Annotated in this window: 56 protein-coding genes and 1 pseudogene (2 of these 57 running past the window's edge); 20 read left to right on the plus strand and 37 right to left on the minus strand. The window is 62.3% G+C overall.

Going from position 1 to position 56,642, the window contains the following annotated elements; genetic code table 11:
• From BBIA_RS03970 to BBIA_RS14650, 14 genes and pseudogenes are all read right to left on the minus strand, one after another.
• Window positions 1–232, minus strand: the 5' portion of a protein-coding gene (locus BBIA_RS03970) for an HAD family hydrolase (protein WP_081891966.1). 674 nt of this gene lie to the left of the window's left edge; 232 of the gene's 906 nt are visible here — the first part of the coding sequence; its start codon is at window positions 230–232; its stop codon lies off the left edge, out of view.
• Entirely contained in the window at window positions 229–1,179 is a 951-nt protein-coding gene (locus BBIA_RS03975; RefSeq protein WP_033493661.1) for an L-lactate dehydrogenase, read from the minus strand. The genes BBIA_RS03970 and BBIA_RS03975 overlap by 4 nt, the downstream gene beginning before the upstream one ends.
• Before the next feature lie 137 nt (window positions 1,180–1,316).
• Window positions 1,317–1,565: a preprotein translocase subunit SecG gene (gene secG / locus BBIA_RS03980; protein ID WP_033493659.1), complete on the minus strand. Its 249-nt coding sequence runs from the start codon at window positions 1,563–1,565 to the stop codon at window positions 1,317–1,319.
• 108 nt (window positions 1,566–1,673) lie between these two features.
• Window positions 1,674–2,471: a triose-phosphate isomerase gene (gene tpiA / locus BBIA_RS03985; protein WP_033493657.1), complete on the minus strand. Its 798-nt coding sequence runs from the start codon at window positions 2,469–2,471 to the stop codon at window positions 1,674–1,676.
• A 102-nt stretch (window positions 2,472–2,573) separates the two neighbouring features.
• A complete protein-coding gene (locus tag BBIA_RS03990) occupies window positions 2,574–3,779 on the minus strand; it encodes a phosphoglycerate kinase (RefSeq protein WP_033493655.1) in 1,206 nt (401 codons plus the stop codon).
• A 168-nt stretch (window positions 3,780–3,947) separates the two neighbouring features.
• Window positions 3,948–4,895 (minus strand): DNA-binding protein WhiA, encoded by a 948-nt coding sequence (whiA, locus tag BBIA_RS03995; protein WP_033493653.1) that lies wholly within the window; start codon window positions 4,893–4,895, stop codon window positions 3,948–3,950.
• Window positions 4,896–5,097: 202 nt separating this feature from the next.
• Complete coding sequence (rapZ, locus tag BBIA_RS04000) at window positions 5,098–6,009, minus strand: RNase adapter RapZ (RefSeq protein WP_051923768.1); 912 nt, start codon at window positions 6,007–6,009, stop codon at window positions 5,098–5,100.
• Between the two features lie 53 nt (window positions 6,010–6,062).
• Window positions 6,063–7,019 (minus strand): shikimate dehydrogenase family protein, encoded by a 957-nt coding sequence (locus tag BBIA_RS04005; RefSeq protein WP_033493649.1) that lies wholly within the window; start codon window positions 7,017–7,019, stop codon window positions 6,063–6,065.
• 178 nt (window positions 7,020–7,197) lie between these two features.
• Window positions 7,198–9,528, minus strand: a complete 2,331-nt coding sequence (gene uvrC / locus BBIA_RS04010; protein ID WP_033493647.1) for an excinuclease ABC subunit UvrC — start codon at window positions 9,526–9,528, stop codon at window positions 7,198–7,200.
• Between the two features lie 143 nt (window positions 9,529–9,671).
• Window positions 9,672–12,680 carry an excinuclease ABC subunit UvrA gene (gene uvrA, locus BBIA_RS04015; RefSeq protein WP_033493644.1) on the minus strand — a complete coding sequence of 1,003 codons (3,009 nt, stop codon included), beginning with the start codon at window positions 12,678–12,680 and terminating at the stop codon, window positions 9,672–9,674.
• A 126-nt stretch (window positions 12,681–12,806) separates the two neighbouring features.
• On the minus strand, window positions 12,807–13,571 hold the full coding sequence (locus tag BBIA_RS04020) for an SDR family oxidoreductase (protein WP_033493642.1): 765 nt from the start codon (window positions 13,569–13,571) through the stop codon (window positions 12,807–12,809).
• A gap of 98 nt (window positions 13,572–13,669) precedes the next feature.
• A complete protein-coding gene (locus BBIA_RS04025; protein ID WP_033493640.1) occupies window positions 13,670–14,545 on the minus strand; it encodes a deoxyribonuclease IV in 876 nt (291 codons plus the stop codon).
• Between the two features lie 56 nt (window positions 14,546–14,601).
• On the minus strand, window positions 14,602–17,613 hold the full coding sequence (locus BBIA_RS15090) for a TOTE conflict system archaeo-eukaryotic primase domain-containing protein (RefSeq protein ID WP_081976724.1): 3,012 nt from the start codon (window positions 17,611–17,613) through the stop codon (window positions 14,602–14,604).
• 156 nt (window positions 17,614–17,769) lie between these two features.
• Window positions 17,770–18,207 (minus strand): annotated as a pseudogene (locus BBIA_RS14650) (VOC family protein); the annotation flags it as partial.
• Between the two features lie 112 nt (window positions 18,208–18,319).
• Here BBIA_RS14650 and BBIA_RS04035 point away from each other — a divergent pair.
• Window positions 18,320–18,934: an isochorismatase family protein gene (locus tag BBIA_RS04035; RefSeq protein ID WP_033493639.1), complete on the plus strand. Its 615-nt coding sequence runs from the start codon at window positions 18,320–18,322 to the stop codon at window positions 18,932–18,934.
• A gap of 224 nt (window positions 18,935–19,158) precedes the next feature.
• Here BBIA_RS04035 and BBIA_RS13225 read toward each other — a convergent pair whose 3' ends face one another.
• Together BBIA_RS13225 and BBIA_RS04045 are read right to left on the minus strand one after the other, a co-directional pair.
• Entirely contained in the window at window positions 19,159–20,298 is a 1,140-nt protein-coding gene (locus BBIA_RS13225; protein WP_051923754.1) for an MFS transporter, read from the minus strand.
• Entirely contained in the window at window positions 20,295–21,026 is a 732-nt protein-coding gene (locus BBIA_RS04045; protein WP_033493635.1) for a response regulator transcription factor, read from the minus strand. The genes BBIA_RS13225 and BBIA_RS04045 overlap by 4 nt, the downstream gene beginning before the upstream one ends.
• Before the next feature lie 165 nt (window positions 21,027–21,191).
• Between BBIA_RS04045 and BBIA_RS13230 the strand changes: the two genes are divergently transcribed.
• From BBIA_RS13230 to BBIA_RS04060, 4 genes are all read left to right on the plus strand, one after another.
• The gene (locus tag BBIA_RS13230) at window positions 21,192–21,794 is read left to right on the plus strand and encodes a hypothetical protein (protein WP_051923755.1); all 603 of its coding nucleotides are present in this window, start codon (window positions 21,192–21,194) and stop codon (window positions 21,792–21,794) included.
• The gene (locus BBIA_RS04050; protein WP_051923756.1) at window positions 21,794–23,101 is read left to right on the plus strand and encodes a hypothetical protein; all 1,308 of its coding nucleotides are present in this window, start codon (window positions 21,794–21,796) and stop codon (window positions 23,099–23,101) included. The genes BBIA_RS13230 and BBIA_RS04050 overlap by 1 nt, the downstream gene beginning before the upstream one ends.
• Before the next feature lie 19 nt (window positions 23,102–23,120).
• Window positions 23,121–23,768: an ABC transporter ATP-binding protein gene (locus tag BBIA_RS04055; RefSeq protein ID WP_033493633.1), complete on the plus strand. Its 648-nt coding sequence runs from the start codon at window positions 23,121–23,123 to the stop codon at window positions 23,766–23,768.
• 132 nt (window positions 23,769–23,900) lie between these two features.
• Window positions 23,901–24,275, plus strand: coding sequence for a hypothetical protein (locus BBIA_RS04060; RefSeq protein WP_033493631.1), 375 nt, complete (start codon window positions 23,901–23,903; stop codon window positions 24,273–24,275).
• A 28-nt stretch (window positions 24,276–24,303) separates the two neighbouring features.
• Here BBIA_RS04060 and BBIA_RS04065 read toward each other — a convergent pair whose 3' ends face one another.
• Both BBIA_RS04065 and BBIA_RS04070 read right to left on the minus strand, forming a co-directional pair.
• Window positions 24,304–25,011, minus strand: coding sequence for an SOS response-associated peptidase (locus BBIA_RS04065; protein WP_033493629.1), 708 nt, complete (start codon window positions 25,009–25,011; stop codon window positions 24,304–24,306).
• A 104-nt stretch (window positions 25,012–25,115) separates the two neighbouring features.
• On the minus strand, window positions 25,116–25,415 hold the full coding sequence (locus BBIA_RS04070; protein WP_033493627.1) for a DUF2316 family protein: 300 nt from the start codon (window positions 25,413–25,415) through the stop codon (window positions 25,116–25,118).
• Window positions 25,416–25,681: 266 nt separating this feature from the next.
• Between BBIA_RS04070 and BBIA_RS04075 the strand changes: the two genes are divergently transcribed.
• Together BBIA_RS04075 and BBIA_RS04080 are read left to right on the plus strand one after the other, a co-directional pair.
• Window positions 25,682–26,641 carry an aldo/keto reductase gene (locus tag BBIA_RS04075; RefSeq protein ID WP_033493625.1) on the plus strand — a complete coding sequence of 320 codons (960 nt, stop codon included), beginning with the start codon at window positions 25,682–25,684 and terminating at the stop codon, window positions 26,639–26,641.
• 90 nt (window positions 26,642–26,731) lie between these two features.
• Window positions 26,732–28,156, plus strand: coding sequence for an amino acid permease (locus BBIA_RS04080; protein WP_033493623.1), 1,425 nt, complete (start codon window positions 26,732–26,734; stop codon window positions 28,154–28,156).
• 140 nt (window positions 28,157–28,296) lie between these two features.
• On the opposite strand, the gene BBIA_RS04085 is transcribed toward BBIA_RS04080, so the two are convergent.
• The gene (locus BBIA_RS04085; RefSeq protein ID WP_081891970.1) at window positions 28,297–28,986 is read right to left on the minus strand and encodes a pyridoxamine 5'-phosphate oxidase family protein; all 690 of its coding nucleotides are present in this window, start codon (window positions 28,984–28,986) and stop codon (window positions 28,297–28,299) included.
• An 89-nt stretch (window positions 28,987–29,075) separates the two neighbouring features.
• Window positions 29,076–29,672, minus strand: coding sequence for an ATP-binding protein (locus BBIA_RS04090; protein WP_051923757.1), 597 nt, complete (start codon window positions 29,670–29,672; stop codon window positions 29,076–29,078).
• A gap of 95 nt (window positions 29,673–29,767) precedes the next feature.
• Here BBIA_RS04090 and BBIA_RS04095 point away from each other — a divergent pair, with 95 nt between their 5' ends.
• Window positions 29,768–30,502 (plus strand): DNA-binding protein, encoded by a 735-nt coding sequence (locus BBIA_RS04095; protein ID WP_238548429.1) that lies wholly within the window; start codon window positions 29,768–29,770, stop codon window positions 30,500–30,502.
• 126 nt (window positions 30,503–30,628) lie between these two features.
• Here BBIA_RS04095 and BBIA_RS14785 read toward each other — a convergent pair whose 3' ends face one another.
• A complete protein-coding gene (locus BBIA_RS14785) occupies window positions 30,629–30,781 on the minus strand; it encodes a hypothetical protein (RefSeq protein WP_238548430.1) in 153 nt (50 codons plus the stop codon).
• Between the two features lie 9 nt (window positions 30,782–30,790).
• On the opposite strand from BBIA_RS14785, the gene BBIA_RS04105 reads away from it, so the two are divergent.
• Window positions 30,791–31,189, plus strand: coding sequence for a hypothetical protein (locus BBIA_RS04105; protein WP_033493621.1), 399 nt, complete (start codon window positions 30,791–30,793; stop codon window positions 31,187–31,189).
• A gap of 131 nt (window positions 31,190–31,320) precedes the next feature.
• On the opposite strand, the gene BBIA_RS04110 is transcribed toward BBIA_RS04105, so the two are convergent.
• From BBIA_RS04110 to BBIA_RS04130, 5 genes are all read right to left on the minus strand, one after another.
• Entirely contained in the window at window positions 31,321–33,012 is a 1,692-nt protein-coding gene (locus tag BBIA_RS04110) for a glycosyltransferase family 39 protein (protein ID WP_051923758.1), read from the minus strand.
• On the minus strand, window positions 33,009–34,142 hold the full coding sequence (locus BBIA_RS04115) for a glycosyltransferase family 2 protein (protein WP_081891974.1): 1,134 nt from the start codon (window positions 34,140–34,142) through the stop codon (window positions 33,009–33,011). The genes BBIA_RS04110 and BBIA_RS04115 overlap by 4 nt, the downstream gene beginning before the upstream one ends.
• A gap of 721 nt (window positions 34,143–34,863) precedes the next feature.
• Window positions 34,864–35,538, minus strand: a complete 675-nt coding sequence (locus BBIA_RS04120) for an ABC transporter ATP-binding protein (RefSeq protein ID WP_051923759.1) — start codon at window positions 35,536–35,538, stop codon at window positions 34,864–34,866.
• A gap of 14 nt (window positions 35,539–35,552) precedes the next feature.
• Entirely contained in the window at window positions 35,553–36,623 is a 1,071-nt protein-coding gene (locus BBIA_RS04125; RefSeq protein ID WP_033493617.1) for a hypothetical protein, read from the minus strand.
• Window positions 36,620–37,639: an FtsX-like permease family protein gene (locus tag BBIA_RS04130; RefSeq protein ID WP_033493615.1), complete on the minus strand. Its 1,020-nt coding sequence runs from the start codon at window positions 37,637–37,639 to the stop codon at window positions 36,620–36,622. The genes BBIA_RS04125 and BBIA_RS04130 overlap by 4 nt, the downstream gene beginning before the upstream one ends.
• 191 nt (window positions 37,640–37,830) lie before the next feature.
• On the opposite strand from BBIA_RS04130, the gene BBIA_RS04135 reads away from it, so the two are divergent.
• On the plus strand, window positions 37,831–38,529 hold the full coding sequence (locus BBIA_RS04135) for a response regulator (protein WP_051923771.1): 699 nt from the start codon (window positions 37,831–37,833) through the stop codon (window positions 38,527–38,529).
• On the plus strand, window positions 38,505–39,719 hold the full coding sequence (locus BBIA_RS14790) for a histidine kinase (protein WP_238548431.1): 1,215 nt from the start codon (window positions 38,505–38,507) through the stop codon (window positions 39,717–39,719). The genes BBIA_RS04135 and BBIA_RS14790 overlap by 25 nt, the downstream gene beginning before the upstream one ends.
• Before the next feature lie 22 nt (window positions 39,720–39,741).
• Here the strand turns inward: BBIA_RS14790 and BBIA_RS14135 are convergent, their stop codons facing one another.
• The 5 genes from BBIA_RS14135 to BBIA_RS04165 all read right to left on the minus strand — a co-directional run bounded on the left by BBIA_RS14135 (window position 39,742) and on the right by BBIA_RS04165 (window position 43,511).
• Entirely contained in the window at window positions 39,742–40,011 is a 270-nt protein-coding gene (locus BBIA_RS14135) for a DUF4160 domain-containing protein (RefSeq protein WP_033493611.1), read from the minus strand.
• Window positions 40,004–40,240, minus strand: coding sequence for a hypothetical protein (locus tag BBIA_RS14795; protein ID WP_101625895.1), 237 nt, complete (start codon window positions 40,238–40,240; stop codon window positions 40,004–40,006). The genes BBIA_RS14135 and BBIA_RS14795 overlap by 8 nt, the downstream gene beginning before the upstream one ends.
• Before the next feature lie 112 nt (window positions 40,241–40,352).
• Window positions 40,353–41,009, minus strand: a complete 657-nt coding sequence (locus tag BBIA_RS04155; RefSeq protein WP_051923761.1) for an ATP-binding cassette domain-containing protein — start codon at window positions 41,007–41,009, stop codon at window positions 40,353–40,355.
• A gap of 3 nt (window positions 41,010–41,012) precedes the next feature.
• Window positions 41,013–43,109, minus strand: coding sequence for a hypothetical protein (locus BBIA_RS04160; protein WP_033493608.1), 2,097 nt, complete (start codon window positions 43,107–43,109; stop codon window positions 41,013–41,015).
• Window positions 43,110–43,193: 84 nt separating this feature from the next.
• Entirely contained in the window at window positions 43,194–43,511 is a 318-nt protein-coding gene (locus BBIA_RS04165; RefSeq protein ID WP_033493607.1) for a hypothetical protein, read from the minus strand.
• A gap of 234 nt (window positions 43,512–43,745) precedes the next feature.
• On the opposite strand from BBIA_RS04165, the gene BBIA_RS04170 reads away from it, so the two are divergent.
• The 9 genes from BBIA_RS04170 (at window position 43,746) to BBIA_RS04210 (ending at window position 50,468) form a co-directional block, all read left to right on the plus strand.
• Window positions 43,746–44,387 (plus strand): GNAT family N-acetyltransferase, encoded by a 642-nt coding sequence (locus tag BBIA_RS04170; protein ID WP_033493606.1) that lies wholly within the window; start codon window positions 43,746–43,748, stop codon window positions 44,385–44,387.
• Window positions 44,388–44,540: 153 nt separating this feature from the next.
• Complete coding sequence (locus tag BBIA_RS04175) at window positions 44,541–45,236, plus strand: response regulator transcription factor (RefSeq protein ID WP_033493605.1); 696 nt, start codon at window positions 44,541–44,543, stop codon at window positions 45,234–45,236.
• Window positions 45,215–46,540 carry a hypothetical protein gene (locus tag BBIA_RS04180; RefSeq protein WP_033493603.1) on the plus strand — a complete coding sequence of 442 codons (1,326 nt, stop codon included), beginning with the start codon at window positions 45,215–45,217 and terminating at the stop codon, window positions 46,538–46,540. Before BBIA_RS04175 ends, BBIA_RS04180 begins: the two co-directional genes overlap by 22 nt.
• Window positions 46,541–46,996: 456 nt before the next feature.
• A complete protein-coding gene (locus BBIA_RS04185; protein ID WP_274518576.1) occupies window positions 46,997–47,320 on the plus strand; it encodes an SdpI family protein in 324 nt (107 codons plus the stop codon).
• Between the two features lie 148 nt (window positions 47,321–47,468).
• Complete coding sequence (locus BBIA_RS04190; protein ID WP_033493599.1) at window positions 47,469–48,356, plus strand: DsbA family protein; 888 nt, start codon at window positions 47,469–47,471, stop codon at window positions 48,354–48,356.
• Window positions 48,357–48,471: 115 nt separating this feature from the next.
• Window positions 48,472–48,993, plus strand: coding sequence for a GNAT family N-acetyltransferase (locus BBIA_RS04195; RefSeq protein ID WP_033493597.1), 522 nt, complete (start codon window positions 48,472–48,474; stop codon window positions 48,991–48,993).
• Window positions 48,986–49,474, plus strand: a complete 489-nt coding sequence (locus BBIA_RS04200) for an ASCH domain-containing protein (RefSeq protein ID WP_081891978.1) — start codon at window positions 48,986–48,988, stop codon at window positions 49,472–49,474. Before BBIA_RS04195 ends, BBIA_RS04200 begins: the two co-directional genes overlap by 8 nt.
• Complete coding sequence (locus BBIA_RS04205) at window positions 49,471–49,959, plus strand: GNAT family N-acetyltransferase (protein WP_033493595.1); 489 nt, start codon at window positions 49,471–49,473, stop codon at window positions 49,957–49,959. Before BBIA_RS04200 ends, BBIA_RS04205 begins: the two co-directional genes overlap by 4 nt.
• 92 nt (window positions 49,960–50,051) lie before the next feature.
• On the plus strand, window positions 50,052–50,468 hold the full coding sequence (locus BBIA_RS04210) for a peptide deformylase (RefSeq protein WP_033493593.1): 417 nt from the start codon (window positions 50,052–50,054) through the stop codon (window positions 50,466–50,468).
• Between the two features lie 139 nt (window positions 50,469–50,607).
• Here the strand turns inward: BBIA_RS04210 and BBIA_RS04215 are convergent, their stop codons facing one another.
• The 6 genes from BBIA_RS04215 to BBIA_RS04240 all read right to left on the minus strand — a co-directional run.
• Window positions 50,608–51,750 (minus strand): Gfo/Idh/MocA family protein, encoded by a 1,143-nt coding sequence (locus BBIA_RS04215; RefSeq protein ID WP_033493591.1) that lies wholly within the window; start codon window positions 51,748–51,750, stop codon window positions 50,608–50,610.
• Window positions 51,747–53,174, minus strand: coding sequence for an MFS transporter (locus BBIA_RS04220; protein WP_033493590.1), 1,428 nt, complete (start codon window positions 53,172–53,174; stop codon window positions 51,747–51,749). The genes BBIA_RS04215 and BBIA_RS04220 overlap by 4 nt, the downstream gene beginning before the upstream one ends.
• Window positions 53,175–53,394: 220 nt before the next feature.
• Entirely contained in the window at window positions 53,395–53,880 is a 486-nt protein-coding gene (locus tag BBIA_RS04225) for an aminoacyl-tRNA deacylase (protein ID WP_033493588.1), read from the minus strand.
• Between the two features lie 34 nt (window positions 53,881–53,914).
• Window positions 53,915–54,280: a phage holin family protein gene (locus tag BBIA_RS04230; protein WP_033493587.1), complete on the minus strand. Its 366-nt coding sequence runs from the start codon at window positions 54,278–54,280 to the stop codon at window positions 53,915–53,917.
• A gap of 79 nt (window positions 54,281–54,359) precedes the next feature.
• Window positions 54,360–55,760, minus strand: a complete 1,401-nt coding sequence (locus tag BBIA_RS04235; protein ID WP_051923762.1) for an MATE family efflux transporter — start codon at window positions 55,758–55,760, stop codon at window positions 54,360–54,362.
• 154 nt (window positions 55,761–55,914) lie between these two features.
• A protein-coding gene (locus BBIA_RS04240; RefSeq protein WP_033493585.1) for a DUF2220 domain-containing protein crosses the window boundary here: on the minus strand, window positions 55,915–56,642 show its 3' portion. Its footprint extends 466 nt past the window's final position; only the last 728 of its 1,194 coding nucleotides appear in the window; the start codon falls outside the window, past its right edge; it ends in the stop codon at window positions 55,915–55,917.

A 56,642-nucleotide genomic window follows, 5' to 3' on the forward strand; every position in this document is an offset into this window, starting at 1 on the left:
ACGCGAGTCCGGTGCTCACCGGACGGGCCGTGGCGATCGCGAACAGGTAGCCGGCGTCGTGCAGCCGCTCGATGGTCTCGACCGAACGGTCGGTGATGTACCGTTCCTCGAACGTGGCGCCGCCGTGCAGCAGCGTGCCGTCGAGATCGGCAACGACGAGCCGGACGTCGTCGCGGCTGTTCTGCGGCTGGTCCGTTCGGTTTGCACGGCCCGCACGTTCCGCGGCCGTCACAGCAGGCCCTCGCAGTACGAGCGGACGATGTCGGCCGAACGATGCAGTTTGGCGAGTTCGTCGTCGGCCAGATCGAGTTCGACGATTTCGTTCGCGCCATTCGCACGCAGTTCCGTCGGCACGCCGAGGAACACGTCATGCTCGCCGTATTCGCCGTCGAGCAGCGTGGACACGGGCACGATGCGACGTTCGTCCCACAGGATCGTCTGCACGATGCCGGCGACCGTGGACGCGATGCCGAAGTTCGTGCCGCCCTTCGCGGCGACGATCTCGTTGCCGCGCATGCGCGTCTTCGCCTCGATCTCCTCAGTGGACACCGACGCGAAACGATCCTGGTTGTCCGCAAGGAAACGCGCGAACGGCTTGCCGCCGAGCGAGACGGTGGACCACGCGGTGAACTGCGAGTCGCCATGCTCACCCATGACGAAGCCGCCCACGTTGCGCGGGTCGAGGCCGGTTTCCTCGCCGATGATGGTTTTCAGCCGCGACGTGTCGAGCGCCGTGCCGGTGCCGAGCACCTGCGTGCGCGGCAGGCCGGAACGCTTCCACGCGTACCAGGCCATCACGTCGACCGGGTTGGACACCATGACGATCACGCCGTCGAAGCCGGAGGCCATGACGTTGTCGACCACGTCGCCGACGAGGCCGATGGTGAAGCCAAGTTCGGCCAGACGCGTCGAATTCGCCGGCGGCTTGCGCCCCACGGTGATGACGACGATGTCGGCGTCCTTGCAGTCGGCGTAATCACCGGCACGCACCTTGACGTGACGGTCCTGGAATTCGCTGCCGTCGTCGAGATCGTGCGCCTCGCCCAACGCCTTGGACGCGAAGTGGTCGATGAGCACGAGCTCGTTGCACAGGCCGTGTGTGACGATGCCGAACGCGGCGGTGGAGCCGACCTGCCCGGTGCCGACGATGACGACCTTGTTGCGGTTCATGGTGACCATGTGGTTGCGTTTCCTTTCCTAACGGTATGCCACCGATATTCTGTCATGGAATTGCGCGGCGGGATGTCCTGACACGAAAATGAGCCATGACCGAAGCGGTCATGGCTCATGACGAACTCATTGCGGATGAACGGCGATCAGACGAGGTTGAACTTCGCCATCAGGCCGAGGGCGATGATGATCGCGACCCACAGCAGCGCAATGATGACGGTCCAGCGGTTCAGGTTCTTTTCCGCCACGCCGGAGGAGCCTGCGTTCTGGGTGAGGCCGCCGCCGAACATGTCGGACAGACCGCCGCCCTTACCCTTGTGCATGAGGATGAGCAGGGTGAGCAGCAGGCTGAAGACGACGAGAATGATCTGCAGCACGAGCTTAACGATGGCCATAGCGGACACGGGCGAACCTCCAATTCATAAAGTGCTGTCCTATACCATACCCCAAGGTGGTGAACAACGGGGCGAAACCGCCGAAATCGCGGCTACGTTCGGCCATGTTCAGCGTCCGGACGTCGCCTTGAGCGTCATGCGGGCGATTTTCGCGAGTTCGTCGGCGTCGAGCGCGGCCCCGCCGATCAGGAAGCCGTCGACGTCCGGCTCGCCGATGAGTTCGACCGCGTTCTTCGACGAGACGGAACCGCCGTACAGGATGCGCACGCCGTCGGCGACGTCGCGGCTGAACGTGGCCGCAAGATCGTCGCGTATCGCCTTGGCCGCGTCCTGCGCGGATTCCGGTGTGGCGACCATGCCGGTGCCGATGGCCCATACCGGCTCGTAGGCGATGACGAGTTTGGCGGCCTGATCACTGGACAGGTCGCGTGTCACGTCGTGGACCTGGCCGACCGCGAAGTCGAGTTCGATGCCCTGCCGGCGTTCCTCGAAGCTTTCGCCGACGCACAGGATGGGCTGCATGCCGGCGGCGAGCACGGCGCGCACCTGATCGACGATGTTCGCGTCGTCTTCGGGATGATACTTGCGCCGTTCGGAATGACCGACGATGACGTAGCGGCAGCCGAGCGCGGCGATCATGTCGGCGGACACGTCGCCGGTGAACGCGCCCTGCGTGGTGACGGACACGGACTGCGCGCCGTAGCGGATGGGCAGCCTGTCGGCTTCGACAAGCACCTGCACGCTGCGCAGCGCGGTGAACGACGGCATCAGGGCGACTTCGCAGCGCTTGTAGTCGAAGTGCGCGTCGCGGAGCAGCCACGCGAGTTTCTGCACGAAATAGGTGGCTTCCAGATGGTCGAAGTGCATCTTCCAGTTGCCCGCCACCAGCGGTGTGCGCGACGCCATGCCGTTGTTCCCTTCCCGTAGGATCCGTTCTCGGATGCGATGTGTGTTGTTCACAAAACGAAGCGCCCCTCCGCGAAGAGGGGCGCGACGTTCAGATCATTCTCAGTCGAGCACCTTCAGGCCCGGCAGCTCCTTGCCCTCAAGGAACTCGAGGGAGGCGCCGCCACCGGTGGAGATGTGCGAGAAGCCATCCTCCGGGAAACCGAGGTTGCGCACCGCGGAGGCGGAGTCGCCGCCGCCGACGATGGTGAACGCGCCGGCCTTGGTCGCGTCGACCAGACCCTGGGCCACGGCACGGGTGCCGTCGGCGAAGGCTGCGATCTCGAACACGCCCATCGGGCCGTTCCACACGACGGTCTTGGAGTCGACGATCTTGTCGTGGAACAGCTTCTGGGACTCCGGGCCGATGTCGAGGCCCATCTTGTCGGCCGGGATGGCGTCGGCCGGAACGACCTCCGGGGCGACGTCGGCGTCGGACTTCGGGAAGCCCGGGTTCACGACGATGTCGGTCGGCAGCACGAGTTCGACGTTGTTCTTCTCGGCGGTCTCGATGTAGCCCTTGACCTTGTCGAGCTGATCCTCTTCAAGCAGGGAGGTGCCGACCTCGTAGCCCTTGGCCTTGAGGAAGGTGAACACCATGCCGCCGCCGATGACGAGGCGGTTGGCCTTGTCGAGCAGGTTCTCGATGACGCCGAGCTTGTCGGAGACCTTGGAGCCGCCGAGCACGACGGTGAACGGACGCTCCGGGTTCTCGGTGGCCTTGGACAGGGCCTTGACTTCCTTCTCGACCAGCAGGCCAGCGGCGGCCGGCAGATCGGCGGCCACGTCGTAGTTGGAGCCCTGCGCACGGTGCACGACACCGAAGCCGTCGGAGACGAAGGCTTCACCGAGGGCGGCGATCTTCTTGGCGTAGGCGGCGCGCTCGGCCGGATCCTTACTGGTCTCCTCCGGGTTGAATCGCACGTTCTCGAGCAGCACCACGTCACCGTAGTTCATGGCGGCGACCTTGGCCTGGGCATCCTCGCCGTAGGTGTCCTTGGCCAGCGGCACGTTGACGCCAAGCAGCTCGCCGAGACGGGCGGCGACCGGAGCCAGGGACAGCTCGGGGACGACCTTGCCCTTCGGGCGGCCGAGGTGGGCCATCAGAATGACCTTAGCGCCTTCTTCGCGCAGCGTCTTGATGGTCGGCAGGGCGGCCTTGATGCGGCCGTCATCGGTGATCGTGGTGCCGTCCAGCGGAACGTTGAAATCGGCGCGAACCAGGACGCGCTTGCCCTTGAGATCTCCAAGATCCTTGAGTGTCTTCATGAATATCCTTTCCTAACCGCGTGCTGCGTCGCATGACGCTCCGTAGCACGGGAAGAGTGGTGACGTGGATACGCCACTAGTGATAATACAGGCCAGAACGAACAAAAACACCGCCATTCGCATAATGCGAGGCGGTGTTTCGCGTATTGAAAAATTCAGAAAATCAGGTTACAGCGACTGGCCGCGAGCCTTGGCGGTTTTGTCCGCAAGCTGCAGCAGACGGCGGATGCGTCCTGCGATGGCGTCCTTGGTGATAGGCGGATCGGACAGACGTCCCAGCTCCTCGAGACTGGCGTCGCCGTGGTCGAGGCGCAGCTGGCCGGCGGCCTTGAGATTGTCCGGGATGTCGTCGCCGAGGATCTCGAAAGCCTTGCGGACCTTTTCGCTCGCCTCCGCGGCAGCCTTGGCGCTGCGGCGCATGTTCGCGTCGTCGAAATTCGCGAGGCGGTTCGCCTTGCCGCGAGCCTCGCCGTCGGAACGCTTGCCGGTCCATTCGCGGGCAGAACGGGGTGCGCCCATGAGATTGAGCATGCGTTCGATCGCATCCGGATCCTTAAGCGTGACGCGTTCGGAGCTGCGCAGCTGGCGCGGCTTGGCGCTGATGCCGAGACGCCGGGCGATGCCGGCCAGCGCGAGGGCTGCCTCGTTGCAGGGGCAGGTGATTTCCAGATAGCTGGCCTTGCCCGGGTCGGACAGGCCGCCGTGCGCCAGGAAAGCTCCACGCCACGCAGCCTTGACCTGCGCGATGTTGCCGTTGACGATTTCCGCGGGCAGACCCCGCACCAACTGCTTGCGACGGTCGAGCAGACCGGTCTGCAGGGCGAGGGCCGCGCCGCCGCGGTCGACATGGATCAGATAGCGCTGCACGACGCCGTTGGGCGTCTGGCGGGAGACTTGGGTGAGCACCGCCTCATGGCCGTACAGATCCTTGATGGTGTCCTGAAGCCACTTCGCGGCTTCCAACGAATCGAACTGCGCCTGCACGATGATCTGGCGTTGCACGAGCTTCAAGCCGCCGCCGAAGCGGATCATCGCCGTGGCCTGCGCCTTTTTGGCGGCGGGCAATTCATTATCGATTGCGGCGAGTTCGCTTTTGACATCATCCAGAAGAGCCAAGAGCCAACCTCCTATGTCCCGTTCTCCTCAATGCTTGGCCGGTTGCCGGGCATGAACCATGCCTTGCCGCCGGCTTACTGTGATACCGAATCACTTGGACAAGCCAATCATGTTTGCCCGTCCATTGGACAGCTTTGGCCCGCTATGTGGCCATCGATACGATTGCCAAAGATGCGGTCAAACGTCAAACACTGTCGCCACACTACCGCTCATTCCTTCGCCGTTGCAGTTCCCGGGCTGAGACGCTCACTTCCAGACCGTGCGCGCGCAGACGCGAGGCCAGTGCTTCGCTCATGGCCACCGAACGGTGCTGGCCTCCCGTGCAGCCGATGGCGATGGTGACGAAATGCTTGTCCTCCTGCGCATATCCTTCCAATGCGACAAGGATCGCGCGCTCATAAGCGTTAAGGAACTCCGCCGCCCCCTTGCTGGAGAGCACGTAGTCAGCCACCGGCTTGTCCTGTCCGGTCAGTTCGCGCAGGCTGGGCACCCAGAACGGGTTCGGCAGAAAGCGCACGTCGGCCACGAAATCGGCGTCGAGTGGAATGCCGTATTTGAATCCGAAGCTGAAGATGTGCACGGCAACGGTCTTCGGGCCGGAACCGAGCATCGCCTCGTACAGTTTGGTCGATAGCTGGTGAATGCTCAGCGCGGACGTGTCGATCACCATATCGGCGCGCTCTTTGAGGTTCATCAGCAGCGCGCGTTCCTCCTTGATGCCGTCAATGAGGCGGTTGCCCCTCTGCAGCGGATGCGGGCGACGCACGGATTCATAGCGCTTGATGAGCACGTCGTTGCTGGCGTCGAGGAACAAGATACGGGTTTTGACGCCCAGATCGTCCAGGTGACTGAGCACCGCGGACAGGTCGTCGAAGTATTCGCGCGACCTCACGTCGATGACGGCAGCGAGCTTGTGTACGCCGTTGCCGGATCTGCCGCCGCCCTGCGTCATCATGTCGACCAGCGGGACGAGCAGTTTCGGCGGCAGGTTGTCGACCACGTACCACCCCATGTCCTCCACACTGTCGGCCGCATGGGAACGTCCCGCACCGGACATGCCGGTGATGAGCAGGACTTCGAAACCGTCGGCCGGTTCTGGAAGACTGTCGTTCATGTGTGCATCCGCACCGTTGGCCGTATCGGCTCCGTTGGTTTTGGCCCCGTCCATCACAATGCCTCCTCAAGCGCCCGCCGCATGGGCGGTTCCAATGTCGTCATCGGATCCCGGCCGGCGAGAGCGGCTTCGCCTTCCGCTCCGGTCATGAGACGCACCTGCAGGATGGCCTGATACAGCAGCATTTCCTCGCCTCCCAGAGCCAGACCGCCCTTGGCCCGCCATGCGCGGATAAGCGCGCTGGGACGCGGGTCGTAGACCACGTCGAGCAGGATGCCGCGGGGGAAGAACGAGTCGTCGGTTTCGATGGTTTCGGCGATCACGTCGGCCGCATGGCCCGGAATCGTGCTGACGGCGATGTCCGCACCGCGCAGCGATTCGACAGCCTGTTCCAGATCGACTTCGCGCAGGTCCGCACTGTCCTCTTCGGCAACGATGCGCGTAATGTCCGGGTTCTTGCCCGGGTGACGTGCGGCCACCGTGATTTCGCCTCTGCCACGCTCTTCCCCGTTGCCCGAGGACGCCAGCATGACAGCGATCGCGCAGGCGGCCGATGCGGCCGTGTTGCCATTGCCGATCACCGTCGCGCGTTTGAGGTCGCGTTCTTCGAGCGACGGCCCGTCGCTCACGTCGCAGGCGTGGCCGAAGGCATAGATAATGCCCGGCACGTCGGTGTTGTACAGGGCGATATCCGGTTTGCCGTCGTGTTCCGCCGCATGGGACCAGTCGAACACCGCCGTGTTGGCGACCTTGAGGGATTTGGCCCACGCGTCCTTCGGAGTACCGTATGGCTGCACGGTTTTCTTGAGCGGCATGGTCAGGCTGAGTCCTCGCCATGTCGGGTCGAGGTCGTCAAGGAATCTTTTGAGATCGGTTTCACCCACTTCGTGACGTTCGTATGCCCAATCGTCGAGGCCGAGAGCCTTGTACGCGGCCTCATGCAGCACCGGGGACAACGAGTGGGCGATGGGCTTGCCGAGTACCGCGCAACGGTGATTGACCTGGGTCATAACCCCTCCTTCACATCCTCATTCATCGTACCGTACCGAACGCCGACCGACGACCATTCGTTCGAGGCGATCTCCAAAATAGTAAAGGCCTTGCCGTCCGGTACCTTTCGTGGATCTCCTCTTTACTCCCTCACGTCTGTATTGTTCACTGCGAAGCATCCCTCGTTCCCGTTGCGGTTCAACCGTCCTGTTCCTGCGTATGCAATGCGCGGTATATCGCCTCAGCCTTGGCATGCCCAATGCCTTTGACCTGTTCCAGGTCTTCGACCGTGGCCTCTCTCATGGCGCGCACCGAACCGAATCGTGCAAGCAGGCGTTTCTGGTATGCTTCGCCGATACCTGGAATGTCGTCCAACGCGGAGCGCAGCGCGCCCTTGCGGCGCGTCTGCCGATGGTAGGTGATGGCGAAGCGGTGCGATTCGTCGCGCACCCGCTGCAGCAGGTACATGCCCTGCGACTGGCGTTTGAGGATGATCGGATAATCGTCGTCCGGCACCCACACTTCCTCAAGCCTCTTGGCCAGCCCGCACAGTGCCACGTCGTCCACGCCGCAGTCAGCCAGAGCCTTGGCTGCGGCCATGACCTGTGGCTGTCCGCCGTCGACAACGATCAGGTTCGGCTTGTAGGCGAACCTGCGCCGGTCAGTGTTCTGCTGCACCACTGCTTCGGACGTCTTATCACTGCCAATATCGTTTTGAACACTGATATCGGCATCGACATTGCCGACGTCTCGTGCCGAAGTTGAGGAATTCGCCATAGTAAGGGCGTCTCGTTCGCGGCGCTCGTTGTCCATGCTATCGCCGGAGTCGCCGGCGATGTTGCCGTGACGGAACCTTCTGGTCAGCGTCTCGTAGAGGGCGCTCAGATCGTCGACTGCGCCGTTGCCGTCCTTGCCCCGGATGGCGAAGCGGCGGTATTCGGACTTTTTGGCGATCGCGTCTTCGAACACCACCATCGAAGCGACCTGGTATGCGCCGCCGACGGTGTTGGAAATGTCGTAGCATTCGATGCGCAGGGGGGCCTGCGAGAGACCCAACGCCTTCGCCACGTCGTTCATGGCATCCGACCGGGCGCCCATGTCGCTAATGCGGCTCATCTTGCTGCGTTGCAGCGCCTGTCCAGCGTTTTCCGCGGCACGGTCCATCAGCGCTTTCTTTTCGCCACGACTGGCGGTGCGGATCGTCACCGCAGCACCGCGCAGCCCGCCCAGCCATGATTCGAGTTCTTCGCGGCGAGCCGGTTCGACCGGCACGATCACTTCACGCGGTATCGGCGAGACCGGTGCCAACAAGTCCGCACGACCGGTCTGTTCCTGCCGTTCATGCCGTTCACGTGTCGCCTGCGCGCGTGATGCGGCATCGGTGGCGGTCAGCGACTGCGTCGATCCTATTGCGTCTCGACGTTCCTCAATCCGGTTGACAAATCCGTTTGCGGTCGTATCCGCGCCGGCATCCGCGTAGACCTGCACGATGAGGTCTGCGATCAGTTCGGCGTCGTCCACGTCTTCGACCCGTTCGACGCTCCAGTTGCGTTCGCCGCGGATCGAACCGTCGCGAACGATGAACGCATGCACTGACGCCTCCAGTTCGTCGGACGCCATGCCAAACATGTCGGCGTCCACGTCCTGGTCGAACACGACCGCGTTCTGCTGCATGACGGTTTGCAGCATCTGGATTTCGTCGCGTAGCCGGGCCGCTTTCTCGAATTCGAGTTCGGCGCTGGCTGTCTTCATGTCTCGCGCGAGCTGCGCGACGTATGATTTGCCGAGCCGTCCGGTCATCACGCCGACCAGACGCTCGCACATGCGCCGGTGTTCCGCCGCGTCGATGCGTCCGACGCATGGCGCGGAGCATTTGCCGATGGATGCGAGCAGGCAGGGCCGGCCCGTCAGTTCGGCCTTGCGATACACTCCCTCGGCGCAGGTACGCACGGGGAAGGTCCGCAACAAGCGGTCGAGCGATTTGCGCAGCTCCCATACCTTCGCGTAGGGGCCAAAATAGCGGGTGTCCCGCCGTTTGCGACTGCGCGTCACCCACACACGCGGGAACCGCTCCCCCGCCGAGACCGCCAGATACGGGTAGGTTTTGTCGTCGCGGAACTGCACGTTGAACCGCGGGTCGAATTCCTTGATCCACGTGTATTCGAGCGTGAGCGCCTCGAGCTCGGTGCCGACCACTGTCCACTCGAGGCTGCGCGCGGTGAGCACCATGGTCTGCGTGCGCGGGTGCAGCAGGTATAGCGGCTGGAAATAGTTGGTCAGACGGTTGCGCAGGCTTTTCGCCTTGCCCACGTAGATCACGCGGCCCTCGCCGTCGCGCCATTTGTACACACCTGGCTGCGCCGGAATATCTCCCGTCTTCGGACGGAACAGGTCGCGGGTGTCCCCCAGCAACGGAGCCCCGTTCTTGTTGACGCCCGCGGACGTGTCGACGCCGACCATATCCTTCTGCAAGGCGTCCGCAGTCCTGCGCCACACATCCGGCGCATGCCGTTCAATGTCATTGGTCATGTTGGTTCCTCAGAGAAAAACGTAAGTCGAGGCTGCAAACGAGCGTGGGGTCGGGATATGCGATGTCAGACCGTAAAGACTCGGCCAGAGCAGCCCGGAGCGTGTCGGATATCGCATATCCCGACCCCACGCGGACACCGTGCCTAACGGACATGCTCCAGCATCGGTTTGAGGAACCTGCCGGTCCACGATTCCGCGCATTCGGCGACCTGCTCGGGCGTTCCCTGCGTGACGACGGTGCCGCCACCGTCGCCGCCTTCCGGCCCGAGATCGATGATCCAGTCGGCCGACTTGACCACGTCGAGGTTGTGCTCTATGACGATCACGGTATTACCCTTATCGACCAATCCCTGCAGCACAAGCAGGAGCTTGCGCACGTCCTCGAAGTGCAGACCGGTGGTCGGTTCATCGAGAATGTACACGGTTTTGCCGGTGGAACGCCGCTGCAGTTCGGTGGCGAGCTTGACGCGCTGCGATTCGCCGCCAGACAGGGTGGGAGCGGGTTGGCCGAGGCGGATGTAGCCGAGACCAACTTCGACGAGCGTGTCGAGGTAGCGGGAGATCGACGGATACGCCTTGAAGAACTTCGCAGCCTCCTCGATGGGCATGTCGAGTACGTCGGAGACGGTCTTGCCGTTGTATTTGACTTCGAGCGTCTCGCGGTTGTACCGCTTGCCGTGGCATTCCTCGCATTCGACGTACACGTCGGGCAAGAAGTTCATTTCGATCTTGAGCGTGCCGTCTCCGTGGCAGGCCTCGCACCGACCGCCCTTGACGTTGAACGAGAAGCGGCCCGGACCGTAGCCGCGCACCTGAGCTTCAGGGGTTTTAGCGAACAGGGTGCGGATCTTATCCCACACGCCGGTGTAGGTGGCGGGATTGGATCGCGGCGTACGTCCGATCGGGTTCTGGTCGACGTGGATGACCTTGTCGCACTGGTCGACGCCTTCGACGCGCGTGTGCTTGCCGGGTACGATGCGCGCGCCGTTGAGCTTGTCAGCGAGGACCGGATAGAGGATCTGGTTGACGAGGGTGGATTTGCCCGAACCGGAGACGCCGGTGACCACGGTCATCACGCCGAGCGGAAAGTCGACGGTGAGGTTCTTGAGGTTGTTCTCGCGTGCGCCGACGACGCGCAGCTGCCGGGTTTTGTCGGTTTTGCGGCGGTGGTCGGGCACGGTGATTGCGCGTCGGCCGGCGATGTAGTCGCCGGTGATTGACCGCGGCGCATCGACGAGCTTCGACGCCGGACCGGAATAAACGACTTCGCCGCCGTGTTCGCCGGCGCCCGGTCCGATGTCGACGAGCCAGTCGGCTTTTTCGATGGTTTCCTGGTCGTGTTCGACGACGATCAGCGTGTTGCCGAGATCACGCAGATGGTGCAGCGTTTCAATGAGCCGCTCGTTGTCACGCTGGTGCAGGCCGATGGACGGCTCGTCGAGCACGTACATGACGCCGACAAGCCCGGAGCCGATCTGCGTGGCAAGTCGAATGCGCTGAGCCTCTCCGCCGGACAGGGTTTTCGCGGCTCGGGACAAGGTCAGGTAGTTCAGGCCGACGTCGTTGAGGAAGCCGAGCCGCGCGCGGATCTCCTTGAGCACTTCGCCAGCGATCTGCGCGGCGGATCCGGTAAGCTCGAGACCGTTCACCCATGCGAGGCTTGCCTCGGCGGACATATCGCACACGTCGGCGATCGACTTGCCGTTGACGGTGACGGCCAACACTTCGGGGCGCAGGCGCCGTCCCTTGCAGGTCTGGCACGGCACTTCGCGCATGTACGACTCGTAATACTGCTTCATCTGGTCGGAATCGGTCTCGTCGTGCCGGCGCATGAGCGTGCGCACCACGCCTTCGAATCCGGTCGAATACTCGCGCATGCGCCCCCACCGGTTGCGGTAGGAGACCTTCACCTTGAAGTTCCGGCCGTACATGATCGCGTGGCGTACCTCGTACGGCAGATCCTGCCACGGGGTGTCCAGATCGAAGCCCATTTCCTCGCCGAGGCCTTCAAGCACGTGGCGGTAGTACTCCCCCGTGCCCTTGGTCAGTCCCCACGGTTCGATCGCTCCTTCATTGAGTGTCTTGCTCGGATCGGGGATGACGAGTTCCGGGTCGATTTCCAGCGAGTATCCGATGCCCGTGCAGTCAGGGCAGGCACCGTACGGGGCATTGAACGAGAACGTGCGCGGTTCGATCTCGTCGAGCTCGAGCTGGTGCCCGTTCGGACAGGCGCGTTTTTCGGAGAACGGCTGGCGACGCGCCGGATCGTTCTCATCACGGTCCACATAATCCGCCACGATGACGCCCTTGGCGAGCTTCAACGCGGTTTCGACCGAATCAGTGAGCCGCTGGCGAATGCCGTCCTTGACGACAAGACGGTCGACGACCACTTCGATCGTGTGCTTCTTCTGCTTGGCGAGCTTGATGTCGTCGCTCAGCTGCACCATCTCGCCGTCCACGAGCGCACGGGCGTAGCCGTCGCCTCGCAGCAGTTCCAACAGATCGGCGAACTCACCCTTACGGCCCCGCACCACGGGCGCGAGAATCTGGAAACGCGTGCGTTCCGGATTGGCGAGCAGCGTGTCGACCATCTGCTGCGGCGTCTGGGCACTAACCGGCTCTCCGCACACCGGGCAGTGCGGGATGCCAGTGCGTGCGAACAGCAGTCGCAGGTAATCGTAGATCTCGGTGATCGTGCCGACCGTCGAACGCGGGTTGCGGTTCGTGGTCTTCTGGTCGATCGACACGGCCGGGCTCAGTCCTTCGATGAAGTCAACGTCCGGCTTGTCCATCTGGCCGAGGAACTGGCGGGCGTACGCGGAAAGCGACTCCACATACCGCCGCTGTCCCTCGGCGAACAGCGTGTCGAACGCGAGCGACGACTTGCCAGAGCCGGACAGGCCCGTAAACACGACCATGCGGTTGCGCGGGATCGACAGGTCTACGTTCTTGAGGTTGTGTTCGCGGGCACCCTGAATGGTGATTTTCAGGTCGTTGGGGATGCGCGAGATGTCCGCCACCAATGACGTGTCGGTGCGGCGCATCGGTGCCTTCTTGATCTCCCTCGACAGGAATGTGTCGCTGGTCATGACGCGTTCGACCACCACGTCGCCGTTTTTCCCGGTATTCGGGTCTTTCCGGTTCACTGCCATCGCCGCCGCCTTCTGCTCGTTCGCTGTGTGTGCTTAATACTGTGCCCTAGGATACCTGAATTCCAGACAGATTTCGAACGCATGTTCGATCGGCGTGTTTCGGCGGCAACGCAACGGTCTGCCAGCTCAGTGCTCGCGGTACACCTTGGTGTAGGAGCCCTCCGCACGCGGTCGCACGACGATCGAATCAATGTCCACCGTGTCGGGTTGACCCAGCGCCCAACGCACGCATTCGGCAATATCCTCGGCAGTCAGCGGATCGGGCACGCCGGCATACACAGCCGCGGCCTTCGCCTCGTCACCGCCGAAGCGCTTGAGTGAAAACTCGTCGGTATGCACCATGCCCGGAGCGATGTCAATCACGCGCACCGGCTCTCCGATCTGCTCGAGCCGCAGCACGCGCGCCATCACCTTCTCTGCGAACTTCGACGCACAGTATCCAGCGCCGCCTTCGTACGGTTCGATGCCGGCCGTTGAGGAGATGACGAGCACGGTACCACCGCCGGGCGCCTGCTTGAGCGCAGGCAGAAGCTTCTGCGTGATGCGCAGCGTGCCGATCACGTTCAGCTCGTACATGTTGCGCCAGTCGTCAAGGTTCGCAGTGGCGACCGGGTCCTTGCCAAATGCCGCGCCCGCGCAGTTGACGAGCGCCTTGACCGAACCTCCGGCCAGTACCTTGTCCACGGCGGCCCGGGTGCTTGCCTCGTCGGTGATGTCGCACACCACGTAGCTGACCGCGTCGCCGAGTTCGTCGGCGAGCGCCTTGAGCTTGTTCTCGCGTCGTGCGAGTGCGACGACGGTCCAGCCGTCGTTGACGAGTGCGCGGACGCTTGCGGCGCCGATGCCGCTTGATGCGCCGGTGACGACGGCGCGTTTGGTGGTGGTTTCCATTGCCGATCTCCTTGGTTTGCGGGTTTTGCCGCGGGTGTTATCGCTCACGGTCTGTTGTTTATGATAGTCGCGTGTAACTTGTTCGGTCGGGTTGGCGGTCAGGCGTGGCATAGTCCGCGTAGCAGTGTGATTTCGTCGCGGTGCGTGGTTGGGGTTTGTTCTTTGGTTTCGAGGATCATGGGCAATGTGTTGGTGCGTGGGTCGTTGACGAGTTGAGTGAAGAATGTGGTGCCGAGTTGTCCTTGGCCGATGTTGGCGTGGCGGTCTTTGTGTGAGTTGAGGCCGTATTGTGAGTCGTTGGCGTGGATGGCTTTGACGCGCTCAAGTCCGATGGTGTCGTCGAGTTCGCGTAGGACGTTGTCGAAGTTGTTGAGGAGGTCGTATCCGGCGTCGTAGACGTGGCAGGTGTCGAGGGTGATGCCGAGGTTGGTCGTGTGGTCGACGTGGTTGATGATGTCGGCGAGTTCTGTGAAGTTGCGTCCGCATTCGGTGCCTTTGCCGGCCATGGTTTCGAGCAGGATGGGCACGGTGTTGCTCGCATTGCCCGTGTCGGCGAGCAGGTCGAATACTTGGTTCAGCCCGTCGGCGATGAGTCGGCATCCTTCCGCGGCTCCTTGTCCGACGTGGGATCCGGGGTGGATGTTGAGGTAGATCTCTTGTCCGGCTTGTCGGATGGGTGCGAGCAGTTGCAGGTCTTCGGCGAGCGCGTGGATGGCGAATTCGCGTTTGGCGTCGTCTTTGGCGGCGAGGTTGTACACGTATGGCGCATGTGCGACGAGCGGTCCGTAGTGTTCGGCTGTGAGTTGGCGTGCGAAGTCGGTTGCACCGTCGGGGTTGAGTGATGTGGATTTCTTGCCGTATGGCGAGCGCGGGAAGAATGCGAACGTGGTGCCGCTTTCGCTGTGCGAGCGTTCGATGAGTTTGTTCCATCCGCCTGCCGTGGATAGGTGTGATCCGATGAGGAGTGTTATCATATTTGGGCCTTTCTGTGCTTGCATGTGTTGATTGCCTGTCTTAACGGTGTACGTGTCTATTTATCATTGTCTTGATTGTCTTGCGCTTCTTTGAAGCGTCGTGCTAATGCTGGGTCGTGGAAGCGCAGTGAGCAGTCGTCGGGTTTTGCGTTGCCGAGTGGTTCGATAGTTCCGAACCAGATGAGTGTATCGTCGAATATGGTGAATTCGTTGCATGATTCGACCGTATGTACCTGGCAACCTAATGCCCGTAGGCGTGTGATGTTTCGTTGTGTTCTTGCTCGTGACGTTTCGGTTGCTGTATCAGGTTGACGTACGGTGATGGTTACGACCACTCCCCGATTGATTGCTTGCATGATTGCGTTGTCGAACTGGGTAATGCCTCGTTGAGAGAGGTAGCTTGCGTTGATGGTTATCGACTGACTGCAATGCATGATGTCGTTGCTGAATGTGCTGAGGAAATCGTTTGCGGTAACGATGTCGTTTTGCGCATCGGGTCGTGTATTGTCGTCGGAGATGAGCGTTTTTGTGCGGTACAGCAGGGCGTCGGTTTTGGCTTGGCGCAGCATGCTGTTGGATAGTTCGTCTGCCAGTAACGGTTCGTATCCTTGGCTGAGATAGGTTTTCAATCGTTTGCGGTACATGGTTGAGGACATGGGTACAGTTACGTCGATGTAGTCATAGATGCGCACCTCTTGTTTGCCGTTGTTGTCTCGGTGGAGTCTACCGATGTATTGGGTAACAGCGGTTTCCACGGAGACCGGTGCGGCGAGCATGAGCGTGTCCAATCGTTTTTGGTCGAATCCTTCGCCGATGTAGCTGCCTGTCGCTACAACGGCAAGGCTTTCATCCGGGGGAATGTGGGTGACTTGTTGGAGTTTTTCTTGTCGTATGCTCTTTGGATCTGCGCCGTAGAGAAGAATCACGTGCTGGCAGCCTCGATGTCGAAGGTCGTCGGCGAGCGCTCGCGCGTGTTCGATGCGTTTGGTGAGTATGAGCGGGGTTCTTCCTGCCTGGATAACGGTCATGGTGTCGTCAAGGATCATGTCGTTGCGTGGTTTGCTGTCGCATGCGACTTGCAGATAGTCGTGATAGGTGAATGGTTCGATGAGGTCGAGGTTGACTGCCGTAAAGCGGGGGATGAATCGTCGGACAAACCGTTGCGAGGCCATTTGATCTTTGACATCGACGGTGTATCGAATCGGCCCGCATTGCATGATGGTGATGGGTTGCATGCCGTCGTCTCGTTTGAATGTGCCGGTTAGTCCGTATACGTATTGTGCGGTGGTTGCGCGTGCAATGGTTTCTGTATCCACGGAGGCGACGTGGTGGCATTCGTCGAAGATCACCATACCGTAGTGGTTGACGAGCTCCTTGACGTGCTTCTCGCCCGGTATGTCGCTGCGTTCGAACAGGGATTGCGCGAGCGCGATGTCGATGATGCCGTTTGCTTCGTTTCGTCCTGCTCCGATTTGACCGATGATGCTGGGTTGTTTGCGGCTGATGCGACCGGTTTTGGTGAGTTTTGGCGGTAATGACATGTCGATGCTGAGGAATTGGCCGAGTTGTTCTTTCCATTGGTCCAGCAGAGCGGATGAGCGCAGCACGATCAGCGTGCTGGTTTTTCGTTCGGCGATGAGGTTGGCTGCGATGACGGTTTTGCCGAAGCCGGTTGGTGCTACGAGTATGCCGTTGTCGCACGCGAGTAAGGATCGGGCTGCAGTGGACTGCTGCGGCCGGAGTGCTCCGGTGAACTTCACGCGGATGGGGGTTCCGACGCTGCGTTTGTCCAAATAGGCAACGGATGCTCCTGCGGAGGAAAGCAGGGATGTTAATGGCTCCTTGCATCCTCGTGGCAGTAGTATCGTGTCTTCGGTTTCTTCCCCGCGGTAGATGATGCGCGGCTTGTTGTATACGGGCTGACGCATGGCTTGCGCCCGATAGAAGTCAGGGTTGGCGAACGCGGCGAGACGACGTATCGCGTTGAGTGCCACTGCCGTCATGCCGGTTTTGGGGATAACGAGCATGTTGCGTTCAATGATGTCGATGGTTTCCGGCACGTCGAATGACGTTATCGTGTTCCCGGACCGGAAGTGCCCTGTTCGGGGACTATTCGACTTGCTACGGGCTTCATGCTTGTCTGTTTGCGCAGTCGTCGTGTTAATGGCCGAAGTGATGTTGGAGGTGTCGGCTGTTTCAGTAATTGGATTGATGAGCTTGCCCAACGGACCGTTGTACCGCGATGCCAGTGCCGTGATTGCATTGACTTGCTCCAAAGTGACCCGTTGGGCCGAGGAGAGAAACGACCATTGGTCCTTATACGGTTTGAATTGGTCGTCCACGAAAACGCTGTTGCCGTTGTCACGCGCTTTGCGCTGCAAGGGCAATGCGATCAGGTTGCCGAAGCCTCCGGCAGGCATCGTGTCCTGATTGGGGAACATGCGGTCATACGATCGGAACGCAATATGCGTGAGATCCGACGCTTGCGTCAACAGGAGTGAGCCCATGCGTCTCGCCTGCGCCGCGTCGACTTGTTCGGCAAAGAACAGCCACAGGTGTCCTCCATCGCCGGATCGGGAACGCTCCACGGCCGGTCGCAGACCATGTTGTTCGCAAACTCGTCTGACCGCCGAGATCTCACGCATCCAACCGTCATCATCGAAATCAATGGCCAGAAACCAGACCTTCGAATCCTTGGACATCGGATACAATCCGACGACGTTGGTGAATCTGTCGTCGCGTTTGGTGAAATGGTCCAAGAGAGCCTGATCGGTCAATGGTTTGCATCGTCGCCGTTCCGGTGGAGTGGGGATGCGCCTGCCATCCGCCAGTTGCGTCCACTCATTCCATGCGGCCGGAGCATATCCGATCTTGCCTGTCTTCTTGGAGACAAACCCATGCGCATACACATCATCACGGCCACGGAACAATGATCGAAACAATCGCACTTTGCACGTGGGCGAACTATGCGCGGTGATATGTTCATTCCCGATATCGCCTTGTTGCGAAGGATCAGGAATCGTTTCCTGAACGTCCTGTGCGGAACGATTCGGCAATGGATCTTGCATCGTCGCAAGTGTTTGAAGCTCCGACTCGCCTTGCACGTCGGAGACATGTTGCTTTGGACCATTCGTCTTATCGTCTGATGCCGTGCTTCTGGTTGGAGACGTTTCATCCGGAACGGATTCATGCGATTGTTTTTGTCGCAACGCGTCGGGCCATCCGCTCCAGTCGGTGACGGCTTCGATGTTGTTGCCGTCCGGGTCGAGGACGAATGCTGCGTAGTATCCGGGATGGTAGGCGCGTGGTCCGGGGGCGCCGTTGTCGCGTCCGCCGGCGGCGAGTGCGGCCGTGTAGAAGGCGCAGACGGCGGCTGGACTGTCGGCGAGGAATGCGATGTGGGTGACCAGGCAGGCTGACGGTGCGGTCGTTGCGTCCCGCCCTTGACTGGTGGTCGAGGTGCCGTCGGATTGGGACGTCCCCGCCGGTGCGTCCATTGGGGACACGTAGAAGTCGGAGTGTGGCGTGCCGTCGTTGACTCCGAACCCGATCGTGGGTTCGTGGTGGGCTTTGGCGATGTAGCCGAGTGGTGCGAGCGCTTTTGTGTAGAACGCGATGCTGCGGTCGATGTCGCGTACTTTGAGCGTTAGATGATCGAGCATACTGTCACTGTAGCGCGTATGTCCCGATTGAGTTTCGAAAGGATGCGGTTCCGGTTTCGAGCATTTAGAGTGGATACTGGCATATCGGCATCCGGTGCAATAGGAGGCAATCATGGCTGGGAAGGCGTTGATCATCGTGGACGTGCAGCCGACGTTCTGCGAGGGTGGGGAGCTTGGCGTGGACGGCGGCAATGCGGTCGCCGAACGGATCGCCGCGTACGTGACCGCGCATCGCGGCGCATACGCGGTTATTACGACGACGCAGGATTGGCATATCGAACCGGGCGCGCACTGGTCGGAGCATCCCGATTTTGTGGACACATGGCCTGTGCACGGCAAGGCCGGCACGCCGAACGCCGAATTGCATCCGGCGATCCGCGCGCTGAATATCGCGCATCATTTCAAGAAGGGTCAGTATTCGGCTGCGTATTCCGGATTCGAGGGCATCGAGGACAACACGAACCTCATCCAGTCACGAGAGGAAGTGGTGGCCGCGCAACAGGCCGGACATACGCTGGCCAACATGTTGCAGGCAGCCGATATCACGCAGGTGGACGTGGTCGGCATCGCCGAATCGCATTGCGTCAAGGAGACCGCGCTCGACGCGCGCAAGCTCGGCTATCAGGTCGCCGTGTTCGAGGATCTCACCGTGCCTGTCAGCGAGGAGCTCGGCGTCACCGCCCGCAAAGACATGACCGCCGCCGGCATCACCCTCCGCCACTCCTGATCGACGGTTATGTCTGTTCTATTGCGTTGTTGAACTCGTATGGCTTGTCGAACGTAACGGCAGACATGCGGACAGCGTCCATGTGGTGCCGCGTGCGGTGTGGTCGAGCGTGCCTCCGAGACGGTGAAGCTGTTCGGCTTTGGTGCGTAGACCGGTTCCAGGACGTATGACAGTGCCGGAGTTGCCGGAGCCAGCGCCGTCGGTGCGGATACGGTTGCTGGAGACTAGTGTCGCCTGCCGGCCGTCGAGCATGACGTGGATGCTGCAGTCGGTGTGCGGCTGCGCGTGTTTGACGATGTTGTTGCCGGTTTCGTCGATGAGATCGTGCAGTACGTTGACCGCATCCACGTCGTAGCGTTGCGGCAGCGAACCGGAACAATCGGCGTCCACGACGAATCCGAGCGCTTCGAGACGGTCAGCGGTCTCGCGAAGATGATCGCACAACATGACGGTTTCCCCGGCCGGATCGGCGTCAGCTCGGTGACCGGCGACCGACTGCCGTCAAGGATGCCGATGACGTTGCGGGTTTCGTCAAGCACACCTTGCGCGATGCCGGACAGGTCGGCCAGTTCCGCACGCAATCGCGCCGCGTCCGGCGTATCGGCGGTCCACTCGGCCTGATCGTTGTCAAGACGCAGGATGAGATAGGCGAGCCGGTTGGTGACCCGATCGTGGATGCGCGTGGCCGCCGCCGCACGACGCTCCTGTTCAAGGAGGGCACGACGACGTTGCTCCAGTTCCCGTTCGGCCTCCCGGGCATGATCAAGCCGCTGCTTCCAAGCCATGAGCAGTCCCACGACCGGCGCGGCGGGAATCGCCACGAGCACGGCCATCGTAGCGAAATCTTCGGCCGGCCGCACAACGCCCAGCACCGTTCCCGCCACAAGCATCAGCAGTTGCGCGCCGGCCATCATAAAGCCATGCCGCGCGTTGCGCCGAGTGGCCAGCATGACGCAGCATGCGACCGGCAGCGACATCAGCGTCACTCCCCCAGCCAACGGCGGCACTAGGCACGCCCACGCCCACGCCGATGTGACGGTATAGCCAGCGAACAACGGATGCCAATACGCGACGATGGTCAGCGCACAGGCAATAACGATCGACAGCGCGGCCGGTATCGCGACAGCCCCGGCCGCGAGCGCCATGAAGGCGAACGTCAGCGTCAGGCCGATGCTGGTTGCAACGATCAGCGCCGCGAGATGATCCGTGACCGCACTGCGCATACTGTCGTCCGTCCCGCCTACCGTGCGAGCATATCGCAAATCGTTATGGTCGGCGGCGGAGTGCGGATGCGTGGTGCGGTCGTCACGCGGATCATCAGCATCGATGACGACGACGTGGTGCTTCGTGATGCGGTCGCTCATAGCAGTCCTCGGCGCTCGCAGATGGCGATGAGGTTGGCGCGGTTGCGTGCGCCGAGTTTACTGCATGCACGTTTGAGATACGTGGCGATGGTGTAGCGGCTGAGCGACAGCGCTTGCGAGATGGCGTCGGTTTCCATGCCGTCGGCGAGCATGCGGCTAATCTGCAGTTCGCGAGCCGATGGCATGGCCGTCGCAGGATCGGCAACGGTAACGACCGGTGACGGCGCGCCGGCCTGACCTGTCACCGCACCGTTGTTCGTCTCGTCAGAGACCGATTTACTGTCGGTCGTATCGACGTCATGAAAGACAACGCCGGCGACTGGCGAAAGGTTGGATTTGCCGTGCGCGGCGTGCAGGATGGCGTTGCGTATGCCCGGCAGGTCGGTTTTCGACACGATGGCCTGTGCGCCGGCGCGTGCGGCTTGCGCCGCATAGGTCCGCAGCGTGAATGACGTGATGCACACCAGTCCCACATTCAGTCCGGCAGTATGGATGCGCTGGCAGACTTCGGTGCCGGGCAGGGGTTCCATGGACATGTCGACCAGCAAGACATCCGGCCGGGTGTGCGGGTTTCGGCATAGGTCGATGGCGTGAGCCCCGTCGGTGCTCGTCCATGTCACGTCGATGCCGTCCATGCGGGCCAGCAGCGAGCGCAGTGCGCCGAGGGTGAGCGCGTCGTTGTCGACCACGCCCACCGCGATCGGCGCCTTGATTCCATTCGTCTGCATGCCTCCATTATCGACCGTCGTATTACGTACGCACGTGGTGTCCCTCACCGGGGGACATTGCTGGAACCTGATGTTCGTCGCGCGTACGGTGAAGCCAGTTCCCGACCGGCAGCGCGATCACCGGGGAATCGCAACAACGATCGTCTCATGCGAAAGGAGAATGCCATGCATCGCAGACTGTTGGTGGTGTCGGCCGCGTTGATGTGCGCGTTGGTCGTGTTCGTGGCGTGGGTGCTGTGTGACCTGCATGACCGTTCCCTGCCGCAGGAGTTGCATCCGTCCGTCGTGGTCACGGTGACGTTGCCCGATGGCATGGACGATGCTGACACGTTACGCCAGTTGACCGAGCTGAACAGGAAACTCGGTTTGGGATTGGTGAAGATCGTGCCGGATATGGAGCGCAATACCGACGCGCAGGTGTTCGTACCGCTCTCCGGTACGACGCTGCAGGGTTTGGACGCCGGGGCGGCGATCCGCAGATTTGGACGGATTCCCGACGGCAGGATCGCCGACGCCAGTCGTCTGGCGAGCGCGTCGGCCGGCGGCCAGTATCTGATATGCGGACGGTGGAACGGCTCCGCCCACAGAGGCTTGGATACGTGGGCGACCGATGCCGGCATGCGACTGGACTACGGCAATGATGATTTGATGGGTGATCTGCGCATGCTGCTGGGCCAGTCGAGTTTCCGTGTCGCTGTGGGGGCTGCGGTTGCGCTGATGGCCGTGCTGGTGTTGTTCTGGTTGTCGTTCAAGACGCGGTCGGACTGATGCTGCCGATGCTGACGGTCGCCGTGATCGTGGATGCGGCGGTTGCACTGGGTGTGTTCATGTCGCGTGGAGGGGCGTTCATACCGTATCTACTGCGTGTGATACTGCTGTTGGAGACGACGGTATTCGCCTGTCTGCTGACGTTCACGCTGGTATTGTCGGCCGTCTGCTGGCCGTCCGTGCGCATGATCGCCGACCGGCAGCCCATGCCGCGGGGATTGCTGCGGGTGAGCATACTGGTCAAGGCCGTGGTGTTCATCGCCGTACTGGCCGTGATCGCCCCGTCGATGCTTTCGTTTCGTGAGGCGTCCGACGCGGCGCGCGAACAGTCCGTATGGCAACGGTTGCGCGATCAGGTGTCCGTATCGGTCACGTTCGGCCCCGACCACACCGACATGGATGCGAGAGCGGCCGAATTGGTTCATGCGATGGAACGGCAGGGCAAGGCCGCGTTGTCGTACACGTTCACGGACGAAACAGACGAGCAAAAGAACCGGATTACGGCGGACACACCGGTGACCGGCATCGTGACCCACTCCTGGCTCGATCTGGTCGGCATCAACCCCGATACCACGGCCGGCATCACGCCGGTGGATGCCAGCCGGCTGAACGAGCAGGCACGGCAGATCGTTGACCAGTTCACAACATGGGCCACGGACGACGCTCAGGCCAGACGATTGCGCAACGAGTCGAAGTATTACGTGGTGGACGGTGTGACCGTGCCGCTACTCAAGGGCGGCTCCGACGAGATGCTGTTCTCCCGGCGTGCGACGATCATCGTCGTACCGGACCTGAACGGATTCTCCGATTCCGGATTTCTCACGCCTGCGCTCTCCTCGCGCAACATCGTTCTGACCGGACTCGACGACGCTCGACGGCAAGCAACGCAAGCCGGACTGGGCGCGGCGATATCGGTGCGGTACATCGCCGAGGCGCAGATCCTGCGAGCACAGTTCTCCGCGTACTTCGCGTGGATACAGGCCGCCGCGATCGTCCTGTTGCTGGCCGCGTTCACGATGGTCGCCCTCGTCGGCGCCGACGTGCGCGCCACGCTGCGCGCCGGACACGACTATCCCCTGCTGTTGGACGGATACGCGCCCGGCCGGTTAGCCGCGCCGATAATCCTCACGGAAACCCTGTTCGCACTGGCCGCAGCCGGCATCGTCTGCATCATCCTCGTCGCACAGCAGTCAGGCGGCACCCCCATCACCCTGATCGTCGCAACCGTCGCCGCACCGTTTTCCGCCGTCTGCCATCGCACGGCCACAGCCAGCCGGTTCCGCGCGATCAACGACCGCACACTGTAAATCCCTAAGGAGCACAATTATGACCACCATCATCTGCCGGAATCTCGCAACCGGCATCAACGGGCATACCATCACCAGCGACATCAACCTCGACGTCACACCCGGCACGATGACCGCACTGACCGGACCGAGCGGCTGCGGCAAAACCACGCTCCTGCACGCCATCGGCCTCTTGCAGACCCCGGCGGCCGGCACGCTGACCATCGACGGCATCGACGCGACCGGCTGGAACCAGCGCCAGCGCCGACGGTTCTGGCGGGACAAAGCCGCGTTCATCCTGCAAGACTACGGCATCATGGACGAGGAAACCGTCGGTTTCAACGTCAGCATGAGACTCAACGCTCTCGGACTGGCGGTCGGCGGCGACCGGCGGCGCATCCGCAACGCCCTACGCCTGACCGGACTCGCTTCCCGCGCCGACGAAACCGCATCACACTTAAGCGGCGGCGAAAAACAACGGCTCGGCATCGCACGCGCCATCTACAAGAACGCATCCGTGATCCTCGCCGACGAACCCACCGCCTCGCTCGACGCCGGCAACCGCGCCAACATCATCCGCCTCCTGCGCGAACGCGCCGCGCAAGGCGCGGCCGTCATCCTCGCCACCCACGACCCCGTGCTCGTCGACGCCTGCGATCACGTCTACCAAGTCGCCCCGTCTTCATAACCGTATCTCGTCTCAAGCCTCCTCTCCGCGGGGAGCCGTCAGCGCAGCTGGCTGAGCAAACCCGAACCGAGCAACATCCCCGACAGTCTCTCCCCCATCACCCACCATTCGTCACACACAGGAGCATCCATCATGACCATCGCATCCCGTCCCCGCACCATCGTCATCGCCGTGGCGGCCGCGTTCCTCACAGGAGCACTCATCGCCGCGGCACTGGCCGTTACCGGCACGGTCACGTTCCGTCGCACCGACAGCGTCCCCTGCAACAATCTCACCTCCTATGAGCAGGCGCAAGCCACAGTCCACCGTAAAGCCGGCATCATCGCACGTATCAGGCACGTCGGCGCCGACGTGAGCGTCACCCCCGTCGCCGCCGACTGTCCGGATTCGGCCGAACGACTCGGCTACCTGCGCGTCACTTACGCCACCGACGACGAACGCGACACCATTCAAAGCATCCTCAGCAGCGACAGCCTCGGCGTATACGTCACCCTCGGCAAACGGTAATCACGACGATTCCTCCTGACACCCTGCGTCAGAACAGGCTGGACATTTGGACTTGCGGCAACGGACGGATCAACGTGCGCCCGTCATCGGCCGGACCGAATGCGGCGACCTCGTGGAAAGAAAGGCCACGGGACAGTTCGGTGCCGCTCCTCTGCATGCCGGCGACCAGAGACACGCCGTCGACTGAACGGTCAAGCCATGCGTCAGTCATGTCGTGCGACACGAGCAGCGGCATCCGGTCATGCACCGTGGCTGGGCCGTCCACCGCCTGACAGGTGAGGATCGTCGCGGTCAGCAGCCACGATACCGGACCTTGCGGCTGCGGGGCGCGCCACCACGAGAACAGGCCGGCCAACAACAGCGGGGCGTCGTTCGACGCGTAGAAATAGTACGGTCGGCGGCCGCGGTACTCGTAGTAGCCGGTGGCGGGGATGATCGCGCGCATAGATTTGGCCGATTCGGCGAACGTGGACTTGACGCACGCTGATTCGACGCGCGCGTTATACGTGGGATACGCCAGCTCCCTGTCGGTGCTCCATGCCGGGATCAGCGACCAGTACGCGCCCGTCAGATGACGCCGACCGTCCCTCCCCTGCGCCACGATGCCGATGGTCTGCTTGGGACGAAGATTGTACGACGGCTGCGGAAGCACGGCGGGATCCGCGTCGTCGGCATCCACGTCGAACCGTTCCCCAATCGCATCCCAGTCCAAGTCGGCCGCAAAGCATCTGCACATGACGTCAGCGTATCACCCGGCGACCCGCAAGCCGGTTTCGTTCCGGCGTCCTTCGCCGACCGGAACCGTCGACCGGAACGACCAGGGCATCGGCCGGCACGGGTTCAGTCAAGCCGGTTCGCGTCGATGACCCGATCGTCTAGAAACCAGTAGTCGTGCGGGTCGCCGCGCAACGCGCTGAACGGCACCGGTTCGACGCCCTCGGCGGCGGCCTTGTCGAGCAGGTAGCGTCGCACGATCCATGGGTACTCGAGCACGCCGGACCGCAGATTGACGATGCGCTCAATGGTCGCACCGGATACGCCGAAATCGGCGCCGATCCGCTCCGCCGTCAGCCCAAGCAAGGCCATGTTCTCGCGGAACTCGCGAATGGTCGCCGCTCGCTGTTCGCTCGTTAGAGACATGCCGCACTCCTCTCGTCAAGAAAACCCATCGGAATCAGAATGTTCCGGCGTCAACGATAGCCTCCCGCGACATTCGCCGCGCGCTCAGCCGGCAGCGGAATGGTCTCGCGCGCGGGCGCCGGAGTGCGGGAAAATAACGGAGACGCGATCTCGGGATGTACGGTCCGTTTGCGTTCCAAGCCGGGCCGCCGGACCGTGACGCGTCGCGATGATTCCGTACGACGGATATGTGCAGATATGTCAGGTACGCAGGAAAGGACGGCATCATGACCGATCAGCGTGTGAAGGTTGGCGACAGCGATCTGGAGGTGTTCCCGCTGGTTCTGGGCGGCAACACGTTCGGCTGGACGAGCGACGAGGCGACCAGCCGCAAGGTGCTCGACGAATACGTCGAAGCCGGCGGCAACTTCATCGACACCGCCGACGTGTACTCGGCGTGGGCTCCGGGCAACGCGGGCGGCGAGTCCGAAATCATCCTCGGCCGTTGGCTGACCGTGCGCGGCAACCGCGACCAGGTGGTCGTCGCCACGAAGGTGAGCGAGCACCCGCAATACAAGGGCCTCACGCACGACAATGTGATCGCCGCGGCGAACGAGTCGCTGCTGCGCCTCGGCGTCGACGCGATCGACCTGTACTACGCGCACTTCGACGACAAGAGCACGCCGCTCGAGGAGACCGCCGCCGCGTTCGACGAGCTGGTCAAGGCCGGCAAGATCCGCGCGATCGGTCTGTCGAACTATACGGCCGACCGCATCGAAGAATGGTTCCGCATCGCTCGCGAGCATGACTACGCGCTGCCGGTCGCGCTGGAACCGCACTACAATCTCGTGACCCGCGGCAACTACGAGCGCACGCTCGCGCCCGTCGCCGCACGCGAGAACCTCGCCGTGTTCCCGTACTTCTCACTGGCAGCCGGATTCCTGACTGGTAAGTACCGTTCCGCCGCCGACGCGGAAGGCAAGGCGCGTCAGGGCATGGTGGCCGATTACCTCAACGCCGACGGGTTCGCGCTGATCGACGCACTCGATGCGGTGGCCAAGGCGCACGGCACCGCGATCGCCACGGTCGCGCTGGCGTGGCTGCGTCATCGTCCGCAGGTCGCCGGTCCGATCGCCTCCGCCCGCACGCCCGAACAGCTGCCCGCACTGCTCGACTCGGTGTCGCTCGACCTGGCCGCCGACGAGATCACCGCGCTCGACAAGGCATCCGAACCGTTCGCCAAGTAGCGGACACGGCGCACCGTCCATCCCATCTGCCGGTATCATTGGTTCGTCACAATCCGAACAGTGGCCACGCGCGACCAAAGGAGTCCGAACATGGCGGATGCCGGCACAGAACAACCCAGCACAGCGAACGACGAACAGACCGGACTCGAGCGAAAAATGGAATCACGCCACCTGACGATGATCTCGCTCGGCGGCGTGATCGGCACCGGTCTGTTCGTTAGCTCCGGCTACACCATTCACCAGGCAGGCCCGCTCGGCGCGATCCTCGCATACGCGGTCGGCTCGCTGCTAGTCTACTGCGTGATGGTTTCGCTCGGCGAACTGTCCGTGGCCATGCCCTACGCCGGCAGCTTCCACCTGTACGCCAAACGGTTCATCGGTCCTGGCACCGCGTTCACCATCGCCATCCTGTACTGGCTGAACTGGGCGGTGGCGCTCGCCAGCGAATTCACCGCGGCCGGTCTGCTTATGCAACGCTGGTTCCCGGATTCGCCGGCATGGGTGTGGTCGGCCGTGTTCATCGCGGTCGTGTTCGCGCTCAACATCATGTCGGTGCGGTTGTACGGCGAGGCGGAATTCTGGTTCGCATCGATCAAGGTGCTGGCGATTCTGGCCTTTATCGTCATCGGACTGCTGGCGGTCTTCGGCGCGATTCCTATCGCCGGATATGATCACGCGCCGCTGTTCGGCAATTTCACGGCGGACGGCTGGTTTCCGAACGGTTTCGCACCGGTGTTCTCCACGCTGCTCACCGTGGTGTTCGCCTTCTCCGGCACCGAAGTGGTGGGCGTGGCCGCGGGCGAGACGAAGGATCCGTCGAGCGCGATCCCGAAGGCTGTGCACACCACGGTGCTTCGCTTGGCGATCTTCTTCATCGGTTCGATCGCGGTGATGGCCTCGCTGATCCCCTGGCACAAAGCGGGCGTGGACACCAGCCCGTTCGTGTTGGTGTTCCAGTCGATCGGCATGCCGTTCGCCGGCGACGTGATGAACTTCGTGGTGTTGACCGCCGTGCTTTCGGCCGCTAATTCCGGCCTGTACGTATGCTCGCGCATGGTCTGGTCGTTGGCGAAGGAGAAGCTGATCCCGGCGCGTTTCGCCAAGACGAATTTTCATGGCGTGCCCGTGTGGGCCGTGCTGTTCAGCATAGCCGGTTCGCTGCTCGCGCTGCTCTCCTCCGTGATCGCCGCGTCCACCGTGTACTTGATGCTGGTGGCCGTTTCCGGACTGGCCACGTTGGTGGTGTGGTTCTCGGTGTGCGTGTGCCATATCCGGTTCCGCCGCGAATGGGCGCGGGGCGGACATTCCGTTGGCGAATTGGGTTATCGCGCGCCCGGATACCCGCTGCTTCCTTGGCTCGCCATCGTGATGTGTGTCGGCGCTCTGGTGCTCGTGGTGTTAGATGAGACGCAGCGTTCGACGCTGTACTGCATGATTCCGTTCGTGATTTGTTGCTATGCCGGCTATTACGCGTTGGAGCGGCGGCGAGCGCGGGACGAACGGGATGCCGACTGAGACGGGCTAGCCATCTTACAAACTTTCAACCACATTGACGCTTGGCCATGAGCGCTACCGCGGAAGACGCGGATCCTCCGCATATCTTCTGTCCGGCGGCGAGAATTCGGAATTGCCGAGATATTGGCACATCCGCGTCCCTAATTGACGGAGTATGCCGTGCCTCCGTCCGCGGTCGATCCGTTCGTGCGATGTTTCGCGCTCGTATCGTTGCCGTTGGCCGCAATCCCAGCGTGCGCACGATTCGGCTTGGCGTGCGCCTTCGCCGTGAGCCAGGTCGATGCGATTTTCCAGACCGTGACGCTGTTGACCTGCGCGTCGGTGAATTCGACGTGCGGCATATGCGCCTGATGCGCCATGAGCAGTTGCAGGCCGCGGCGGCGTTCGTCGAGATCGTCCACGATCGAGGCGACGCCGTTGCCGACGATCGATGTGAACGTCTCGCCCCAATTGCAGGCCGTGCGTCCCTCGATCACCTCGCAGTCGGTTCGCATGGCGAACGATACCGGCAGACGGTTGCCGGCCGCGCGGATCGCGTCGAGCTTGCGCCCGTGCGGAGCCGAGTGCATCCACAGCGTGAGGTCGCCAGTCGCGGAGTCGTAGTCGTATCCGAAATTCAACGGCACGATCGTCAGTCCCTCGGCGTCGACGTACGCCATGTCGACGATGTCGCAACGGTCAATAATATCGGCTATCTGCGCAGGATCAACGATTTCCCGGTCCGCCCGCCGCATCTTGCGATGTTCGCCGGCGATCGTGCGCTCGTCGTCGCGTCGCTTCGGCCGATGCACGCCGCCGATCGGCCTGTTGGCGTCATTTTCCATACTCATGGTCAATCCTTCCTGACTTCACCTCATGTATGTCAGGAGCATATCAGCGGCATTCGAGTCATCGCGAATCCCCACAGCAAGGCTGTATATCACCGTCCCAGCAGCCAGTCGATGATGTTCCTACCACGGATGCCGTCCCTGGTCCGGGGGAACTCGTCCATGCTCAACACGGTCTTCGGCCAGTTGTCGGCAAGCCCGGAGAACGCGCCGAACTCACGATTGACGGTCTGTTGGGAACCCATCAGATAGGTGACCTGATAGTATTCGGTCTCACCGCCTTTTCGGGCGATGAAATCGATCTCCTTGTTACCGACCTTGCCGACCCGAACATCATAGCCGCGCCGTTTCAGCTCCATGCAGACGATCCCCTCCAGCACCTGGTCGATGGCGTTGGCGTTGCTCAGTCCGGTCGCCTGCCGCAATCCCTGATCGACGACATAGTATTTCTCATTGATCTTCAGCGTGCGCTTGCCGACGGCATCCTCGCGCGGGACACGATAGATAAGAAAAGCCTTGGCGGCAGCGTTCAGGTAGCCGGCGATCGTTTCCGACGAGATCTTGCGATGTTCGCTTTTCATATAGTCGGCGATGTTCGACAACGTGATCAGATGGCCCTCCTCGCCGAGCACGTATCGGATGACCCGCTCCAGTGCGTCGGCGTCACGGATGCCGGTATGGCGGACCACGTCCTTGAACAGAAGAACCCCCAGTGCATCACGGCTGAGTCAAAGACCGTCCGGAGAGGCCCATTGGGGGAATCCATAAAATATGATAGTGGGTTATGAGTCGACAGTCAAACCCAGCGCCCGATTCCCTCTCGCAACCTCCTCGCAAGGGCAGTCCGCAGGAGAGGGCGCTGCGCGCGTGCATCACCGACGAACGGCTCGCGTCCTATGATCGCGAGGCGCAGCGGCGCTCATGCCCGGCGCTGCGACTGTACCTGTGGGACCATGACATGGCCAGCGCCTGCATGGGCGACATTGCCATCCTCGAAGTCGCCCTGCGCAACCACATGGACCGGCGGCTGTCCCTCATTTCCTCGGAACAGGCAGGCACCAAAGACTGGTACATGGCGGGGCTTAACTTCGACGACCGCACCCAATACCAGATCCGCGAGGCATGGAACCATCTCACCCCGCAACAGCGCGGAATTCATACGCACGGTCATCTCGTTGCCTCATTGACGTTCGGCTTCTGGCGCAACCTTCTGGAGGACGGAGGCACGATTCATACGAAGTGGCCGGACCAGAGGCGCGCCGACTACGAGAACGACTTCTGGCGCAAGGGGCTTGACAAGACGTTCTCCAATGGGCGCCAGCATTCGCGTGCGATGGGAGAACGTTGGACAAGACGCTACGCGCTGGACATCGTCAAGACGGTGCACGCCCTACGCAACCGGGTCGCCCATCACGAGCCGCTCGTCAACGGCATCCCCCCTTCCCGGCGAGAACCGGCGCATCACGTTGGCGGACGCGGTGCAGGCATGTTTCGACTTGGCGATGATACTGGACCGTGACCTGCATGCGTGGCTGATGGGCAGCAGCAAGATGAAACTCGCGCTCGAATACGAACCGCGGGAAACCGGACTATAGATTGTCCTAGGAAGAAATCCTGCGGTCTTTCGTCGATGATTCCAGCATCGTCATTTCACGTCGCAGACGGTGAAGGCGAAGCTGGTGAGGGCTCCGGTGGATTTGCCGTTGGCGATGAGCTGGTCAATGTCGGGCAGGCCCTTATTGTCGCTGGTCTGGTTGAGGGCGTATTGGGTGCCGTCGGGAACCGTCGCAAGGAGCACGCCGACTGGGTGCGCAAATTACTTGAAGAATACAAGGCGCAGCTCAGAGAACGGGAGCGTCGTACCACGGCACTGTATGGCGCGCTCATCGATTTCACCAGGACATTGGACACCGCACGACCGTTAGTCCAGGACTACACCCGCGACTACGGGATGTCACGCCGCGAAATCGGCGAACAGTTCGGGCTCACGCAACGGCAGCTCAGCGCATTGTTTGAACCGTTGACCGATGCCGGTGCGACGGCAGAAGACACGGAACCACAGGCGCCCATAGCAGATGCGACCTCGATTGGTGGCTCTTCGGCATCGCAACTGAATTCCATGTCCACCGCCTCCGTTGAACCAGCGTCTATGCAAACAGACTATTTGTCGGATCAGCCGCAGCAGGTCTACGCATTGCATTGCTAACGTCGATGACAATGGGAGTGGAGATATCGACCACTAGTGTTGCGTGCATCAATGTCACACCGCTCCGCAATCGCTGTCCATGATGTCAATCAAAACAACGGACGCTGCAAATCGTTGATGTGCCATTGATGTCATCGACGGTAGGCGATGGCCGCGTTGGCATCTCGTGTGATGATGCCGGTTTGCGTCCATTGTCCCGCTGCGTCGCCGAGGAGCCTGCCGTAGTGACGCGTCGTGGACCATGACAGCAGGGTGAACTGTTGTGCATCAAGGTCGGTGATGGTCCTCAACTGTGCCGTCGAATCGTGCAGCGGCGCGTATCCGCCACGTTCGGAAACATCCCCGGATTCCAAGAAGTAGTAGTACGGGCAGTCACGGTAGTACCAGTATGCGTCGATGTACGTGTATTCGTCCTGCGCGACGACCGGCCGCTCGGCCGAGCAGACGACATGTTGGCTGAGCTGGGCCGATCCGGGCGTATCGTTGCGGTCGAAACTATGGTTGCCGCGCACGCCGTACACGATCGTCCCCGCAACCAGCATTGCAAGAACCACAACGTAGACGATCGCCGCGCGACGGCTGCGCAATCGATACGCGATGACGCACGCCAGCACGAGCGTGACGTAGAAAAACGGCGCGACCACGCTCAGATAGCGTACGGAGAACATACCGTAGCCGCCGCTGGACAGCTCCTTGACAGCGGACCAGATCATCAGGAGCGTCGTCGGCACGGCGAACAGCATGACGATCAGCCATGCAGCTTCGGCGGATTGTTGCGAGGCCAGTGTTCCGACTGACTGTTGCCGTGCAGGCAGCCATACTGCGACGAATATGCCGACGATCAGCGTCATCGTGGCCGCGACCAGCAGCGAGACGATCGACGGCAGTTCCTTTTCCGTCATACCGAGCAACATGATGTCGAATGCGTTCGCCACGCCGGACATGTTCGTACGCCGCCGCACCGGAGGCAAGACGGAGCTTCCGCCGAGCTGGCCCAGCAGCGCCGGCATCCACGGCAGGAACAGTATGACCGACACAGCATAGGCGAACAGCCAACGCCATGCGGACAGTCGTCGCATGCGCCACGATCGCGCGGCGAGCCAGATTGCGTGCGTCAGCCATACGAACGCGGTCAGATACAACGTCAGCATGCCGAGCGCGACGGTCACGGCGTACGCGCACCACCACGCGGTATGACGATGTCCGTCGCGGGCACGACGATCATCCGGTCGATCATTATGTCCGTCGTCCATGTTCCGATGGCGCCGCCTTTGCGGTCCGATCACCCCGACAGCGCACAGTAGCACCGCCGTGCCACTCACGGCCAATAGCATCGCCGGCGAGTACATGCGCAGCTCGTAACCGTAGCGCAACATGAAACCGCCGCACATGAGCATCGGCATGCACGCCGCTGCGACGCGGTCGCCGAACAGATCGCGCATCAGCATGACCAGCACGAACACGGCAAGGCCGAGACATGCGCAGTTCGGCATCCGCATGAGTGCGACGTCGTCGCCGGCGATGGGCATCCATGCCTTGAGCAGCAGATAGTACAGCGGAGGATGCGCGTCGACGGCGGTGAGCGCGATCAGCTCCCGCACGGGTCGGCTTGCCAGGATCAGCGAATACTGTTCGTCGAACCACAACGACTGGCCGCGTCCCATCAGCCAGCTCAACACGGTTGTCGCCAGAGCACAGCAGCCGGCCAACACGGGAACGGGAACCAAGTGGTGGATGGCAACGGCGGAACCGACACTAGCATCACCATCGCGTCCGCCGGCGTGCTCGACGTATGGACCGGCGGTCTTGTGGTTCGTGATCATGACAGCATCTCCCTGTCATGTGCCAGATGGTCGAAACGGGTATTGCCGGCATCACGAATGCTGATGTTGCCGTCGCGCACGATGTAGTTCGGCCGGCGTTTGGACTCCAGATACGTGTTCGCCAGATACCGGCCGATGATGCCCAGGCACATCAGCTGCAGTCCGCCGATGAACGTGATGATGCACGCGAGCGACGGCCAACCAGCCACCGGGTCGCCGAACATGGCAGCGCGCACCGCGATGAAACAGGTCGCGCCGAACGCGACCGCGCACAGCAGCAACCCGATGTAGGAGGCCACGGCCAACGGCACCGTGGAGCATGAGATCAGTCCTTCGATCGCGTAACGGGTCAGCGAGAAGAAGTTCCAGTTTGACTTGCCCGCGGCTCGGCGCGTGTTCGGATAGTCGATCCATTCCGTATGGAATCCCACCCACGCGTACAGTCCCTTGGAGAACCGGTTGCGTTCGGTCAGCGACGTCAGCGCGTCGACGACCCGACGGCGCATCATGCGAAAATCACGCGCACCGTCGGGCACGGCGACCGGCGACATGGCGTTCATCAGCCGATAGAACATATGAGCGCACATGGAACGGACCGGCGGTTCGCCCGCGCGCGTGGTGCGCCGCGTCGCCACGCAATCCAGCGTCGGATCATCGGCCAGCATCGCGAACATACGCGGCAACAACGACGGCGGATCCTGCAGATCCGCATCCATCACCGCCACGACATCGCCTTGCGCCACGTCAAGTCCGGCGAGCAGCGCGCCCTCCTTGCCGAAATTGCGCGACAGCGACAGCCAACGAACCACGAACGGGAAGGCGGTGTGCCCGTCGCCGCTTGTCGCCGCTTGCCGCAGCAGCGCCACGGTGCTGTCCGTGGAACCGTCGTCGACCAACACCAGTTCGGCCGTCGTGCCGGGATATGCTACGATAATCTCGCGAACGGCCTGTGCTGCGGCCGACAGAAACAACGGCAGACATGCCTCCTCGTTATGGCAGGGCACAACGACGGACAACGTGACTTGCCTGTCAGGACACGCGCCGCCCGCGGAATCCACTATATTGCGGGATTCGCGTTCCGCAGAAGCATGCGCGGTACGACACTGCTGCGGATGCTGCTGATTGCCCATGATACTGCCTTCTTCCCCGCGGTTGGCGCCGCCTTGCGCCTGCCATGCGACCCGCGTCCGATACGATTCCAGTGTGCGTTCACCGAATCGCGGAACATGCCTGTATCGCCCCTGATTCAGCCCTTAATCGTCGTTCAGGGTATGGGGGACGATACAGGGATACTCTGAACGCTGGCTTTCGCGCCTTCTCCGTGATCTGCCGTGGTTCGACCGGAGCGATGCGCATCGTCATGCCGGCAAAACGGTTCACATTGGTGAGCATGATCGGATCCATTGCCGGTATTATGCCGATTACGGGATGTTTGTACTGCAACGATGCCGAACACGGACTGTACGCAGAACAGTCCAGTGAGGAACACGAACGCGGCGGGACGATATGTGCGGTAGAAATCAACCACGTCCGGTTGTGCGTATGGCATCGCGATGGTGTACACGCAGCCGGCGAGCAGAGCGACGGATAGCGAGCCGATCAGCAGTGTGATGACGGCGAAACGCAGTCGCCGCCGGTCTTCGCACGCACGTGCAAGCCAGTGAAACGCCAGCGTGACGCAAATGCTGACCAGTAAGCAGCACAGCAACCCGCACGTGGGCAGCATGTCGATGATGAGCAGCGTGTCCGTTGTCGGCTTCCTTTCTTTTCGGTATTGGCCTCATTTAATCCGTTGGCAACGGTACAGGCAACGTCATGTCAAGCGATCGCATGACATGACGTTGCCGTTTTTCAGAGGAATGCGCCGTCTCGCATGGTGAGTGTGGTGTCGCATTGGGCTGCGACGCGTGGGTCGTGTGTGGCGAGGATGAGTGTGGTGCCTTGTTTGCATTGCGTGAGGAGCATGGTCATGATGGTGTCGGCGGTGTGCGTGTCGAGTGCGGCCGTGGGTTCGTCGGCGATGATGATGGCCGGGTGCATCACGGTCGCCCTGGCGATGGCGATGCGTTGTCTTTCGCCGCCGGACAATTGCCCGGGCATGCGTTGCGCCTTGCCGGCGAGGCCGACCTGTTCCAGTGCGGCCGTGGCGCGTTGCCTGCGTTCGGCGCGTCCGATCCGGGGGTTCGCGTATTCCATGGGGATGGCGACGTTGGCCCATGCCGGTTCGTCTTCAAGGATCGCGTAGTCCTGCGGGATGAAGCCGAACATGCGGTTGCGCCATGCGGACCGGTCCGTGTCGTTTTCCGGTGCCGGGTGTCCTTGCAGGAGCAGGGAGCCGGAGGTGGGTTTCATGGACAGTCCGATCATGCGCAGCAGGGTGGATTTGCCGCATCCGGACGGTCCCATGATGGCTATCGAGTCCCCGGCCAAGGCGTGCAGGGATATGTCGTGCACGGCGAGGAGCTGCGCCTGCCCGTCCGTGTATCGTTTGATCAGGTGTCGGGCGTCTATGGTCGTCTGTGGCATGGTCGGTGCTTCTTTCATTGGATGTGTGTGGTTGCCCGTCGCGCGGCGGTCGTCCAGACCGGGATCGCCGTGACGAGGATGACGGCGATCATCGTCCGGGATGCGGCGGCCACCGGTTCGCCTATCAGCTGGAAGCATGCCAGTACCACGGCGGCGGGCAGCAGCATGACGAGGATGAGCCCGGCGACGCGGATCGCCTCGTCCACGGCGGTTGCGCCGTAGAGCCGGCGGACAAGCATCGACGGCCGTTCCCTCGCGAGGGTCACGGACAATGTTTGGATGATCACGATGACGGTGAGCGCGAGGAAGGCGGACAGTCCGAGCAGGTACATCAGCGCGCGTACGATGAGGTCCTTGTCCCGTTGGGGTTGTTCCGTGTTCAATCGGTGCGGCACGAGTATCAGGCCGGCGTCGCGGCTTCCCGTGATGAACTCGTCGAGCCGGGTCCGCGATGGGTTGAACATGACCGTTTTGGTCACCGCTTCTTCGAGTTCGATGTCGTTGAGCCGGTTCAACGAGCCGGGGTTGAGCCGGATGACGAGATACCGGTCCAGGTTGATGCCGGCGGTGTTCGGGTCGAATATGGCCGCCGAGGCCGGCAGCGTGCCGGTTACCTTGATGTCGGTGCCGGCGATATGCACGCTGTCGGGCGCCTGCGTCCGGTCCACCCGATAGCCGATGGACGCGCAGGGCGCGTGGGAGCACAGGCCCAATCGGGGGAACACGTCGTCGACGTTGCCCATCAGGATGATGGTCGGTATGCCGTTGGCGAACCCGGGATCGTCGATCTCGATGTTGTTGATGATCGCGGCGTACCCCCTACCCTGTTCCAGCATGTCCCGCAGGCCATCCGCCACTTTGGGGTCCGTCTTGCTTGGGGACTGCAGGAGGTACTGCGGGGAGAACGTGACCGCGTCGGCGGCCCGCAGACGGGCCTCGCCGCTGATCACGCTGGACTCGGTCAGCACGTCGCTGAGCGTCATCGTGAACACGCTGCCCGTGAAGACGACGAGCAGCGTGATGCCGAGGATCGATCCCCATCGCCTCAATCCCATACGGACGCCGGTCATCAGTTCATGGATCATCGTTCCACCTCGTCATTCGATCGTATGCCGAACCACTCGGCCAACGCCGTCGCGCACACCGTCAGAATCGTGCCAACGGTGAAGGCCGCGGCGAACGCAACGGCCGGGCCGATGCCGGTCCTGCCCGACACCACGATGATGAGGACGGCGCTCAACATGGTTCCCGCCAGCACGCCCATCACGATCGGGACAACGGCCCCGCGCACCCGGCCCGCCCACACCTGTCTCCTGGTAGCGCCGAACAGTCGCCTGACGTGCAGGTCGGCCTTTCTCGCCGTCTCCATCGTCGTCACGCACACGCAGGCGCAGACCAACGCCAGTACGAGGAACAACAAGGTGATGCCCACGAAGGAGTCCCCGGCAAGGGACGACCACAACGATTGCGTCTGCGGCCGGGTCGCGTCCATGCCGCAGCGCGCGAACAGGTCCGAGATCTCCCGGAGCCGCTGCGGGTCGCTCGTATTCACATACACACTGCCGGGAAACAAGGGAACCGCCCCCAACGGGAGCACATACTGCAGATTGCCACCCACGTTCACCCCCGGAACCCTGACGACCCCGCCGACGGAAAACCCCTGGGGCAGCAGCGGGGCATCCCCATGCTCGCGCCATTGCCCGGCCGAGAACGACGACTCGATCACACAGGCCATGCGACTGTCCATGTCCCGACATCCGTGCGGAAGCGCATCGGCCCATCCGATGGAGGAGCCCGACGACTGGAACACGATCGCCGGCCAGCCGTCCCCCACGGACCCCTCCAACAGGGAAATACCGTGACCGGAAAGATACCTGCCCAGATCACGCGTCGCCTCAAGACTCTTTCTTTCGTCGTGCCCGGCATCCGCCGACGCGGTCAGCACCAGCTGCGTCCTCGCATCGGACATGCCCCATTGCGAGCCACGCCAATCAAGAACGCTCCAGTACACAGCCCACGCAAGAAACGAAGACAACACACCCAACAACAACGACACCACGGCGACGGAGACGCGGAACCTATTCGGAGATGACCCATCCATGCAACGTCCTCCAACCTTTGCCGGAACATGACAGCCGTCACACCGATCGATATCAAATCGACCGATCCGGCCAGCTCAATGCATTACATACCCTCGCGCATCGCAGCCGCAACGTCATGTCAAGCAATCGCATGACAGCGGCGCCGTTTCATGCCGGAAAACCAATGGCCGCCGGCGGTACAGTGGGTGTCATGGAACTTGGAAGCGAGCCGGACGCGGCGAGTGTGATCCGTATCGGCGTGTTGGATAATGATCCGTTCGCGTTGGACGCGATGTGCGCGATGATCGCGGCCATGTCCCGGGATTTCCACGTCGTGTGGGGCACGGGTTCGCCGGCGGTGGCGATCGAGCACTGCCACAACGCGCATACACGGCCGGACGTGCTCGTATTGGACATGGCGTTGGGCGGCATCACGGGCGCGGACGTGTGCCGGCGCATCCGCCGCAGAACGAGCAAGGTGGGCGTCATCTGCGTCACCTCGTATTCGACGGACGTCTATCGGGATGAGGCGATCGAAGCGGGCGCGCAGGGACTGCTCGCCAAGGAACGGCTCAAAGCCGACATCGCCGACGCGGTGCGGCGGGCGGCCGTTGGGAAGCCGACCGCAGCACAGGCCGCCTTGGGCTTCCGTGACGCGGCATCGGCGCACGCGGCATTGTCCGGTACAGTGCCGGCGAGGATGTCCGAAGACATGAAGGACTCATTGTCCGAGCGCGAGAAGGACATCCTGCGCCTGTACGCGCAACGCTTGACCACCGACGAGATCGCACAGCGGCTGGGCATCGCCAAGGGCAGCGTGTTCACGTACGTGCATCGCGCGGCCGACAAGCTCGGCGTGACCAGCCGCAGGGAGGTGCTGGAAGCATGCGCCAGATACGATCTGCTGTAAACCGATTTATCAGCCGAGCCGGTCCGGGCAACGACCATCCGGTCATCGCCGTAACCTGCGTGCTGCTGGCTGCGGCCCTCATCGCGGAATACATGGCCCGGGCCACGACGGATGCCTCCTCAACGGTGAGCGTACAGCATCTCGCATTGGTGCTGGTGATACTCGTCGGTCTGATCGGCGGCATGTTCCGCCCGCGATGGTTCCTGTGGGCGGCGCTTGTGGCCGGGGAGATGCTCATGCTGGCGATGCCGATGATCACGCCGCTTGCCGTCATCATCACCTGCACGGGGTTCCTCGCCTACCTGGACACTTGGTCGGGTGCGATCGCCACCGGCATGCTGCTCATCTCCACCACGTTCGGCGTCGCACCCAACAGCGGCCGCCTGCTGGTGGCCACATTGCAGAACCTCGCGTTCTATTGCTTCCCGCTATTGACCGGCCTGCTGCTGCACATGATGCGCCAACGTGACCATGACTCGTATCTGCTGCGCCGCCAGCAGGAACGCGAGGACACAGCCCGCAGCCTGCATGACACCATCAGCAACGACCTCGCCTACTTGATCCTGCGCATCGACCACGCCGAAACCAACGGCATGCCCAACAGCGAACCCGAATACCGGCAACAGCTCCGGGAACTACGCGACGCAGCCGATCGCGCCATGACCCACACGCACGCGGTCATCGACTCACTGGAAACACAGCCGAAACCGCAGCCGCAGCCGGAACCGTCGGAAGCACAAGACGAAACACCCGCACCGATTCCAGCCGACGATCCCGTATCCGCGCAACAGGGAGAACTGCAATCCCTGATCGACGACGAGGAGACGAGACTCGAATCGCTCGGCTTCACCGGCGACAACCTGCTCGGCGAACTCCGCCATCCGCTCCCGCCCGACATGATGCGACTGCTCACGGGCCTGTTGACCGAACTGTACGCGAACATCGCCAAACACGCCGACCCGACCGAATGGTACGCCATCTCCACCAGCTTCGACGCAAACGACATCCGCATCTCCGTCAGCGACACCAGCGCCGAACATGACGGAAAACTTGGATTGGGCAGCGGCCTCGACCGCTACCGCACCATCATCGAAACGGCCGGCGGCAGCTTCGCCATCCGCACGGAACAGCGACACTGGCAACTGGATGCCGCCATCCCGTGCAGGTCGGACAGTGGGCTACACCAGTAGGACGAGTCTCGTACCGGACTCGTTACTTGTCGAAGTGGCAGTTGCCGAAGAAACTGCGCCATGCCTGCACAAGGCCGTTCCAGTTGCGGCGCATGTACAGCTGGATCTTCCGCGTCGTCTTGGCATCCAACGTGGTCGAGTCTACGACCACATCCCCGTCGGCGGTCAGCACGAACTTGGCAAGCCGATACGAGTTGTTGCGTTTGATATGGAAATGCACGCCGTGACCGCCGTCATTGCTGGTCACATAGAACTCGTATCCGGCGACGTCTTCAAACCATATCTCAGGCATATTCGCGATCCACTTCGCGCGCATCCTCCACAAACGGATAGGAACGCTTGAAATAGCCCTCCACCAAGGGAAGCGATTCGGACGGGAACGTGTTGCTGCGCACCGTGCCATCGTTGTTGAACACAATCTTGAACCCGGTCGCCGGTTCGGTGACCGTAACCGTTCTCGCCGTATACCCCAGCCGAAGACCGTTGGCCTCCAACAGGTTACTCATGCCGATCCTCGCCACGACAGCCTCCGTAATCCACAATCAACCTACAAAGTATCACGCATCCCATCGTATACGGCTTCCCTCACGAAACACGATCCGACCTCTTTGCTCTTATTCTTGTGCCGGCGCATCACAGTTGGATGGTCCGGTCGCATGATTCGGCCACGTGGTCGGAGTGGGTGGCGATGATGACGACGCCGCCGTTTTCGGCCATGCTGCGCAGGGTGTGGATGACCATGTCGGCGTTGTCGTGGTCGAGGGCGCCGGTGGGTTCGTCGGCGAGGATGACACCGGGACGCTTGACGATGAGTCGCGCCAACGCGACGCGTTGCTGTTCGCCGCCGGAGAGCCGGTAGACGGGGTCGTGTTCACGGCCCTTGAGCCCGACGCGGTCCAATGCCCGGCTGATTCGGTTTCGCCTGTCCTGCCGGCTGGCTGCGCCGTGCATTGCCACGTCGAGGTTCTGTTCTATGTCGGCGTTGTCGATCAGCGCGTAGTCCTGGAACAGGTAGCCCAGGGTGCGTTTGCGGAACAGTCTGGCATGGCGCGGGTTCATGGCCGTCAGGTCGTCCGGCCCGCATTTCAGGGTTCCGGCGGTGGCGTGTTCGAGCAGGCCAATGATGTTCAGCAACGTCGATTTGCCCGAGCCGGACGGTCCAGTCAATGCGATCATCTGTCCCGGTTCGATGCGGAACGTAAGATCGTGCCACAGTGTTCGTTTCCCGAAGGTCTTCCCGAGTCCGGTCGCGATGACGGGGGCGCCGGGCAGGCAGTGGTGGTCGTGCATGGTTTATTCCTCTCTGGAGTGGTTGGCGGCGAGGATGCGCTCATAGCGTGCGGTCGCCAGCAGGTAGATGAGTATGTTCACGATGGTGACGGCGGCGATGAACGCGGGCTGCCAACCGCCCAGCAGGTAGATGTCGGCGACGTTCTGGGCGCCCGTGGGGGTTCCGGCGCGCAGTCCGCTTTGGATGATCTGGTAGGTCGAGAAGAGGATCGGGGCGAGGGCCAGCATGGTTTCCATGGTGATCGCGAGCCGGTGGGTGGCCGGGAAGCTCCAGCCGTGCACGTAGCGGGCGAAGATGCGTTGGGCGCCGCCGCGTACATGCGTCTGGGCGGCGGCGATGGCCGAGGCGATGAGGATGGCGATGGCGACGAGCACGTTCATCAGATGGATGCGCAGATTCGCCTGGAGCTTCGCGAAGTCCGCGGCCGCCTTCGCGCTGACGCTGCTCACGGCGTAGATGAACGGTTGCAGTCCGGCCTCGCGCAGCGAGACGAGCGCCTGGTCCGGGTCGGTGAGCATGGCGTTGCCCGCGGAGGCGTAAGCCGTGTAGTCGTCGGGCGAGAATATTCCGGTGTCGGAATCCACGCCGACGAGCACCGCGTCATGGAACAGGGTCTTCTGGTTCGGCATGTTCTGCTGTCCGTAGCCGAACAGGGACTGGCCGGACTTGCCCGTCAGCACGGTGATCCGGGGCGTCGCGACGCCATGCATCTGGCTCTGCGAGCCGATGAACGCCCGTACGACGTTCTCGATCCGCTCGCGTTGGTCCTGTTTCGAGGCGGGTATCACCACCAGCACCCCCTGGTTGGGTACTCGTGTGATCCGCCGGCCCAAGGCGTCTTGCACCGTCTGCGCGTGCAGATAGTTCGAGTTCACCACCAGCACGTTCCCGGACAGGGAAGCCGCGCCGTCCATAGGCGATCCCGTCTGGCTTGCAACGGCGGAAAGCTGCTCCAGCGTGTATCCCTCCTCGGCGAGGATCATACGGCCCTGTCGTTCCTGCGAGATCAGCCATTGGCCCGTCGCGGCCGCATACCGGTCCTGCTCATCCTGGGAGAGCCGGGGGTTGAGTCTGATGGCGCTGGCTTGGCCCGCCGTGGCCCATGCCTGTTGGGCTTCGGCCTGGTCCAGGGCCTGGCTTGCGACCATCCCCGCGTAGATGACTGCCCAGACGGCCAGGATCACGGCGGGCACGCGCACGCAGTAGATCAGCCCTGACGCCAGACGCGCCGGCAGCCGCCCCTTGAGCGATGCCAGCAGCGACGAACGGGACGCCACCATAAACCCGATGAGATACGCCACGACGATCACCATGAGAAACACGGCGAACACGCCGGCCGCCAACGCCAGCGCCATGCCCATATGCGACGCATGGTTGTACAGGGCCAGGAATCCCGTGAACCCCAGCAGCACAGTCAGGATCGAGGCCAGGGCCTGGCGGATGTTGGCGCGGACGTCACGCGCGATGACGCTCCAGCTGGAGTTGCCCTGCAGACGCTGCACGGCATACCCTTTGACGTTCATCAACGCGAACATGCCCGCCAGCATCGCGCACAACAGGATCGTCACCGCGAAGCTCACCCCCAGCGGCTGATTGCCCAGCCACTGAGCGTACGAAGCCGTGTAGTCGGTCTTGACATCCACCTCGTACCCGTCCGTGCGGAACCGCTCGGCGAACGCCCAGGTTGCGGCCGGATCGCCGTACACATAGTAGCTGCCGCGAGGATCCTGCCCCGAAAGCCGGTCGAAGGGCAGCACCGTCGTCGTCATCGAACGGGTGAACCCCGAATACCCGTCGGCCAGCCAACGGGCCAGCTCCCCCGACCTGTCCCCGACAGCCACATACATGGACCTCGCGCCGCCCGGATCCTTGATATCCTCCACCAATTTGACGATGTCGGCGCTCGTGTCACCAGCCGTCCGTTCGACTCCCGCGATGGTCGACGAACTGGGCTTGGACGGCGTCGACCCCGACACCTGCACCGTGCCCCGCACGCCCAACGGCGCCACGGCATCCAACCCGCTGAGCATCACGAACGAACCGACAACGGCGACCAGCACCGCCACCAGTATCGCAAGCCGAATAATCCTGCCTCGCATCACAGTCTCCTTGTCATGCCGCGTGGTGTAGTTCCAGCACCCGGTCGCATTGCTGCGCGATGCCGGTGTCGTGGGCCACGACGATCAGCGTCTTGCCGTACTCGTGCTGCAAGGCAAGCATCTCGTCGAAGACGTGCCGGGCGAGCGTAGCGTATGGTCGAGCACGCCGGTCGGCTCGTCGGCAAGGAGCACGTCAGTGTCGGCCGCGTCCAGCAATGCGTTCAGGGTCCGGTCGGACCGGTCCTGCGGCACATCGGACAACGACAACAGGCGGCCCTGCTTCGGATACTCGCGTATCGCCGTGAAATACCCGTCACCCAACACGAACACCGACATCAAACCGGACAACGAAACCAACACCACCGTCAACATACAGACGGCGACCTTCAACAGCCTGTTCATGCCGTTCCCCTTCCCGCCGCAACCTCGTGGCGAACGTTATGGTCCCATACTCCCCCTTTCCGCCGGGGTCCTCCATCGGGCAAAGGAATGAACGCGCGTATCATCTGCAAGAACGATGCATCCGACTCTCGCGACTCCCCACATGCGGAAAACGGAGTCATTCCACGTTCGATGACCACCCTGAGATAGCGTTGGCAACAAGAATCCGCACACGCCAATCAATCGGGAGGCCCAATGAGCGAGATCATCGAGACCGCACGACTACTGTTACGTCCGTGGAAGATCGACGATCGCGTCGAGGCCGCGACCCTGTTCCGGTACGCTTCGAACCCGCAAATCGGACTGTTGTGCGGCTGGCCGCCGCATCAGGATGTCAAAGAGAGCATGCGCGTCATTCGCGATGTGTTCTCGGTCCAACATAACTGGGCCGTCACCATTCGGGACGCCGCGGCGGCAGGTATCGGCGTTGACGAACCCGTCGGCTGCATCGAGTTGAAGCCACTCCGTCACATCGGCAACAACGGCGACAGCGACGGCTCAGACTCCGCGCTCGACGAACGTTACATCCAATACGTCAGCGGCGACGTCCTGGAACTCGGCTATTGGATCGGCCGCCCGTTCTGGGGTAAAGGATACATGCCCGAAGCGCTGCATGCCGTGCTCGCCTACGCGTTCGACACGCTGCATGTGGACGCCGTGTGGGGCGCCCACTACGCGGACAACACGCAGTCCGGCCACGTGATGGAAAAATGCGGCATGCAGGTCGCCGGCGAATCAAAACACAACCATTTCCCGCTGATCAACGAATACCACGATGAGACCCTCCGCATCATCACCGCCGACGATTGGGCGACGAGGTACAAAACCATCCGTTAAGTCCGTTACGGTCGTAACGCGTTGCTCATCGGCGTCTTTTGGCATGAACGGCGGCGACGATCCGGCGCGCGATCCGGTCTGCCCGCGGATGGTGCTTGCGGACGCCACTGACGATATGATGTCCGGGGACTGAATTGTTTCGAGGAGTGGCATATGTACGACAGCAGACGTTTCAGCCTTGCCGTGGTGGACAACGACCCGTTGACGGTGAAGATGCTGACGTTGCTGGTCCGTCGTGATCTCCCCGAGGTCGACGTGACGTGGGCGTGCCGTCGCGGCCGGGATGCGGTCGCCCGTTGTCTGTCGGCCGAGTCGCGTCCGGATGTGCTGTTGGTGGACATGTCGCTGGAGGGATTGGGCGGCGTCGAGGTGTGCCGTCGGATTCGCGCGGCGACGGCCGATGTCGTGTTGATCGGCGTCACGTCGTTTTCGCTGGAGCATTATGCGGCCGACGCGTTGGCCGCTGGCGCGCAGTGCGTGAGGGACAAGGCGCGGGTGGCGGATATCTGCGATGCGGCGGTCGCACTGGTCAACGGACACACACCGCGCGCCCGGTACGTGTCCGACATGACCGCCGCGCAATCGCATGCGCTGCTCGTGAAACACAGCGAAGCCGATGCTGACGCTTCCGGAACGCCACCGGACACGATTGCGGCTATCACGTCGTTGACGGATCGTGAGCGCGAGGTCATGCGCCTGTGCGCGCAGGGGCGCAGTTCCCGTGAGATCGGCGAGATGCTTGGTGTCGGTGAGTCGTCGGTGAAGACGTATGTGATGCGTGCGGCGAGGAAACTGGGCGCAAGGAATCGGACGCAGGCGGTGGCCGAATGGCTGATGTTGCAGGACTGATCAAACGGGCGGGTGAGCGTGTCCGCGCCGCCGGCGTGGGGCCGGTCATGTGGTGCGTCGTATTGTTGTCCGCCGGGCTGACGGTGTTGGAGATGTTCGAGTATCCCGCGCAGCTCGTGGCCACCACGGTGCTCACGGTCGTGCACGTCCTGTGTCTGCTGGTGTTGCCGTTCTATCCGTTGCCGATGAGTGTGGCGGTCGCGGTCACGTATGTGGCGTGCGCGTTCCTGCCGGATATGAGCGGTGCGAGCCTGTTCTATGGCATATGGGTTGCGTTGGCGGCGGTCGGCCGGTACGGCAGGTCGCGCTGGTGGTGGCTGATGCCGCCGTTGATCGCCGCGGTGCGGTGGATGGTCGCGGCCCGCGCCGGCATCCCGTTCGGCGATTACGCGACGCTGCTGCTGTCGTTCTTCGTCGTGTACATGTTCGGCCGTGCGATGTCGTGGAGGGCGACGGCCATACAGGCGGAACGGGACCGGCTGCGCTACGAGCGGGAACGTGAACGGGTGGATGCCATGCGCCGCGACGCGCGAGCGGCGAGCCGGATCCACGACGCGGTGACGAGCGATCTCGCGTACATGGCCATGCGCCTGGACTACGAACGGTCACGTTCGACGGATGATGATGAACAACATGCTGCGTTGCTCGATGACCTGTACCGGCGTACGATTGACACGCTCGGCGAGGTGCGCACGGTCATCAACATGCTCGACGGGAACGACGATGACATTGATACCGGAAAGGGACATGATTCCATCGGAAAAGGCAGCAGCGGCGTCTCTCCGCGAAGCAACATTGACGACGGTGACGCTGAACGTACCGGCGACGACGATACCGAAATCGGAAGCTCGGCCGCGACGTCTTCGTCTTGCATCACGTTCCCCGATCGTGTCCGTGACGTATTGGGACACGGCGACCGGTATCTCGCACAGCTCGGCTTCACCGGCGACTCCACGATGATCGACAACCTGCCCGAACACAAGCTGACGGATACGGACGACGTCACTCGCGAACGTGAGTCTGCCGTGATCGACCTGCTGCGTGAGCTGTACACCAACATCGCCGTGCACGGCGACCCATCCGGCGAATACCGTGTAGTCGTGCGCCGCAACAGCGACGGCCTGTCCGTCGATCAAGTCAACGACATCGCCGAGCACTCGCTCCTGCCCAACAAACCCCATTCCGGCAAAGGACTGGCATTGCATCGCACCCGGTTCGCCGCTCTCGGCGGCTCGATCAGCACGTCCGCCGAAGACAGCACGTGGATACTGCACGCGACTTTGCCGTCTGATTCATCTCATTAGTAAGACCCACGATTCCCGGATCCTGACTCCGCTGTCATGCGATTGCTTGACAGCACGTTGTATGTGCACGCGATGCATGTCACTATGGAACTCGTATCACAGGCGGCTTCAAACGTCACCGTTGTCGTCTTTGGTTGACAGGGATTCCTATAAGTGGCGCGATTCCCTTTCTACGGCCATTATGGTTGTATGGGAAAGTGTCGGGCCTTGAGAAGAGGAGGCTGGTCATGGCCGATAACATTCGTCGTCTGCGTGTCAACCTGTGCGTCTCCAAGACTACAACCGTCACCTTGAGCTGCTTACAATCTGATGCCGCGCAGCTGGTGGGGACAAACCAATGATGCCGGTGCCCGTTGTCTAACTATCTCTGAAATGGTGTAGCGCCAGAAAGGATTCCAGACTATGCTTCTTTGCCTGATTGCTCTTTTCCTGCCGATAGTTCAGTGGTGTTTCTCCATGTATGGGTTCGCGAAGAATGGTCAGCTAGAGAGGAATTACCAGATGGGCATCAAGACCCGTTGGACCATCGCCTCGGACGAGACATGGGAATACGTACACCGAAAGTATGCGTTCGTGTTCCTCGGCAGTGGTGTATTGGGCTCTCTGATGCCGGTGGACGTGCTGGTCGGCATGATCGCGACCCGTGACATCAACAACATGAGCATGATCTGGTGGTGGATACTCCTCGCCCTCGCCATTATCCTCGTCGCTTGGCTTGTCATATGCGGAGTCATCGCAAATCTCGACGCCAGGAAACACTATCTAGAATCACAGGCATAAGGGTAAAAACTCTGATCCCGATGAGAAGCTGCTTGTTTTCGTGATGTGTAACCCTGACGAACAACAATTACCGCCATCTCATGTCGTCTTTGGATGACAAATACTCCTTCGATTAGCTTGATCCCGTGCGGGCGATCATCATGGAGGAATGAAACGCAGCAATACGCAACAGCAGGATTCTCGAAACGATACAGCGGTTTCGGCGGCGGAACGTCGTCAGCAGACCATCATCGGGATGCTGACCGTCGCGATCATCGTCTCCCTGCTGGTCGTGTGCGGCGTTGCCTTGTATCGCAGCATGGCGGCCAATCGTTCCGCGACGATGGACGCCCCGCAATCGGAACAGGCCGCGCGTGACGCCCTGCGTAAGATCAAAGTCAAACCGTCGTTCGCGGATGATCAGGGCGGAATCCTGGTCTCCAAGAACGGGTACGGCAGCAAGGTCGATGGCGTGCCGACCGTCGGCATGTATCTAGAACCGTTGTGCCCGGGTTGCGCGCTGGTGAGTCGTACGCTCGATCCGACGATCAAGCGCATGCTGGACGCGGGGCAGATCAATCTCGACCTGCATTTCATGACGTTCCAGGACTACAAAAGCAGCGATGAGTATTCGACCCGCGCGTTCAACGCGGCCGTCACGATCGCGCAACGGGACCCGAATCCGGACCATCTGCTCGGGTATCTGATGAACATCTACCGTGAGGACTTCCAGCCCGGCGAACTCAGCGAATACCACAGTGTGACCGACGACCAGCTCAAACAGCAGGCGCTCGACGCCGGCGTGGACAGCACGACGGCGGATGCGGCGTTCGACGGTCGATACCGGTACCGGTCATGGCTGAAAGCGGCGGACGACTACACGATCCTCCGCACGGAACTCTACGCGCCGGGCAAGAACGGCTTCTCCACGCCCACCGTCACCATCAACGATCGTCTCTGGCAGATGGACGGCAGCGATCTGAAAAACAGCTTCCTCACCGCCGTCGGCCTGGACGAGAACGAAGTCGGAAATTCGGCCGTCAAACCGAAAAGCTAATCGAGTACAGAGCAAGTCGGAGACGACACATCGAACGGACAAGGGCAGCGATGGTTCGATCTTCGCGACGAATCGTAGTAACGTAACCGGCATCATACGGACAAGGAAGGAATCCATGCAGTTGATCGAGACATGGCTGGCGGACCGGGAGCGCACGTTCGACCTGTTCGCGAAGTTTCCGACGGAGGAAACGGGATTCGAGAACCCCGCCGCCGGCATGAGCCGCGAGCGGTTCGCCGCCTATGTGCAGGGTCTGCGCGACGAGGCGTTGGGTATCGGCTTGCCGGAGGGCTGGGTGCCGGCCACCAAATACATCCTCGTCAACGACGAAGGCGAGTACGTGGGCATTTTCAACCTGCGCCACCGGCTCACCGATTTCCTGCGTGAAGGCCCGGGTCATATCGGCTACGGCATCGCCCACGAATACCGCGGCCGCGGCTACGCGACCGCCGGATTGAAGCTTACGCTTGCCAAGGCGCGCGAACTCGGCATCAGGGAAGCGTACCTGTGCGTGCATAAAACCAATCCGTCGAGCCTCGCCGTGCAGCGACATTGCGGTGCGCGCATCGACCATGAGGACGAACGGGAATACTATACGCGCATCAACACGAGTATGGGCTCGACGCGCGATGAGTGACGACACGACGAGGCCAAGCCTGCTTCTGCCGTCGGAATACGCGGATCTGCCGAAGGCCGAATTCATGGCACCCGGGCCGGAACGCGACCGCCTGGTAAGGCTTATCCTCAACGGCACGAAGACCGCAACCGCCGCGCTGTTGATCGACTATACCGAGTGCGGTGACCCATTGCCCCGTATCGGCGATCGTTCCATACTGGTCGATTCCGACGAGCACGGCGTGGCGATGCTGACCACCACCGACGTCTCCGTCGTCCGTCTGGCTGACGTCACCAATAGCCACGCGCTGGCCGAAGGCGAAGTCGACACGACCGCAGCACAATGGAGACGCACGCACGAGGCATACTGGAACTCGGCCGAATACCGTTCCTACTTCGCCGACCCAACGTTTCCAGTCAACGATGATACGCTCGTCGTGCTCGAACGATTCAAGGTCACGGAACGACTCCGGAAGAAACCTCAGGAAGGAAGCATGGCATGACGATTCGTATCGTTCCGATCGAGCCGCGATGGTTCGAGGAAAAGGCTCAGGTGCAGTCGCGCACGTGGCGGGAGCTCAATCAGGGGCATATCCCGCAGGAGATCGTGGACGCCATCACCCCGCAGTTCGCGCTGAAACTCACCGAAGCCCACGCCAAGGATCCCGATCAGGTCACGCTGGTGGCGCTCGACGACGATCACGTAATCGGGTTTGCGGAACTCTTGCGCACCCCACGCCCGCCGATCAAATGTCCCCAAGCCGCAGAGCTGGCCTCGCTGTACGTGTTGGCCGACCGGCACAGGCAAGGCGTCGGACACATGTTGGTCGAGGCCGGCAAGCAAGCCATCGGCAACGACCGGCTCGCGCTGTGGGTCTTTGCCTTCAACGACAACGCGCAAGGCTTTTACCGGCACATCGGCTTCCACGAGACCGGCAGCACCCAGACCGAAGACATGGGACCGGAACTCGAAATGATCAACTACTGACAGGATTGCCGATGGAGCAGCCCGCGAGTGGTGGTGACTGGTACCATGCAGTTTACATGTCATACGCGGCATTCGCGGGGAAAGGAACGACCATGCAGCAGCCGATCATGACCGACGAACGATTCCTGAGCCGACCTTCCGAACCGGCAACCGAAGCCGATCTGAGTGTGGCCGCCGATTTGTCGGACACGCTTGCCGCGCACGCCGATTCGTGCGTGGGCATGGCGGCGAACATGATCGGCGTAAGCAAGCGGATCATCGTGTTCGCGGATGAGGCGACGGGACGCAACATGGTCATGTTCAATCCGCGGATCGTCGAGCGTTCCGGCGAATACGAAACCGAAGAGGGGTGCCTGTCGCTGACCGGCATGCGCAAGACAGTCCGGTATGAACGCATCACCGTCGCCTATCGGACGCGTCGGTTCCGTGAAGCCACCGCCGTGTTCGAGGGGTTCACCGCGCAGATCATCCAGCATGAGATCGACCACTGCGACGGCATCCTGATCTGAACAGGGCCCCGCGAGGCAGGCCAAGCCCGCGTCTCTCCGCACTGCCCCGAGCCGGCTCAATCCCGTTCAAGATTCAGCCACGACGATTCATCCGGCGTGATCCGGATTGCGCGGCCATGCCGCGCGACACCGCTGCCGGTCATTCCGCCGCCAGCGCGCTCTCTTCGGTTGGCCCCCATGCGCCGTTGGGAAGATATCCCTCCGGCAGCGCAGCCGATCGCACGAACGTGGACGACAACCGGTAAGGTTCACCCGTACGCGCACTGATGATCATGCCGTGGATCAGCTCGAACACGTGGAACGCCATCTCTTTGCCGGCGCGGTGAGGACGATGCCGGGCGATCGCCCACGCCATCTCCGCAGCCCCTACGCCGCGCGACTCGTTGAGGAATCCGTGCGTGAACGGAAAGGCGATCTCCTCCTGCAGCGGCTTGCGCAGCCGCACCGGCGCGCCCGCCACGTTGGGGTCTCCCGTGTGCAGGATGCCGCGCGTGCCGTACACGTCCATGATGGGGTGCTCGTCCACATTGGACGCGCCGTTGAACTGTATGGTCGCCAGTGCTCCGGACGCGTATTCGACGGTTGCGGTGACAACGTCACTTTCCGTCAGCATCACCGTTTCGCCGAACGTGTCCCGATCCGTGCACATGCGCATGCGCGACGGCGCGTGGACGCGGGAGAATGCCGACACGCGTACGGCCGGCCCCAGCAGGTATGCCAATGCGGTCATGTGATAGCACCCGTAGTCGAACGGCATGCCGCCTCCCGGCTGTTCCAAGAACGGCATGATGTCGCCGTAGATGGCAAGATTCCGGTTCACCGCGACGTTTGCAGAGGTCACGTCGCCGATCAGACCATGGTCGACGACGTATCGGGATGTCTGTATGCCGCCGCACAGGAACGTGTCCGGCGTCACGCCCAATCGCACGCCATGCGCATCCGCCGAACGCATGAGTTCGCGTCCCTGCTCAAGATCAACGGCGATCATTTTCTCGCTGAAGACGTGCTTGCCATGTTCCAGCGCCGCACGCGTCACGTCGTAGTGCTCGGCCGGCGGCGTGAGATTGACGATCATGGCGATGTCAGGATCGTCCAGCATGGATTGGTATGCCATGCTGCGCAAGCCGTATCGTTCGGCTTTGTCCCGGGCGCGTTTCTCATGCCGATCGGCGCAGGCGACGGCGCGGACGGACGAGAACCGCCCGGTCAGATTGTTCAGGTAGGCGTCGCTGATGGCTCCGCATCCGATGATTCCCGCATGGACGGGCGTTATCTTGCTCATGCCGTGTTCCCTTCGCGATGGTTTCGTTCGGCGAGTATGCGTTGGTTGTCTTGCAATCGGCGTTTCGACAATGGATAGACAGCAAGCAGCGTCAGCGCGACCAGCGCGTATCCGGCTGCGGGGACGAGCGTGTCGACCGCGTACAGCCGTTCGAGCACGTCGTCGGATTGTGTCACCGCATGGCCGGCGACGCTGGGCACGTATCCGCACAGCGTCACCACGACTCCGCCGAGTCCGCCGGCGAGCGACGATCCGATGCCGCGCGCGAACTGGTAGGCCGAGTATACGGTCGCGTCTTCGCGGCTGCCGGTCGCGACCTGTCGATCGTCGACGACGTCGGTGATGTACGACCAGGTCATCAGTCCGAAGTAGCCCGAGCCGACGCTGGCCAATACCAGCATGACGACGAACGTCCACGCGTCGCGGATGCGCATCAGATACATGACCACGTAGATCGCGGCGGTTGCCAGCAGCATTGCGGCGTTCGACTCGCGTTTGCCGAATCGCGCGGCGATGCGTGGCGCGACCGGCGCGACGGCGAGCGACAGGAGCGCCGGCACCGTCTGCGCGACGGCGAGCGCGCCGGGATTGCGGAAATAGTCGGCGAAGACGTACGTGTTGACCGAGGAGAAGATCACGCCGGTCAGCATCACCGCGAATGTGGCGAGTACGATGCCGATCATGGACCGGCTGGACACCAGTCCGAGCAGCATGCGCGGGAACGGGACGCGTTCGCGGCGGGAGCGTTCGGAACGTATACGCTCATGCATCGTATGTACGACGACCTGGGCGCAGATCCAGATCAGCGCGGCGCACAGGATGGCGACCAGCCAAAACCGCAGGCTGGAGATCTGGCGTACGTCGTCGACCGTGACGTATACCGCCAGCGGGATCGTGCAGCTGCCGAGTATCGTGCCGACGGCCGAGCCGGCGCCGCGCGCCGCGGATACGGATTCTCGGTCCGACGGCCGCTCGGACACGACGGAGGCGAGGGAGCCATATGAGATCTGCTGGACGGCGAAGCACAGGTTCATGAGCGCATAGGCGACGACCACCCATGCGATGCGGCCGTTGACGGGCAGCAGTCCGGCCAGCGGGCAGTACAGCAATGCGATCGACGCGGCCAGCGGATAGCTGATCGCGGACAGCCAGTGCAGGTAGCGGCCGGTTCGCGTCAGCGGCAACGAGTCGAGATACCGACCGAGCGCCAGGTCCACGAATGCGCCGCACAGTTTGGTCATGAAGAGGATCATGCCGATGATCGCCGCGTCGACGCCCAGCACGTTGGTGCAGTACAGCAGCAGATAGCTGGTGGACAGCGTGAAGCTGAATCCGCCGCCGATGTCGCCGAATCCGTAGGCCAGCGCTTCTCTGCGGTTGAATGGTGTGATGTCCGGCTTGGGTTTTCGTTTTCTTCGCGTCATGGTTCCGCTCTCCTTCGCATCGCGCCGCGCGGTCGTGCCAACCACGTAACTACAACGCTGAAGTAATAGTGTAGCACACACCGCCGTTCACGCGAAGCCATGATTCGGCCCGGATACGACGGAGTCTTCATAGGATTCGCAGGGCTCGTCATATTGCGAACAAAGCCTCCACACCCCGTCAACGATAAGATGCGCGGCCATCGGACAGCCGCGAATCGCCTCACCCAGCCGCTTGCACGGACTGCACGAACTCGCCGCCGTCAAACCAGCCGGCGATGTCGTTCTGCTCGACGATGAGCTGCGGGTCGATTGCGAGCGTGTGATGCGCGTCCTCGGTGCCGCAGTAGACCTTGTCGTGCGCAAGCAGCCGGCGGTCCATGTATGCGGGGATGCCGAGGAACAGCGGACCGACCGTGCCGACGTCGTAGCCGGTGCGTTCCTTCACCGTGACGGGCGCGGAGAGGTGCAGCTGCCGCAATCCCAGCGCGCGGCCGAGCGCACGCCATTTGAGATGTCCGGACGCGAGCGCGATCACCGCGAAAACGCCCTCCTTCGATTCCACAACGTATGTCGCCGCGGCACGGTCGACGTCGAACACGGTCGCCGCGGAAGCGAGATCCACGATCGCGGTCTCATGTTCGATGATCCGCGCGCGGTCCGCGTGTTCGGACGCGAACCGTGCAATCCGTTCATATTTGTCGTTCATCGTCTGTGTCTCCGGTTGCTTTGGCATTCGCCGGCTATTCGCCGATGACGTCGCCGACGAGTCCGGAGACGATCGCCATGATGATCGAGCCGAGCACCGACCACCAGAAGCCGTGGATGACCACGCCCACGTCGAACAGCGTGAGCGCCAGCCACGAGGCGAGCTCCATGAACAGCCAGTTCAGCACGAGCGCGAACAGGCCGAAGCTCAGGATCGAGATCGGCAGGGCAAGCAGATGCACGACCGGTTTGATCGACGCGTTGATGAGCGCGAGAAACAGCGAGAACGCGGCGATGCCGAGCATCGGCGGCTCACCGACCGCCTCCATGCCGGGCAGCAGGGCGACCATGACGCCCGCCGCGATCGTCAGCACCAGCCAACGGGAAATGAAATGACTCATATCACCCGATTATTCCAGCCGAAATGTCATCGGACTGTGATGTGACGCAATGACATGATGGAATCGTGCGCTTCAGGCGTCACACCGACCGTTCCGTCATGTCGTGAGGTTCCGCCTTGCCGCTGCGGCGAACGCGCAACTCGGGCAACATCACGACGAACAAGACGATCGCCAGCACCGCGGTGAGCAGATCGGCGAGCGCCTGCGCGGCGATCACGCCGGCATAGCCGGCGATGCGCGAACCGGCGAACAGCGTGACGGCCAGGATCACGCCCTGACGGCTGATCGACAGGACGAACGCGCCGAGCGCCTTGCCGGCCGACTGGAACGTGCAGGTCGTCACCATCACCACGGCTACGCACACGAGGCTGAGCAGTTGGACGCGCAGCATGCCCGCGCCGAGCGTGACGATCGTCTCGTCGGCGATGAAGAAGCGCATGAGCATGCGGTCGGCGAGGCTGAGCAGGATGGTCATGGCGAGCGCGAACAGGCACAGGAACGTGTAGGAGAAGTGCATGATCGCGCGCAGGCGCGTCATGTTGCGCGCGCCGTAGTTGTAGCCGATGAGCGGCTGCGCGCCGAACGCGAAGCCGACGAAGATCAGCACGGCGATCATGATGATTTTGAGCGCGATGCCCATGGCGGCGACCGCGTCCGTGCCGTAGGGCAGCAGGAACAGGTTGATCATGACGATGCCGACGCTTTGCGTGAGGTTGGTGATGGCCGCGGGAATGCCGATGGCGAAGATGCCGCGGATTTCGCGCGCCGTGACGCGTAGCCTGCACGCGACGCGGTCGAGGATGAGCCGCGGGTCGATCGACAGGTTCGGGCTGCGGCGCAGCAGGAACCAGACGAAGTACAGGTCGGTGCAGACGTTCGCGATCACGGTCGCGCCGGCCGATCCCGCCGCGCCCCAGCCGAACACGTGGATGAACAGCGGGTTGAGCACGATGTTGACAAGCGTGCCGGCCATCGAACCGATCATGGACTGCACGGCGTGGCCTTCGGTGCGCAGCAGATTGACCGGCGTCATGGACACGATGATGAACGGCGAGCCGACGATGATGAGCGTGTAGAAGTCCGACGCATGACGCCACGTGTCGTCGGTCGCGCCGAGCAGCGTGAGCATCGGGTCGCGGAAGACGAGGCCGAGGCCGAGGATGAGGATGCCGGTGGCGATGGCCGCGTAGAAGCAGAACACGCTCAGCCGCTTGCCGTCCGCATAGCGATGCTGGCCGAACAGGCGGGAGATGACCGAGCTGCCGCCGAGGCCGAAGATGTCGCCGAGCGCGATCATCACCGTGAACACGGGCGCGGTCAGGGAGACTCCGGCGACCATGCTCGTGTCGCCGGTGTGCGCGATGAAATACGTGTCGACCATGTTGTAGACGAGCGTGACCAGCATGCCGAGCACCACCGGCATCGCCAGTGAGAAATACGCCTTAGGCACCGGCGCCTTTTCGAACAGTTCGCTATCCATGCGTGTGTGTCGTCCCTTCTCTTCCCGGGGTTCGCCGTGCATCGTTCCGGCGCAATGTCACGGGCATCATAGCCGCCACAGTGCGGACAAGCGACACGCCGACATCAACATGAGCAAAGGCACTGATGGCTAGGCAGCGGACTGACCGCCGTTCTCAATCCGTTACCACGGGAATCCCCATGTCATGCAACGCAGCCGCCGCGTCGGGGATCGGAATACGCTCCTGCTCAAGCCGCAGGTATGCTACGTCCTCCCCCGTGCACAGCGCCTCGTACAGTTCTCGTTCGTCGTCACGCAGCCCGGAAAGCGGTTTCGGCTGTTGACGTGCGAGAGGCTTGCCGTCGGGGCCATCGTTCGTGCCGAACATGCCGTATCGGTCGTACGCCGTACGGTCCATGAACAGTGAGTCACAGTCGATCCCCAGCTGTCGGACGGCCGACAGTATCTCGAATCCAGCCGAGTCCATGTCGCCCCAGTACACTATGTGAACGTTCGCAGCACGCTCGTCGAACAGCCACGACAGCAGCGTCAGGCCGTCAGCCGCGGCCTTGCCGGAGCCGAACACGCATAATCCGTCCCGGATCGGCGGCATCAGCTGGTACGTGTCCTTGTTCTCCACGATCACCACGCAGCGAATCCCCAATGCCACGCCGTCGTCCCACGGCCGGACGGCCACCGCATCCGGCAGCAGCACGCGCGTCGGGTCGAGATGCCGGAACCGCAGTTCCCGAGGCCGCTCGTCCAATGCCAGCGATGATTTGCCGCACAGCAGTTCCACCGCCTTGCGCCGCTTCGTGGCCTTGCGATCCAGCCATTTCGCGCTGAACCCGGCAAGCGGCACCGCACGCGGCCGCAGACCGGCGATGTCGTGCGAGGCGCAGT

This window comes from Bifidobacterium biavatii DSM 23969, assembly GCF_000741165.1.
Classification (GTDB): domain Bacteria; phylum Actinomycetota; class Actinomycetes; order Actinomycetales; family Bifidobacteriaceae; genus Bifidobacterium; species Bifidobacterium biavatii.

What these genes read in the sequence shown, in the direction of transcription:
- BBIA_RS04110 (WP_051923758.1), bottom strand. Translation starts at nt 33,012, where the DNA reads ATGATCACGAACCACAAGACCGCCGGTCCATACGTCGAGCACGCCGGC.
- BBIA_RS03975 (WP_033493661.1), bottom strand. Translation starts at nt 1,179, where the DNA reads ATGGTCACCATGAACCGCAACAAGGTCGTCATCGTCGGCACCGGGCAG.
- BBIA_RS04155 (WP_051923761.1), bottom strand. Translation starts at nt 41,009, where the DNA reads ATGCACGACCACCACTGCCTGCCCGGCGCCCCCGTCATCGCGACCGGA.
- BBIA_RS04135 (WP_051923771.1), top strand. Translation starts at nt 37,831, where the DNA reads ATGGAACTTGGAAGCGAGCCGGACGCGGCGAGTGTGATCCGTATCGGC.
- BBIA_RS04160 (WP_033493608.1), bottom strand. Translation starts at nt 43,109, where the DNA reads ATGCGAGGCAGGATTATTCGGCTTGCGATACTGGTGGCGGTGCTGGTC.
- BBIA_RS04205 (WP_033493595.1), top strand. Translation starts at nt 49,471, where the DNA reads ATGACGATTCGTATCGTTCCGATCGAGCCGCGATGGTTCGAGGAAAAG.
- BBIA_RS04210 (WP_033493593.1), top strand. Translation starts at nt 50,052, where the DNA reads ATGCAGCAGCCGATCATGACCGACGAACGATTCCTGAGCCGACCTTCC.
- BBIA_RS04065 (WP_033493629.1), bottom strand. Translation starts at nt 25,011, where the DNA reads ATGTGCAGATGCTTTGCGGCCGACTTGGACTGGGATGCGATTGGGGAA.
- BBIA_RS04035 (WP_033493639.1), top strand. Translation starts at nt 18,320, where the DNA reads ATGGCTGGGAAGGCGTTGATCATCGTGGACGTGCAGCCGACGTTCTGC.
- BBIA_RS04060 (WP_033493631.1), top strand. Translation starts at nt 23,901, where the DNA reads ATGACCATCGCATCCCGTCCCCGCACCATCGTCATCGCCGTGGCGGCC.
- BBIA_RS04130 (WP_033493615.1), bottom strand. Translation starts at nt 37,639, where the DNA reads ATGGATGGGTCATCTCCGAATAGGTTCCGCGTCTCCGTCGCCGTGGTG.
- BBIA_RS04050 (WP_051923756.1), top strand. Translation starts at nt 21,794, where the DNA reads ATGCTGCCGATGCTGACGGTCGCCGTGATCGTGGATGCGGCGGTTGCA.
- uvrA (WP_033493644.1), bottom strand. Translation starts at nt 12,680, where the DNA reads ATGGCAGTGAACCGGAAAGACCCGAATACCGGGAAAAACGGCGACGTG.
- BBIA_RS04175 (WP_033493605.1), top strand. Translation starts at nt 44,541, where the DNA reads ATGTACGACAGCAGACGTTTCAGCCTTGCCGTGGTGGACAACGACCCG.
- BBIA_RS13230 (WP_051923755.1), top strand. Translation starts at nt 21,192, where the DNA reads ATGCATCGCAGACTGTTGGTGGTGTCGGCCGCGTTGATGTGCGCGTTG.
- BBIA_RS04055 (WP_033493633.1), top strand. Translation starts at nt 23,121, where the DNA reads ATGACCACCATCATCTGCCGGAATCTCGCAACCGGCATCAACGGGCAT.
- BBIA_RS04165 (WP_033493607.1), bottom strand. Translation starts at nt 43,511, where the DNA reads ATGAACAGGCTGTTGAAGGTCGCCGTCTGTATGTTGACGGTGGTGTTG.
- uvrC (WP_033493647.1), bottom strand. Translation starts at nt 9,528, where the DNA reads ATGACCAATGACATTGAACGGCATGCGCCGGATGTGTGGCGCAGGACT.
- BBIA_RS04125 (WP_033493617.1), bottom strand. Translation starts at nt 36,623, where the DNA reads ATGATCCATGAACTGATGACCGGCGTCCGTATGGGATTGAGGCGATGG.
- BBIA_RS14135 (WP_033493611.1), bottom strand. Translation starts at nt 40,011, where the DNA reads ATGCCTGAGATATGGTTTGAAGACGTCGCCGGATACGAGTTCTATGTG.
- tpiA (WP_033493657.1), bottom strand. Translation starts at nt 2,471, where the DNA reads ATGGCGTCGCGCACACCGCTGGTGGCGGGCAACTGGAAGATGCACTTC.
- BBIA_RS04180 (WP_033493603.1), top strand. Translation starts at nt 45,215, where the DNA reads ATGGCTGATGTTGCAGGACTGATCAAACGGGCGGGTGAGCGTGTCCGC.
- BBIA_RS04200 (WP_081891978.1), top strand. Translation starts at nt 48,986, where the DNA reads ATGAGTGACGACACGACGAGGCCAAGCCTGCTTCTGCCGTCGGAATAC.
- rapZ (WP_051923768.1), bottom strand. Translation starts at nt 6,009, where the DNA reads ATGAACGACAGTCTTCCAGAACCGGCCGACGGTTTCGAAGTCCTGCTC.
- BBIA_RS04045 (WP_033493635.1), bottom strand. Translation starts at nt 21,026, where the DNA reads ATGCAGACGAATGGAATCAAGGCGCCGATCGCGGTGGGCGTGGTCGAC.
- BBIA_RS04075 (WP_033493625.1), top strand. Translation starts at nt 25,682, where the DNA reads ATGACCGATCAGCGTGTGAAGGTTGGCGACAGCGATCTGGAGGTGTTC.
- BBIA_RS04195 (WP_033493597.1), top strand. Translation starts at nt 48,472, where the DNA reads ATGCAGTTGATCGAGACATGGCTGGCGGACCGGGAGCGCACGTTCGAC.
- BBIA_RS04095 (WP_238548429.1), top strand. Translation starts at nt 29,768, where the DNA reads ATGAGTCGACAGTCAAACCCAGCGCCCGATTCCCTCTCGCAACCTCCT.
- BBIA_RS04115 (WP_081891974.1), bottom strand. Translation starts at nt 34,142, where the DNA reads ATGGGCAATCAGCAGCATCCGCAGCAGTGTCGTACCGCGCATGCTTCT.
- BBIA_RS04170 (WP_033493606.1), top strand. Translation starts at nt 43,746, where the DNA reads ATGAGCGAGATCATCGAGACCGCACGACTACTGTTACGTCCGTGGAAG.
- BBIA_RS04120 (WP_051923759.1), bottom strand. Translation starts at nt 35,538, where the DNA reads ATGCCACAGACGACCATAGACGCCCGACACCTGATCAAACGATACACG.
- BBIA_RS04230 (WP_033493587.1), bottom strand. Translation starts at nt 54,280, where the DNA reads ATGAGTCATTTCATTTCCCGTTGGCTGGTGCTGACGATCGCGGCGGGC.
- BBIA_RS04185 (WP_274518576.1), top strand. Translation starts at nt 46,997, where the DNA reads ATGTATGGGTTCGCGAAGAATGGTCAGCTAGAGAGGAATTACCAGATG.
- BBIA_RS13225 (WP_051923754.1), bottom strand. Translation starts at nt 20,298, where the DNA reads ATGAGCGACCGCATCACGAAGCACCACGTCGTCGTCATCGATGCTGAT.
- BBIA_RS04190 (WP_033493599.1), top strand. Translation starts at nt 47,469, where the DNA reads ATGAAACGCAGCAATACGCAACAGCAGGATTCTCGAAACGATACAGCG.
- secG (WP_033493659.1), bottom strand. Translation starts at nt 1,565, where the DNA reads ATGGCCATCGTTAAGCTCGTGCTGCAGATCATTCTCGTCGTCTTCAGC.
- BBIA_RS04215 (WP_033493591.1), bottom strand. Translation starts at nt 51,750, where the DNA reads ATGAGCAAGATAACGCCCGTCCATGCGGGAATCATCGGATGCGGAGCC.
- BBIA_RS03990 (WP_033493655.1), bottom strand. Translation starts at nt 3,779, where the DNA reads ATGAAGACACTCAAGGATCTTGGAGATCTCAAGGGCAAGCGCGTCCTG.
- BBIA_RS04025 (WP_033493640.1), bottom strand. Translation starts at nt 14,545, where the DNA reads ATGATAACACTCCTCATCGGATCACACCTATCCACGGCAGGCGGATGG.
- BBIA_RS04005 (WP_033493649.1), bottom strand. Translation starts at nt 7,019, where the DNA reads ATGACCCAGGTCAATCACCGTTGCGCGGTACTCGGCAAGCCCATCGCC.
- BBIA_RS04085 (WP_081891970.1), bottom strand. Translation starts at nt 28,986, where the DNA reads ATGAGTATGGAAAATGACGCCAACAGGCCGATCGGCGGCGTGCATCGG.
- BBIA_RS04220 (WP_033493590.1), bottom strand. Translation starts at nt 53,174, where the DNA reads ATGACGCGAAGAAAACGAAAACCCAAGCCGGACATCACACCATTCAAC.
- BBIA_RS04020 (WP_033493642.1), bottom strand. Translation starts at nt 13,571, where the DNA reads ATGGAAACCACCACCAAACGCGCCGTCGTCACCGGCGCATCAAGCGGC.
- BBIA_RS14790 (WP_238548431.1), top strand. Translation starts at nt 38,505, where the DNA reads ATGCGCCAGATACGATCTGCTGTAAACCGATTTATCAGCCGAGCCGGT.
- BBIA_RS04080 (WP_033493623.1), top strand. Translation starts at nt 26,732, where the DNA reads ATGGCGGATGCCGGCACAGAACAACCCAGCACAGCGAACGACGAACAG.
- BBIA_RS04070 (WP_033493627.1), bottom strand. Translation starts at nt 25,415, where the DNA reads ATGTCTCTAACGAGCGAACAGCGAGCGGCGACCATTCGCGAGTTCCGC.
- BBIA_RS15090 (WP_081976724.1), bottom strand. Translation starts at nt 17,613, where the DNA reads ATGCAAGATCCATTGCCGAATCGTTCCGCACAGGACGTTCAGGAAACG.
- BBIA_RS04235 (WP_051923762.1), bottom strand. Translation starts at nt 55,760, where the DNA reads ATGGATAGCGAACTGTTCGAAAAGGCGCCGGTGCCTAAGGCGTATTTC.
- BBIA_RS04225 (WP_033493588.1), bottom strand. Translation starts at nt 53,880, where the DNA reads ATGAACGACAAATATGAACGGATTGCACGGTTCGCGTCCGAACACGCG.